This window comes from Streptomyces sp. NBC_01775 (assembly GCF_035917675.1).
Classification (GTDB): domain Bacteria; phylum Actinomycetota; class Actinomycetes; order Streptomycetales; family Streptomycetaceae; genus Streptomyces.
The window spans coordinates 3,978,157-4,034,582 of the sequence record NZ_CP109104.1; the positions used below are offsets into that span (position 1 = coordinate 3,978,157).

Annotated in this window: 51 protein-coding genes (2 of these 51 only partly in view); 18 read left to right on the top strand and 33 right to left on the bottom strand. The window is 71.3% G+C overall.

Features of this window, described 5'->3' with window-relative positions; translation table 11 throughout:
* The 9 genes from nuoI to OHB04_RS17750 all read right to left on the bottom strand — a co-directional run.
* On the bottom strand, positions 1-261 hold the 5' portion of the coding sequence (gene nuoI / locus OHB04_RS17710) for an NADH-quinone oxidoreductase subunit NuoI (protein WP_442815096.1). The gene continues 447 nt to the left of window position 1, outside the view; 261 of the gene's 708 nt are visible here — the first part of the coding sequence; the start codon lies at positions 259-261; the stop codon falls past the left edge of the window.
* On the bottom strand, positions 224-1,618 hold the full coding sequence (gene nuoH, locus OHB04_RS17715) for an NADH-quinone oxidoreductase subunit NuoH (protein WP_326688663.1): 1,395 nt from the start codon (positions 1,616-1,618) through the stop codon (positions 224-226). Before nuoH ends, nuoI begins: the two co-directional genes overlap by 38 nt.
* Positions 1,619-1,727: 109 nt before the next feature.
* Positions 1,728-4,244, bottom strand: coding sequence for an NADH-quinone oxidoreductase subunit G (locus OHB04_RS17720; protein ID WP_326688664.1), 2,517 nt, complete (start codon positions 4,242-4,244; stop codon positions 1,728-1,730).
* 103 nt (positions 4,245-4,347) lie between these two features.
* Complete coding sequence (gene nuoF, locus OHB04_RS17725) at positions 4,348-5,775, bottom strand: NADH-quinone oxidoreductase subunit NuoF (protein WP_405805006.1); 1,428 nt, start codon at positions 5,773-5,775, stop codon at positions 4,348-4,350.
* Complete coding sequence (gene nuoE / locus OHB04_RS17730) at positions 5,775-6,524, bottom strand: NADH-quinone oxidoreductase subunit NuoE (protein ID WP_326688665.1); 750 nt, start codon at positions 6,522-6,524, stop codon at positions 5,775-5,777. Before nuoE ends, nuoF begins: the two co-directional genes overlap by 1 nt.
* Positions 6,521-7,849, bottom strand: a complete 1,329-nt coding sequence (locus OHB04_RS17735) for an NADH-quinone oxidoreductase subunit D (RefSeq protein ID WP_326688666.1) — start codon at positions 7,847-7,849, stop codon at positions 6,521-6,523. The genes nuoE and OHB04_RS17735 overlap by 4 nt, the downstream gene beginning before the upstream one ends.
* Positions 7,849-8,565: an NADH-quinone oxidoreductase subunit C gene (locus OHB04_RS17740; RefSeq protein WP_326688667.1), complete on the bottom strand. Its 717-nt coding sequence runs from the start codon at positions 8,563-8,565 to the stop codon at positions 7,849-7,851. Before OHB04_RS17740 ends, OHB04_RS17735 begins: the two co-directional genes overlap by 1 nt.
* Positions 8,562-9,116 carry a NuoB/complex I 20 kDa subunit family protein gene (locus OHB04_RS17745; protein WP_326688668.1) on the bottom strand — a complete coding sequence of 185 codons (555 nt, stop codon included), beginning with the start codon at positions 9,114-9,116 and terminating at the stop codon, positions 8,562-8,564. Before OHB04_RS17745 ends, OHB04_RS17740 begins: the two co-directional genes overlap by 4 nt.
* A gap of 14 nt (positions 9,117-9,130) precedes the next feature.
* Positions 9,131-9,490, bottom strand: coding sequence for an NADH-quinone oxidoreductase subunit A (locus OHB04_RS17750; RefSeq protein ID WP_326688669.1), 360 nt, complete (start codon positions 9,488-9,490; stop codon positions 9,131-9,133).
* A gap of 769 nt (positions 9,491-10,259) precedes the next feature.
* Between OHB04_RS17750 and OHB04_RS17755 the strand changes: the two genes are divergently transcribed.
* Positions 10,260-11,069, top strand: coding sequence for a C40 family peptidase (locus OHB04_RS17755; protein ID WP_326688670.1), 810 nt, complete (start codon positions 10,260-10,262; stop codon positions 11,067-11,069).
* Between the two features lie 306 nt (positions 11,070-11,375).
* Here the strand turns inward: OHB04_RS17755 and OHB04_RS17760 are convergent, their stop codons facing one another.
* The 8 genes from OHB04_RS17760 to OHB04_RS17795 form a co-directional block, all read right to left on the bottom strand.
* Positions 11,376-12,284, bottom strand: a complete 909-nt coding sequence (locus tag OHB04_RS17760; protein ID WP_326807785.1) for a hypothetical protein — start codon at positions 12,282-12,284, stop codon at positions 11,376-11,378.
* 49 nt (positions 12,285-12,333) lie between these two features.
* On the bottom strand, positions 12,334-13,629 hold the full coding sequence (locus OHB04_RS17765) for a geranylgeranyl reductase family protein (RefSeq protein WP_326807786.1): 1,296 nt from the start codon (positions 13,627-13,629) through the stop codon (positions 12,334-12,336).
* Between the two features lie 291 nt (positions 13,630-13,920).
* The gene (locus OHB04_RS17770; RefSeq protein WP_326807787.1) at positions 13,921-16,347 is read right to left on the bottom strand and encodes a hypothetical protein; all 2,427 of its coding nucleotides are present in this window, start codon (positions 16,345-16,347) and stop codon (positions 13,921-13,923) included.
* Between the two features lie 13 nt (positions 16,348-16,360).
* Positions 16,361-16,483 carry a hypothetical protein gene (locus OHB04_RS17775; protein ID WP_326688675.1) on the bottom strand — a complete coding sequence of 41 codons (123 nt, stop codon included), beginning with the start codon at positions 16,481-16,483 and terminating at the stop codon, positions 16,361-16,363.
* A 129-nt stretch (positions 16,484-16,612) separates the two neighbouring features.
* On the bottom strand, positions 16,613-17,308 hold the full coding sequence (locus OHB04_RS17780; protein WP_326688676.1) for a demethylmenaquinone methyltransferase: 696 nt from the start codon (positions 17,306-17,308) through the stop codon (positions 16,613-16,615).
* Between the two features lie 17 nt (positions 17,309-17,325).
* A complete protein-coding gene (gene mqnC / locus OHB04_RS17785) occupies positions 17,326-18,531 on the bottom strand; it encodes a cyclic dehypoxanthinyl futalosine synthase (RefSeq protein WP_326688677.1) in 1,206 nt (401 codons plus the stop codon).
* Between the two features lie 85 nt (positions 18,532-18,616).
* Positions 18,617-20,401 (bottom strand): serine/threonine-protein kinase, encoded by a 1,785-nt coding sequence (locus tag OHB04_RS17790; protein WP_326807788.1) that lies wholly within the window; start codon positions 20,399-20,401, stop codon positions 18,617-18,619.
* A 177-nt stretch (positions 20,402-20,578) separates the two neighbouring features.
* Positions 20,579-21,418 carry a menaquinone biosynthetic enzyme MqnA/MqnD family protein gene (locus OHB04_RS17795; RefSeq protein ID WP_326692788.1) on the bottom strand — a complete coding sequence of 280 codons (840 nt, stop codon included), beginning with the start codon at positions 21,416-21,418 and terminating at the stop codon, positions 20,579-20,581.
* Positions 21,419-21,725: 307 nt separating this feature from the next.
* On the opposite strand from OHB04_RS17795, the gene OHB04_RS17800 reads away from it, so the two are divergent.
* From OHB04_RS17800 to OHB04_RS17810, 3 genes are all read left to right on the top strand, one after another.
* A complete protein-coding gene (locus OHB04_RS17800) occupies positions 21,726-21,929 on the top strand; it encodes a cold-shock protein (RefSeq protein ID WP_326688679.1) in 204 nt (67 codons plus the stop codon).
* 313 nt (positions 21,930-22,242) lie between these two features.
* Positions 22,243-23,598 (top strand): ATP-binding protein, encoded by a 1,356-nt coding sequence (locus OHB04_RS17805; RefSeq protein WP_326688680.1) that lies wholly within the window; start codon positions 22,243-22,245, stop codon positions 23,596-23,598.
* Positions 23,595-24,719, top strand: coding sequence for a tetratricopeptide repeat protein (locus OHB04_RS17810; RefSeq protein ID WP_326807789.1), 1,125 nt, complete (start codon positions 23,595-23,597; stop codon positions 24,717-24,719). Before OHB04_RS17805 ends, OHB04_RS17810 begins: the two co-directional genes overlap by 4 nt.
* Before the next feature lie 31 nt (positions 24,720-24,750).
* Here OHB04_RS17810 and OHB04_RS17815 read toward each other — a convergent pair whose 3' ends face one another.
* The 5 genes from OHB04_RS17815 to OHB04_RS17835 form a co-directional block, all read right to left on the bottom strand.
* Positions 24,751-25,230: a ribose-5-phosphate isomerase gene (locus OHB04_RS17815; protein WP_326688682.1), complete on the bottom strand. Its 480-nt coding sequence runs from the start codon at positions 25,228-25,230 to the stop codon at positions 24,751-24,753.
* Between the two features lie 62 nt (positions 25,231-25,292).
* Positions 25,293-27,035: a dihydroxyacetone kinase family protein gene (locus OHB04_RS17820; RefSeq protein WP_326807790.1), complete on the bottom strand. Its 1,743-nt coding sequence runs from the start codon at positions 27,033-27,035 to the stop codon at positions 25,293-25,295.
* Between the two features lie 73 nt (positions 27,036-27,108).
* Positions 27,109-28,554, bottom strand: a complete 1,446-nt coding sequence (locus tag OHB04_RS17825) for an FGGY-family carbohydrate kinase (protein WP_326688684.1) — start codon at positions 28,552-28,554, stop codon at positions 27,109-27,111.
* On the bottom strand, positions 28,551-29,630 hold the full coding sequence (locus tag OHB04_RS17830; RefSeq protein ID WP_326807791.1) for a 2-hydroxyacid dehydrogenase: 1,080 nt from the start codon (positions 29,628-29,630) through the stop codon (positions 28,551-28,553). The genes OHB04_RS17825 and OHB04_RS17830 overlap by 4 nt, the downstream gene beginning before the upstream one ends.
* Positions 29,627-30,298, bottom strand: coding sequence for an HAD family hydrolase (locus OHB04_RS17835; protein WP_326688686.1), 672 nt, complete (start codon positions 30,296-30,298; stop codon positions 29,627-29,629). The genes OHB04_RS17830 and OHB04_RS17835 overlap by 4 nt, the downstream gene beginning before the upstream one ends.
* 148 nt (positions 30,299-30,446) lie before the next feature.
* Between OHB04_RS17835 and OHB04_RS17840 the strand changes: the two genes are divergently transcribed.
* Together OHB04_RS17840 and OHB04_RS17845 are read left to right on the top strand one after the other, a co-directional pair.
* Positions 30,447-31,232: a DeoR/GlpR family DNA-binding transcription regulator gene (locus tag OHB04_RS17840; protein ID WP_326688687.1), complete on the top strand. Its 786-nt coding sequence runs from the start codon at positions 30,447-30,449 to the stop codon at positions 31,230-31,232.
* Positions 31,233-31,407: 175 nt separating this feature from the next.
* Positions 31,408-32,751 carry an MFS transporter gene (locus OHB04_RS17845; RefSeq protein ID WP_326688688.1) on the top strand — a complete coding sequence of 448 codons (1,344 nt, stop codon included), beginning with the start codon at positions 31,408-31,410 and terminating at the stop codon, positions 32,749-32,751.
* A 185-nt stretch (positions 32,752-32,936) separates the two neighbouring features.
* Here the strand turns inward: OHB04_RS17845 and OHB04_RS17850 are convergent, their stop codons facing one another.
* The gene (locus OHB04_RS17850; RefSeq protein WP_326688689.1) at positions 32,937-34,025 is read right to left on the bottom strand and encodes an Lrp/AsnC family transcriptional regulator; all 1,089 of its coding nucleotides are present in this window, start codon (positions 34,023-34,025) and stop codon (positions 32,937-32,939) included.
* A gap of 139 nt (positions 34,026-34,164) precedes the next feature.
* Between OHB04_RS17850 and OHB04_RS17855 the strand changes: the two genes are divergently transcribed.
* Positions 34,165-35,877: an AbgT family transporter gene (locus OHB04_RS17855; protein ID WP_326807792.1), complete on the top strand. Its 1,713-nt coding sequence runs from the start codon at positions 34,165-34,167 to the stop codon at positions 35,875-35,877.
* Between the two features lie 56 nt (positions 35,878-35,933).
* Positions 35,934-37,184 carry a M20 family metallopeptidase gene (locus tag OHB04_RS17860; protein WP_326688691.1) on the top strand — a complete coding sequence of 417 codons (1,251 nt, stop codon included), beginning with the start codon at positions 35,934-35,936 and terminating at the stop codon, positions 37,182-37,184.
* A gap of 131 nt (positions 37,185-37,315) precedes the next feature.
* On the opposite strand, the gene OHB04_RS17865 is transcribed toward OHB04_RS17860, so the two are convergent.
* A complete protein-coding gene (locus tag OHB04_RS17865; protein WP_326807793.1) occupies positions 37,316-37,744 on the bottom strand; it encodes a DUF3224 domain-containing protein in 429 nt (142 codons plus the stop codon).
* 126 nt (positions 37,745-37,870) lie between these two features.
* On the opposite strand from OHB04_RS17865, the gene OHB04_RS17870 reads away from it, so the two are divergent.
* From OHB04_RS17870 to OHB04_RS17895, 6 genes are all read left to right on the top strand, one after another.
* The gene (locus tag OHB04_RS17870) at positions 37,871-38,845 is read left to right on the top strand and encodes a helix-turn-helix transcriptional regulator (RefSeq protein WP_326688693.1); all 975 of its coding nucleotides are present in this window, start codon (positions 37,871-37,873) and stop codon (positions 38,843-38,845) included.
* A 215-nt stretch (positions 38,846-39,060) separates the two neighbouring features.
* Positions 39,061-40,122 (top strand): TetR/AcrR family transcriptional regulator, encoded by a 1,062-nt coding sequence (locus tag OHB04_RS17875; protein ID WP_326688694.1) that lies wholly within the window; start codon positions 39,061-39,063, stop codon positions 40,120-40,122.
* Between the two features lie 125 nt (positions 40,123-40,247).
* Positions 40,248-41,141, top strand: coding sequence for a 3-keto-5-aminohexanoate cleavage protein (locus tag OHB04_RS17880; RefSeq protein WP_326688695.1), 894 nt, complete (start codon positions 40,248-40,250; stop codon positions 41,139-41,141).
* Positions 41,142-41,293: 152 nt separating this feature from the next.
* Positions 41,294-42,274: a 3-hydroxyacyl-CoA dehydrogenase NAD-binding domain-containing protein gene (locus OHB04_RS17885; RefSeq protein ID WP_326688696.1), complete on the top strand. Its 981-nt coding sequence runs from the start codon at positions 41,294-41,296 to the stop codon at positions 42,272-42,274.
* Positions 42,271-42,834, top strand: coding sequence for a thioesterase family protein (locus OHB04_RS17890; RefSeq protein ID WP_326688697.1), 564 nt, complete (start codon positions 42,271-42,273; stop codon positions 42,832-42,834). The genes OHB04_RS17885 and OHB04_RS17890 overlap by 4 nt, the downstream gene beginning before the upstream one ends.
* Before the next feature lie 248 nt (positions 42,835-43,082).
* Positions 43,083-44,033 (top strand): TauD/TfdA dioxygenase family protein, encoded by a 951-nt coding sequence (locus OHB04_RS17895; protein WP_326688698.1) that lies wholly within the window; start codon positions 43,083-43,085, stop codon positions 44,031-44,033.
* A gap of 199 nt (positions 44,034-44,232) precedes the next feature.
* Here OHB04_RS17895 and OHB04_RS17900 read toward each other — a convergent pair whose 3' ends face one another.
* Entirely contained in the window at positions 44,233-44,409 is a 177-nt protein-coding gene (locus OHB04_RS17900; protein ID WP_326688699.1) for a hypothetical protein, read from the bottom strand.
* Positions 44,410-44,458: 49 nt separating this feature from the next.
* On the opposite strand from OHB04_RS17900, the gene OHB04_RS17905 reads away from it, so the two are divergent.
* Genes OHB04_RS17905 through OHB04_RS17915 form a run of 3 tightly spaced genes read left to right on the top strand, consistent with a single transcriptional unit; the run spans position 44,459 to position 45,771 of the window.
* Complete coding sequence (locus OHB04_RS17905) at positions 44,459-45,382, top strand: helix-turn-helix domain-containing protein (RefSeq protein WP_326688700.1); 924 nt, start codon at positions 44,459-44,461, stop codon at positions 45,380-45,382.
* Positions 45,358-45,558, top strand: a complete 201-nt coding sequence (locus OHB04_RS17910) for a DUF397 domain-containing protein (RefSeq protein WP_326807794.1) — start codon at positions 45,358-45,360, stop codon at positions 45,556-45,558. The genes OHB04_RS17905 and OHB04_RS17910 overlap by 25 nt, the downstream gene beginning before the upstream one ends.
* 9 nt (positions 45,559-45,567) lie before the next feature.
* Positions 45,568-45,771 carry a DUF397 domain-containing protein gene (locus tag OHB04_RS17915; protein ID WP_326807795.1) on the top strand — a complete coding sequence of 68 codons (204 nt, stop codon included), beginning with the start codon at positions 45,568-45,570 and terminating at the stop codon, positions 45,769-45,771.
* 47 nt (positions 45,772-45,818) lie between these two features.
* On the opposite strand, the gene OHB04_RS17920 is transcribed toward OHB04_RS17915, so the two are convergent.
* Positions 45,819-46,505: a histone deacetylase gene (locus OHB04_RS17920; RefSeq protein WP_326807796.1), complete on the bottom strand. Its 687-nt coding sequence runs from the start codon at positions 46,503-46,505 to the stop codon at positions 45,819-45,821.
* Positions 46,506-46,736: 231 nt separating this feature from the next.
* Between OHB04_RS17920 and OHB04_RS17925 the strand changes: the two genes are divergently transcribed.
* Positions 46,737-48,227, top strand: a complete 1,491-nt coding sequence (locus tag OHB04_RS17925; protein ID WP_326807797.1) for an FG-GAP and VCBS repeat-containing protein — start codon at positions 46,737-46,739, stop codon at positions 48,225-48,227.
* A 292-nt stretch (positions 48,228-48,519) separates the two neighbouring features.
* Here OHB04_RS17925 and OHB04_RS17930 read toward each other — a convergent pair whose 3' ends face one another.
* The 7 genes from OHB04_RS17930 to mqnE form a co-directional block, all read right to left on the bottom strand.
* Positions 48,520-49,512, bottom strand: a complete 993-nt coding sequence (locus OHB04_RS17930) for a zinc-binding dehydrogenase (protein ID WP_326692789.1) — start codon at positions 49,510-49,512, stop codon at positions 48,520-48,522.
* A gap of 126 nt (positions 49,513-49,638) precedes the next feature.
* Complete coding sequence (locus tag OHB04_RS17935; RefSeq protein WP_326688704.1) at positions 49,639-50,616, bottom strand: hypothetical protein; 978 nt, start codon at positions 50,614-50,616, stop codon at positions 49,639-49,641.
* 193 nt (positions 50,617-50,809) lie between these two features.
* On the bottom strand, positions 50,810-52,714 hold the full coding sequence (locus OHB04_RS17940; protein WP_326688705.1) for an AMP-dependent synthetase/ligase: 1,905 nt from the start codon (positions 52,712-52,714) through the stop codon (positions 50,810-50,812).
* Between the two features lie 501 nt (positions 52,715-53,215).
* Positions 53,216-53,860 (bottom strand): TetR/AcrR family transcriptional regulator, encoded by a 645-nt coding sequence (locus OHB04_RS17945; protein ID WP_326807798.1) that lies wholly within the window; start codon positions 53,858-53,860, stop codon positions 53,216-53,218.
* 156 nt (positions 53,861-54,016) lie between these two features.
* Positions 54,017-55,366 carry a dicarboxylate/amino acid:cation symporter gene (locus OHB04_RS17950; protein WP_405804978.1) on the bottom strand — a complete coding sequence of 450 codons (1,350 nt, stop codon included), beginning with the start codon at positions 55,364-55,366 and terminating at the stop codon, positions 54,017-54,019.
* 364 nt (positions 55,367-55,730) lie between these two features.
* Entirely contained in the window at positions 55,731-56,054 is a 324-nt protein-coding gene (locus OHB04_RS17955; RefSeq protein WP_326688706.1) for a DUF4229 domain-containing protein, read from the bottom strand.
* Positions 56,055-56,236: 182 nt separating this feature from the next.
* A protein-coding gene (mqnE, locus tag OHB04_RS17960) for an aminofutalosine synthase MqnE (RefSeq protein WP_326688707.1) crosses the window boundary here: on the bottom strand, positions 56,237-56,426 show its 3' portion. It continues 986 nt past the right edge of the window; 190 of the gene's 1,176 nt are visible here — the last part of the coding sequence; the start codon falls outside the window, past its right edge; its stop codon occupies positions 56,237-56,239.

Genomic DNA, 56,426 nt, shown 5'->3' on the forward strand with positions numbered 1-56,426 from the left:
CTCCTCGGTGTTGTCCGCGCCCTCCACGTAGATCGCGTCGGCGGGACAGGCCCAGGCGCACAGTTCGCAGCCGACGCACTTCTCCAGCCCGTCCGGGTGCCGGTTGAGCTGGTGTCGGCCGTGGAAGCGGGGCGCCGTGGCTTTCTTGTACTCGGGGTACTGCTCGGTCAGCCGCTTCTTGAACATGTCCTTGAAGGTCACGCCGAAGCCGGCCAGGGGATTCTCAGGCACCGTCGGGCTCCCTCTCGGTGGTTCCGTCAGTGGTTCCGGCAGCGACCGGCTCGCGGTCGCGGTCGCGATCGGCGCGCGAGGGCCGTCGTGGCACCGGTGGCAGGGTCTGGCCCGGCAGCGGTGGGACGGGGAAGCCGCCGGCCATCGGGTCGAACGGCTCGTCCTTCCCGGCCGCTTCGGCCTCCGCCTCGTCCTCGCCGCCCCGGAAGAAGTCGATGACGAAGGTGATCAGCAGCAGGCCCAGCGCCGTCCCGGCGACCCAGTAGACGACCTCGCTGTAGTCGTAGCCCTCGTTGCGCATGGCGCGGACGGTGGCCACCAGCATCAGCCACACCAGGGCGACCGGGATGAGGATCTTCCAGCCCAGCTTCATGAACTGGTCGTAGCGCACGCGGGGCAGAGTGCCGCGCAGCCAGATGAAGACGAAGATGAGCACGGCGAGCTTGGCGACGAACCAGAGCATCGGCCACCAGCCGTGGTTGGCGCCCTCCCACCAGGTGGAGATCGGCGCCGGGGCCCGCCAGCCGCCCAGGAAGAGAGTGACGGCGAGCGCGGAGACCGTGACCAGGTGGATGTACTCGGTCAGCATGAACATCGCGAACTTGATCGAGCTGTACTCGGTCTGGAAGCCCGCGACCAGGTCGCCTTCGGACTCCGGCATGTCGAACGGCGCGCGGTGCGCCTCGCCGACCATCGACACCAGGTAGATGACGAAGGAGACCGGCAGCAGATAGGCGAACCAGCCGTCCGCCTGCTCCGCGACGATCGTCGAGGTGGACATGGAGCCGGAGTAGAGGAAGACCGCGGCGAAGCTGAGGCCCATCGCGATCTCGTAGCTGATGATCTGGGCCGTCGCGCGGACCCCGCCGAGCAGCGGATACGTCGACCCGGAGGACCAGCCCGCCAGCACCACGCCGTAGGAGGCGATGGAGGCGGTGGCCAGCACGAAGAGGACGGCGACGGGCATGTCCGTCAGCTGCATCGGCGTGCGGTGGCCGAAGATCGAGACCTCGTTGTCCGCGGGCCCGAACGGGATGACCGCGATCGCCATGAAGGCGGGCACGGCACCGATGATCGGGGCCAGCAGATAGACGGCCTTGTCGCTGCCCTTGACGGTGATGTCTTCCTTGAGCATCAGCTTCACGCCGTCGGCGAGCGACTGGAGCATGCCCCAGGGGCCGTGCCGGTTGGGCCCGACGCGCAGCTGCATCCAGCCCACGATCTTCCGCTCGAAGACGATGGACAGCAGCACGGTCAGCATCATGAACGCGAAGCAGAAGACGGCCTTCAGCGCGACCAGCCAGAAGGGGTCCGTGCCGAACATCGACAGGTCCTCGGCGGCGAGGACGCTCCGCTGGGACGGGGCGGCCATGACGAAAGCACTCATGCGGCGCCTCCCTCCTCGGGCTTGTGGTCGTGGGCGGATACGTCGGGAGCCGGGGGCAGGACACGGACGGCGCGTACGGCGAAGGCGGCCGGACCGCCCCAGGGGCCGCTCACGCTTCCACCTCCCCGTTTCCGCCGGAGGTGCTCACGGGGCCGATGCGGACCAGCTCGCCGGGGTTGGCCCCGGTGTCGGCCGCGACGCCGTGGCCCACCGAGTTCAGCGGCAGCCACACGACCCGGTCGGGCATCTCGGTGACCCGCAGCGGCAGCCGTACCTGGCCGCTCGGCCCGGTGACGGCGAGCTCGTCGCCGTCCTTGACCCCGGTCTCGGCGGCCGTCGCGGCGGAGAGCCGGGCCAGGGCCGCGTGCCGGGTCCCGGCCAGCGCCTCGTCGCCCTCCTGGAGCCGGCCCTGGTCGAGCAGCAGCCGGTGCCCGGCGAGCACGGCCTCCCCGGCGGCGGGCTGCGGCACGGCGCGCGCCCCGGACACCGGGGCCGGTGACAAGACGGCCTCCATCTCGTGGACCGTGTGGCCGAGCCGGTCCATCTCGCCGCGCGCCATGCGCACATCGGGCACGCCCAGGTGCACATCGAGGGCGTCCGCGAGCATGGTCAGAACCCGTGCGTCGGGCTGCACATGGCGGCGCGTCATCTGGTCCGGCTTGACGGCGGCCTGGAACATCCGTGCGCGGCCCTCCCAGTTGAGGAAGGTGCCCGACTTCTCCACCACGGCGGAGACGGGGAGGACGACATCGGCCCGGTCGGTGACCTCGCTGGGCCGCAGCTCCAGACTGACGACGAACTCGGCCGCCTCCAGCGCCCGCAGGGCCAGCGCCGGGTCCGGCAGGTCCGCCACGCCGACGCCGCCGACGACCAGCGCCGACAGCTCACCGTCGGCGGCGGCCTGAAGGATCTGCGAGGTGTCACGCCCCGGCTCGGCGGGCAGTTCGGCCACTCCCCACACCCGGGCGACCTCGGCACGGGCCCCCGCGTCGGAGACCGGCCGGGCCCCCGGCAGCAGCGCGCCGAGCGCGCCCGCCTCGATCGCGCCCCGCTCGCCCGCGCGGCGCGGCACCCACGCCAGGGTGGCGCCGGTGGCGGCGGCGGTGCGTACGGCGGCGGTGAGCGCGCCGGGCACGGTGGCCAGCCGCTCGCCGACGAGTATCACCGAGCCCTCGGCCCGCAGCGCCTCGGCCGCCTCGCTCCCCCGCTCCTCCAGCCCGACCCCGCCCGCGAGCGCGTCCAGCCACTCGGTCTCGGTGCCGGGGGCCGCGGGCAGCAGGGTGCCGCCCGCCTTCTCCAGGCCACGGGTGGCGTAGGGGGCGAGCGCGAAGGTGCGCTGCTTGTGGGTGCGCCATGCCTTGCGCAGCCGCAGGAAGACGCCGGGCGCCTCCTCCTCGGTCTCCAGCCCGGCCAGCAGCACGGCGGGCGCCGCCTCCAGCGCGCTGTAGGTCAGGCCTCCCCCGCCCAGGTCCTTGCCCTTCCCGGCGACGTGCGAGATCAGGAAGGCGCTCTCCTCGGCGGAGTGGGCCCGCGCGCGGAAGTCGATGTCGTTGGTGCGCAGCGCGACACGGGCGAACTTGGCGTAGGCGTACGCGTCCTCGACGGTGACCCGGCCGCCGGTCAGCACCCCGGCCCGGCCGCGCGCCCCTTCGAGCCCGCGGGCCGCCGCCTCCAGCGCCTCGGGCCAGCTCGCCGGTGCCAGCTCGCCGTCCTCGCCGCGTACGAGCGGGGTGGTGAGCCGGTCGGGCCGCTGGGCGTAGCGGAAGGCGAAGCGGCCCTTGTCGCAGAGCCACTCCTCGTTGACCTCGGGGTCGTTGGCCGCCAGCCGGCGCATGACCTTGCCGCGCCGGTGGTCGGTGCGGGTGGCGCAGCCGCCGGAGCAGTGCTCGCACACGCTGGGCGAGGAGGTGAGGTCGAAGGGGCGGGAGCGGAACCGGTAGGCGGCCGAGGTGAGCGCGCCGACCGGGCAGATCTGGATGGTGTTGCCGGAGAAGTACGACTCGAAGGGCGTGTCCTCGCCGGTGCCCACCTGCTGGAGGGCGCCCCGCTCCAGCAGCTCGATCATGGGGTCGCCCGCGATCTGGTTGGAGAAGCGGGTGCAGCGCGCGCACAGCACGCACCGCTCGCGGTCGAGCAGCACCTGCTTCGAGATGGCCACGGGCTTCTCGAAGGTGCGCTTCTTGCCCTCGAAGCGGGAGTCGGCGTCGCCGTGGGACATCGCCTGGTTCTGCAAGGGGCACTCGCCGCCCTTGTCGCAGACCGGGCAGTCCAGCGGGTGGTTGATGAGCAGCAGCTCCATCACGCCGCGCTGGGCCTTGCTCGCGGGCTCGGAGGTGAGGTGCGTCTTGACGACCATGCCGTCGGTGCACTGGATGGTGCAGGACGCCATGGGCTTGCGCTGGCCCTCGACCTCGACGATGCACTGCCGGCAGGCGCCGGCGGGGTCGAGAAGCGGGTGGTCGCAAAAGCGCGGGATCTCGATACCGAGCTGTTCGGCGGCGCGGATGACGAGCGTGCCCTTGGGGACGCTGATCTGCGCACCGTCGATGGTCAGCGACACGAGGTCTTCGGGCGGTGGGGTGACCTCCCCTCCTCCGGAGGGCGAGGCGGGGGTGGTGACGGTCATGCGTGCACCTCCGGTGGGGACGCGTTGTTCTGATCGCGAGGTTCTTCCGGAAATCCGGGACAGGCCCGGCGGGGTCCGGGGCGGGCCCGGCAGGGAGCGGCGGTCACGCCGTCACCCCCGCACGCGGGGAACCCGCCGCGTCCGCCCACGCGGTGGACTTCTCGGGGTCGAAGGGGCAGCCGCGGCCCTCGAGGTGCTGCTCGTACTCCTCGCGGAAGTACTGGAGCGAGGAGAAGATCGGGGACGCCGCGCCGTCACCGAGGGCGCAGAAGGACTTGCCGTTTATGTTGTCGGCGATGTCGGCGATCTTCTCCAGGTCGGCGGGGCCGGCCTTGCCCGCTTCGATGTCGCGCATCAGCTGGACGAGCCAGTAGGTGCCTTCGCGGCAGGGGGTGCACTTGCCGCAGGACTCGTGCGCGTAGAACTCGGTCCAGCGGGTGACGGCCCGCACCACGCAGGTGGTCTCGTCGAAGCACTGGAGCGCCTTGGTGCCGAGCATGGAGCCGGCGTTGCCGACGCCCTCGTAGTCGAGGGGGACGTCCAGGTGATCGTCGGTGAGCATCGGGGTGGAGGAGCCGCCGGGGGTCCAGAACTTCAGCCGGTGCCCCGGGCGCATGCCGCCGCTCATGTCGAGGAGCTGGCGCAGGGTGATGCCCAGCGGGGCCTCGTACTGGCCGGGGCTGGCGACGTGGCCGCTGAGCGAGTAGAGCGTGAAGCCGGGCGACTTCTCGCTGCCCATCGAACGGAACCAGTCCTTGCCCTTGTTGACGAGGGCGGGAACCGAGGCGATGGACTCGACGTTGTTCACCACTGTGGGGCAGGCGTACAGGCCGGCGACGGCCGGGAAGGGGGGACGCAGCCTCGGCTGCCCTCGGCGGCCCTCCAGCGAGTCGAGCAGCGCGGTCTCCTCGCCGCAGATGTACGCGCCGGCGCCGGCGTGCACGGTGAGCTCCAGGTCCTTGCCGGGGCCGAGGGCGTCCTTGCCGAGGTAGCCCGCCTCGTACGCCTCGCGCACCGCCTCGTGCAGCCGCCGCAGCACCGGTACGACCTCGCCGCGCAGATAGATGAACGCGTGGCTGGAGCGGATGGCGTGACAGGCGATGACGATGCCCTCGATGAGGGAGTGCGGGTTGGCGAAGAGGAGGGGGATGTCCTTGCAGGTGCCGGGCTCGGACTCGTCGGCGTTGACGACGAGATAGTGCGGCTTGCCGTCGCCCTGCGGGATGAACTGCCACTTCATCCCGGTCGGGAAGCCGGCGCCGCCGCGTCCGCGCAGCCCCGCTTCCTTGACGTAGGCGATGAGGTCGTCGGGGTCCATGGCGAGCGCCTTGCGCAGGCCCTGGTAGCCCTCGTGCCGCCGGTAGCCGGCCAGCGTGTAGGAGTCCGTCTCGTCCCAGTGCGCGGACAGCACGGGGGTGAGGAGCTTCTCGGGGCTCATGTCCGGGGGGCCCGAGTGGGGCTCGTGGTCCGCGTGGTCCTGGGACCTGGTGGTGTCGTCCTGGCCGCCGCCGCCCTGTGCTGCCACGGTCATCACTCCCCCTCCTCGTCGGCCGCCGCACTGCGGGGGGCGACGATGCCTGGTGCGGTCTCGCCCTTGGCCAGCCGCAGGCCCACCAGGGAGGGGGGTCCCGCGCTGCCGGAGGCGGCGTTGGCGTCGGTGCGCTCGTCGGGGAAGCCCGCGAGGATGCGCGCGGTCTTCTTGAACGTGCACAGGGGGGCGCCGCGGGTGGGCTCGACCTCGCGCCCGGCGCGCAGGTCGTCGACGAGCTGCCGCGCGCTGTCGGGCGTCTGGTTGTCGAAGAACTCCCAGTTGACCATCATCACGGGCGCGAAGTCGCAGGCCGCGTTGCACTCGATGTGCTCCAGGGTGACCTTGCCGTCCTCGGTGGTCTCCCCGTCGCCCACGGCCAGGTGCTCGCGCAGCGCGGCGTAGATGGCGTCGCCGCCCATGACAGCGCACAGGGTGTTGGTGCACACCCCGACCTGGTAGTCGCCCGAGGGCTTGCGGCGGTACATGGTGTAGAACGTCGCGACCGCGTTGACCTCGGCCGTGGTCAGGTCGAGCAGCTCGGCGCAGAACCGCTGTCCCGTGCGGGTGACGTGCCCCTCCTCCGACTGCACCAGGTGCAGCATCGGCAGCAGCGCCGACCGGCTGTCGGGGTAGCGGGCGATGATCTCCCGGGCGTCCGCCTCCAGCCGCTTCCGCACCTCGGCGGGGTAGTCGGGCGCGGGCATCTGCGGGATGCCGATCTCCACGGCCTCTGCCGGCTGTCCGCTCATCGGTCAACGCCTCCCATCACGGGGTCGAGGGACGCGACGGCCACGATGACGTCCGCGACCTGGCCGCCCTCGCACATCGCCGCCATGGACTGAAGGTTGGTGAAGGAGGGGTCGCGGAAGTGCACCCGGTAGGGCCGGGTGCCGCCGTCGCTGACGACGTGCACGCCCAGCTCGCCCTTGGGGGACTCGACCGCGGCGTACGTCTGGCCCGCCGGCACCCGGAAGCCCTCGGTCACCAGCTTGAAGTGGTGGATCAGGGCCTCCATGGAGGTGCCCATGATGTTCTTGATGTGATCGAGGCTGTTGCCGAGCCCGTCGGGGCCGAGCGCGAGCTGCGCGGGCCAGGCGATCTTCTTGTCGCCGACCATGACGGGGCCGGGCTCCAGCCGGTCGACGCACTGCTCGATGACGCGCAGCGACTGGCGCATCTCCTCCAGGCGCAGCAGGAAGCGGCCGTAGGAGTCGCAGGTGTCGACGGTGGGGACCTCGAAGTCGTAGGTCTCGTATCCGCAGTAGGGCTGCGACTTGCGCAGGTCGTGCGGGAGTCCCGCCGAGCGCAGGATCGGCCCGGTGGCGCCCAGCGCCATGCAGCCGGCCAGGTCGAGGTAGCCGATGTCCTTCAGACGGGCCTTGAAGACGGGGTTGCCGGTGCACAGCGCGTCGTACTCGGGCAAGTTCTTGCGCATCTTCTTGATGAACTCGCGCAGCGCGTCGACGGCGCCGGGCGGCAGATCCTGCGAGAGGCCGCCTGGGCGGATGTAGGCGGAGTTCATCCGCAGCCCGGTGATCAGCTCGAAGAGGTCCAGGACCAGTTCGCGGTCCCGGAAGCCGAAGATCATCACCGTGGTGGCGCCCAGCTCCATGCCGCCGGTGGCGATGGCCACCAGGTGCGAGGAGAGCCGGTTCAGCTCCATCATCAGGACGCGGATGACGTTGGCGCGGTCGGGGATGTCGTCCTCGATGCCCAGCAGCCGCTCGACTCCCATGCAGTACGCCGCCTCGTTGAAGAACGGCGTCAGGTAGTCCATGCGCGTCACGAAGGTGGTGCCCTGGGTCCAGGTGCGGTACTCCAGGTTCTTCTCGATGCCGGTGTGCAGATAGCCGATGCCGCAGCGGGCCTCGGTGACCGTCTCCCCGTCGATCTCCAGGATGAGCCGCAGCACGCCGTGCGTGGAGGGGTGCTGGGGGCCCATGTTGACGATGATCCGCTCGTCGTCGCTCTTGGCGGCGTGCGCGGCCATCTCGTCCCAGTCCCCGCCGGTCACGTCGTAGACGGTGCCTTCGGTGGTCTCCCGGATACCGGCGGGTGCGTGAGTGGTGCTCATCAGGTGTACGACCTCCGCTGGTCAGGAGCGGGAATCTGGGCGCCCTTGTACTCGACGGGGATGCCTCCGAGCGGGTAGTCCTTGCGCTGCGGGAAGCCCTGCCAGTCGTCGGGCATCATGATCCGCGTCAGGGCCGGATGCCCGTCGAAGATCAGTCCGTAGAAGTCGTACGTCTCGCGCTCGTGCCAGTCGTTGGTCGGGTAGACGTCGACGATCGAGGGGACGTGCGGGTCCGCGTCGGGGGCGCTGACCTCCAGCCGGATCAGCCGGTTGTGGGTGATCGAGCGCAGGTGGTAGACGGCGTGCAGCTCGCGGCCCTTGTCGTCGGGGAAGTGGACGCCGCTGACACCGGTACACAGCTCGAAGCGGAGCGCCGGGTCGTCGCGCAGGGTGCGGGCGACGCGGGGCAGGTGCTCGCGGGCGATGTGGAAGGTCAGCTCGTCGCGGTCCACGACGGTCTTCTCGATGGCGTTCTCGGGGAGCAGGCCCTGCTCCTCCAGGGCGCCCTCCAGCTCGTCGGCGACCTCGTCGAACCAGGAGCCGTAGGGCCGGTTGCTGGCGCCGGGCAGCCGTACGGTGCGCAGCAGCCCGCCGTAGCCGGAGGTGTCGCCGCCGTTGTTGGCGCCGAACATGCCGCGGCGCACGCCGATGACCTCACCGGGCTCCCCCGGCTGGACCGGCACGGAGCCGTTGCCGTTCACATGGTCGTCCGTCACCGCAGCAGCCCCTTCATCTCGATCGTCGGCAGGGCCTTCTTCGCCGCTTCCTCTGCCGCGCGGGCCGCTTCCTTCTGGTTGACGCCGAGCTTGGAGTGCAGGATCTGCTCGTGCAGCTTGAGAATGGCGTCCAGCAGCATTTCGGGGCGCGGGGGGCAGCCGGGCAGATAGATGTCGACCGGCACGACGTGGTCGACGCCCTGCACGATCGCGTAGTTGTTGAACATGCCGCCCGAGGAGGCGCAGACACCCATGGAGATGACCCACTTGGGGTTGGGCATCTGGTCGTAGACCTGCCGCAGCACCGGTGCCATCTTCTGGCTGACCCGGCCTGCCACGATCATCAGGTCCGCCTGGCGGGGTGAGCCGCGGAAGACCTCCATGCCGAAGCGGGCGAGGTCGTAGCGGCCGGCGCCCGTCGTCATCATTTCGATGGCGCAGCAGGCGAGCCCGAAGGTCGCCGGGAATATCGACGACTTGCGCGCCGCCCCGGCCATCTTCTCCACGGTGCTCAGCAGAAAGCCGCTCGGCAGTTTCTCTTCAAGTCCCATTGCTTATCCTGCCCCTAGTCCCATTCCAGGCCGCCGCGCCGCCAGTCGTAGGCGTACGCGATACCGATGAGGGCGACGAAGACCAGCATTTCGACGAGCCCGAACATCCCGAGTGAGTCGAAATGCACGGCCCACGGGTAGAGGAAGACGATTTCGATGTCGAAGATGATGAAGAGCATCGCCGTCAGGTAGTACTTCACCGGGAAGCGCCCGCCGCCGGCGGGCTGCGGCGTGGGCTCGATGCCGCACTCGTACGCCTCCAGCTTGGCCCGGTTGTAGCGCTTGGGGCCGACGACCGAGGCCACGACCACGGAGAAGACCGTGAACCCCGCCGCGATGGCTCCCAGTACGAGGATTGGTGTGTAGACGTTCACCGCTCCCGTCTCCTTCCAGGCGTCGACTCTGACTGCCGGCAGACCGCTGGGCCGTTGCGTACCCCCACGAAGATCGCTCCTATGTGAGGCAGTTCACAAGCCCTGTTCGCAGGCATCTTAAGCCCGCCCCTCTGTGATCTGCGACACGAGGTGCGACAACTGCTTTGTGATCTCCACCACCTGACGGCGAATCATCCCGTCGGATGAGCGATGATCTTCATACGCAAAGCCCATGGATGATCACCCGAGGTGACGCCGAGCCGGTGCTCACACCCCCTACAAGCGGGTCGCCGTACCAGGCACGTGCCTGCAACGGCAAATTCGCGCTGGACTCATTTGCCTGCTATGCGTGAACCACTGGCGCTCGTGCGGTCGTGAAGCCCGGCACAAGCGAGGAGACCCGCGCGCGACCCCGGCGAGTCCTCCCCGTGACAAAGGGAAATGAGAGATACGGACCCAACGTCCCATTTGCACGAAGAGTTGACTGCCGCCCCTGACGCGAGGCCGGAAGAGAATGTGACCTGCGCCACGCCGACGTCCGACGATCATCGCCTTCTTTGCGCGTCGATTCCGGCCGTGATATTGCCGTAACAGAAACTCCGGCATTGCGGACAACTGCGTGGTCACGGCCCCGTAGTTGGGCAATGATCACGATCGCCCGGTGCCTCTGAGGGGTCTCCCGGAGAGGCCAACTGGCGGCATGCACGACGACTGTGGCGCATCGCACGATTGTTGAGCGGAGGGTTCGGCGCCTGCTAGGCATGCCCTCATGTCCCCGAAAGCTCAGATACCCAGCCACCGGAAGCCCCGCTCCAGCAAGATGAATACGGCGCTGCGTGCGGGTGTGACGGGCGGCGTCATGGGCACCATCGCCATCACCGCAGCGGCGGCACCGGCCCTCGCGGCCGACAAGAGCGCACCGGCCCAGACCCAGGAGCTGCCCAAGCTCTCCGGCGACCTGGCCGGCTCCACCACGCGCGCGGCCGAGTCCCTCCAGACGTCCGCGCAGCAGTACGAGCTCCAGGACGCTCAGGACGCCGCCGCCGCCACGGCCAAGAAGCAGGCCAAGGAGAACAAGGAGAAGGCGGAGGCCAAGGCCCGCGCCGAGGCCAAGCGCAAGGCGGAAGCCGCCAGCAAGGCCCGCGCCGCCGCGCAGAAGTCCTCCGCCCCGGCCTCCCGCTCCACCGAGCGCGCCGCGCTCAACACCCCCTCCGCTCCCAAGGGCGGCAATGTCGCGACCGTGCTCAGCTTCCTGCGGGCGCAGGTGGGCAAGTCCTACGTCATGGGCGCCACCGGCCCCTCCGCCTACGACTGCTCCGGCCTGACCGGTGCCGCCTTCAAGCAGGTCGGCATCGACCTGCCGCGCACCTCGCAGCCGCAGTCCACGTCAGGCACCCCCGTCTCCCTCAGCAACCTCAAGCCCGGTGACCTCCTCTACTGGGGCAGCGCGGGAAGCGCCTACCACGTGGGCGTCTACGTCGGCGGCGGCAAGTTCATCGGCGCCCAGAACTCCTCCACCGGCGTCGTCGAGCGCCCCCTGAGCTACGACCAGCCCACCGGCGCGGTCCGCGTCCTCTGACGCACGCTCACCACGCACCGGCCAAGGGCCCCACCGCACGACGGAGCGGTGGGGCCCTTGGCGTGCCCGCGGCGGCCCCTACGGGCCCTCGCTCGGCGCCACCGTCCACGAGAAGGCGTGTGCGGCGCCGTCCGGCCGTCCCAGGCCCGTCGGCGCCCCCCGGCTCGTCGAGCGCCGTCGCACGCCTCTCCGGGCCACCCAGCGGCGCCACGGGAGCCGGCGGGTCTCGGGGCGGTGCGTGAGACCCGGGGCGCCTCGTGAAACGCGGCGGTTCGTGAAACCCCGGGGCGGCTCGTGAAGCGGTTCTCAGGGGAGCTTCAGGTCCCCGCAGTCGTGGCGCTCCGCCGACTGCCGGGCGAACGCGGAAAGAGCATCGGCCCGGAAGGCGGGCGAGTCCCGCTTCACCGGCACCTTGCCCGTACCCGTCCTCGTGTCGTTGTCCGTGATGCCGCGGAGAAGGAAGAGGGCCCGTGTGCCGGCGCCCGGACAGGACGCGGTCGCCCACACGAGCGAGCCGTCCTTCTCCCGCCCCCGCTCGCCGCTCACGCGCTGGGCGAACCTCTTGGTGAGGTCCTTCGCATACGGGCCGAAGTGCGCGGACATCCAGTATCCGGGCAGCTGAGGGTCCTTGGACGTGGTGAGGACGCAGTCCTCGACGGGCGCCGAAGCGCTCGCCCGCGGCGCCCACACGTGGCTCAGGCCGAGGCGCCCGGCGCGCGGTGCCAGCGGGCGCAGGCCGGCACACGTGCCCGGGGCCCGGGAGATGCCGGCCGGATCGTTCCGGGGGCTGCCGGCCAGCCCGGCGAGCGAACCCTTTCCGGTGTACTCGCAGCCGGCCTTGTCCGCGGCCCTCTTGGCGGACGCGACCGCGGCGGCGGCGAACTGCTTCCGTCCGGCGGAGGAGAGCCCGGCATTCGCCGAGGCTCCCCGGTTCGAGACGGCGTCGACCGTCAGGCTCTCGTCCTTCTTGTTGTCGCACTTCAGCCAGAGGCTGACGCTGGTCCGGCCCGGATCGCCCATCAGCACACCCGGCCAGGAGCCGAGCGGGGAGAGGGGGGCGCTGTAGGCGGACAGACCGGTGCGGTCGAGGAACGCCGTGGTCGTCTCGTCCCGCGATCCCCAGCGTGCCTGGAGGCTCAGACCGCGGTCCCCGTCCCGGGACCTGGCCTCGCAGGACGCCGGCAGGCCCTCCGGGCCGGTGTCCCGCGCCCCCACGTCCTCGCTGCCGAGCGCGGTACGAGCGGGGCTCAGGCGCCCGAGCCGCTCACGCCCGGGGGGCGACCTTCGCCAGGCCGTTGATGATGCGGTCCATGGCGTCGCCGCCGGTGGGTTCCGTGAGGTTGGCGAGCATTTTGAGGGTGAAGCGCATCAGCAGCGGGTGGGAGAGGCCGCGCTCGGCGGCGAGCTTCATCACCTTGGGGTTGCCGATGAGCTTCACGAAGGCCCGGCCCATCGTGTAGTAGCCGCCGTAGGTGTCCTTGAGGACCTTCGGGTAGCGGCGCAGGGCGAGTTCGCGCTGGGTGGGGGTGGCGCGGGCGTGTGCCTGGACGATGGTCTCGGCGGCGATGACGCCGGACTCCATCGCGTAGGCGATGCCCTCGCCGTTGAACGGGTTGACCAGGCCGCCCGCGTCGCCCACCAGCATCAGGCCGCGGGTGTAGTGCGGCTGCCGGTTGAAGGCCATGGGCAGCGCCGCCCCACGGATGGGGGAGGTCATGTTCTCGGGGGTGTAGCCCCACTCCTCGGGCATGGAGGCGCACCACGCCTTGAGGATCTCGCGCCAGTCCAGCTCCTTGAACGAGGAGGAGGTGTTGAGCACTCCCAGCCCGACGTTGGAGGTGCCGTCGCCCATGCCGAAGATCCAGCCGTACCCGGGCAGCAGCCGGTCCTGGGCGCCGCGCCGGTCCCACAGCTCCAGCCAGGACTCCAGGTAGTCGTCCTCGTGCCGGGGCGAGGTGAAGTAGGTGCGCACGGCCACGCCCATGGGACGGTCCTCGCGGCGGTGCAGGCCCATCTTCACCGACAGCCGGGTGGAGTTGCCGTCGGCGGCGACCACCACGGGGGCGTGGAAGGTGACCGGGGTCTTCTCCTCGCCGAGCTTGGCGTGCACGCCGGTTACGTGACCCGTTCGCTCGTCGAGCACCGGCTCGGAGACGTTGCACCGCTCATACAGCCGTGCCCCGGCCTTCTGGGCCTGGTGGGCGAGCTGTTCGTCGAAGTCGTCGCGCTTGCGCACCAGGCCGTAGTCCGGGTAGCTGGCCAGCTCGGGCCAGTCGAGCTGGAGACGCTGGCCGCCGCCGATGATGCGCAGGCCCTTGTTGCGCAGCCAGCCCGCCTCCTCGGAGATGTCGATGCCCATCGCGACGAGCTGCTTGGTGGCGCGCGGGGTGAGGCCGTCGCCGCACACCTTCTCGCGGGGGAAGGCCGTCTTCTCCAGCAGCAGGACGTCCAGGCCGCTGCGGGCGAGGTGGTACGCGGTCGTGGACCCGCCGGGGCCCGCACCGACGACGATCACATCGGCGGTCCGCTCGGAGGCTGGCTGCGAGTGGAGATCGGCCACGAGGACTCCCGCGTCACTTGCTGGGTTGAGGCTGACCCCGGCAGTCTATGCGCGCATTCCTGGGCACCTGGCGCTGGGTCGCGGGGTGCGCCTGGCTGTGCGGCGCTTTGTGGCTGGCGCTGCTGGGTTGGGGGTGCCACTTGGTGTGCGTTGCAGGGCGCGGGTGCTTGGTGGCCGGCGCTGGGCCGGGGGTGCGCCTGGCCGCGCGTTGCAGGGTGCGGGTGCTCGGTGGCTGAGCGCGCCGTTCCCCGTGCCCCTTCGGGGCGCCCCCGAGCCTCAGTCGGTGACGTCCTACTCGTTCCAGGTGTCGAGGGCCGTCTCGAAGACCGGGTCCTCGGCCGGCTCCTCGCCCGCGAAGACGCGGCGTTCCGAATAGATGCTGTATTCGGTTCCGTCTTCGGCGACGTACGCCTGGTCGGAAGCGTGGATGGTGTTTCCGGAATCGTCGGACGTGTAGGTGAATTCCCAGCGCGCGCCCGGCCGTCCCCGGAAAGTGTTCTTCCGCATTTCCAGGCGCTCGTAGTCGTCCCGCTTCTTGGCGCCTTTCTCCAGGGTGCGGAAATTGGCGTACGAGGACTGCCCGGCATTCTCGATGATGCCGATGCGCAGGTATTCGCCGCCGGTGGGTGCCGCGTAGTCGATCTGGGTGCCGCTCGGCTCGCGCCGCCAGCCCTCCATCACCCCGACGCTGAAGCCCTTGGGGTCCTCGACCATGCGGAAACCGTCGGGCAGGTCGGTACGCCCGGGGCTCTCGGCAGAGCCGCCGGAGCCGCCCTGGGCGCCTTCGGAGACGTTGGGGGCGGGCCCGCTGGGAGTCGAGGGCGTGGCCGTGGGGTCGGCGGAGGCGGACGAGTCGTCGGCGGGCTTCTTCTCCTTGACCGTGCCCTCGGCGTTCTTGGCGCTCGGCTTGGTGTCGTCCTTGTCGTCCCCCGCCAGGTAGAAGGCGCCGCCGGTCGCGGCCCCGCCGACGAGGAAGGCGGCCATGACGAGCCCGGCCCATTTGACGCCGGGGCCGCGCGAGGGGGGCGGCACAGCGCCGCCCGGCCCGCCCGTCGCGCCCGTTCCGCCGCTCAGGTTGACGGTCCCGGAGTCGAAGGCGGGCGCTTCGGCCGCCGGATGTGCCTGCGGGACAGCGCCGGGAGCCTGGGCGGGCGCGCCGGGAGCCTGCGGGTGTGCGAGCGGCTGGGCCTGCCAAGGGGCCGGGACCGGGGCCACCGCTCCCCCGCCCGCGCCGGGGACGGCGCCCTTCCCCAGCAGCGTCCGCACGAACGGCGCCACGAGCACCCCGCCGAAGGACCACAGCAGCGCGAAGAGCAGCAGCTCGGCTCCACCGGCGGCGAGCTCCCCGTACATGGTGAAGCTCTCGCCGCTGCCGCCGTACTCGCCGCTCTCCATCCCGGCCGTCGACTCGTGCAGGTTCCCCTCGACGCCGAGGCCGGCGAGCGGGACGAGCGCCAGGACCGCCAGGACGAAGAACCCGGCCGTCAGCAGCTGTTCGCGGCGGTCGGCGGAGCGCCGGACGGCCAGCACCCCGAGGATCAGCGCGCACACGAGCCCGCCCGCGAGCGCGCCGACGACCGACCAGGCGCCGCCCACGTCGGCCAGCTCCGAGTATCCGAACGTCTCGCGGCGGCTGTCCAGTTGGGTGACCTCCCAGCGCATGTCGATGGGGGCGCCCCAGGCCATGGCCAGGGCGAGCGCGCCCAGGTTGGGCAGCAGCACCAGCAGGCCGAGCACGTCCTCGCCCTTGAGGTTGTCCTCGGTCGTCAGGCCGACGACGAGCATCACCACGGAGCCCAGCGCGACCACGAGCACCAGCGCCAGCAGCGCCGTTCGCAGCGCGCCCATCGCCATCCGGGGCGCGGGCCCCGGGCGGGCGGCCAGCCAGGCGTCGGTCGCGCCCCGGGCGAGCACGGCGCCCGCGACGACGGTGGAGAGCAGGAACGCCCACAGGAGCGTGAGTCCTGGCGAGGTGTTGAGTTCCATTCCCTCGTACGAGGGACGCGCGTACAACCCGAGCGCGAGCCCCCCGAGGCCGCAGATCGCCCCGACGCGCAGGGCGGCCTCGAACCCGGCCGAGGGCGCTGCGCCCGCGAGCCGCACCCGCTCGCGCCGCGCGGCCACGACCAGCGCGCCCACCCATACGGCGGTGGCCAGCAGCGGGAGCCACGAGAGCGTCGACTCGCCGGCGACCTGCTCGCCGGCCATGGCGACGCTGCCGTCCGAGGAGACGCCGAAGCCGCCGCCGACCCCCTGGAGCAGCCCGGCCAGTGCGACCCGCATGCGGGTGCCCCAGCCGATGTCGAGGTCGTCGAGGTCGTCGTTGGACCAGATCCCGATCGCACAGGCGGCCACGAACAGCAGCGCGAGCGGCCACACGGCGATCCGCAGCGAGCCTGCCCAGTCGCCCTTGACGGTGCGCGCGAGGAACAGCCCCACCGCCGTGGGCTGAGCGGGCTGCGCGGGCCCCGGCGGCAGGTGCGGGGCCGGGGGCGCGGGCGGCGCCGGGGGCGGTGCCAGGGGCTGCGCGGCGGGCGGCGGAGGGGCAGCGGGTGCGGGCGGCGCGGCGGGCGCCGCCGGTGACGCGGGTGTCTCGGACGGCGCGGCAGGGGTCTCGGACGGCGCGGCGGGTGCTTCGGGCGGCGCGGCAGGGGTCTCGGACGGCGCGGCGGGTGCTTCGGGCGGCGCGGCAGGGGCCGTCGGGGCACCGCAGGCCATGCAGAAACGGGCCTCAGACGGTGAGCTTGTGCCGCATTTCGGGCAGGGCGACGATGACGGCGACGACATGGCGCTCCGATGCGTTCAAGGGGACGGCCACGGCACACCCGGGCACCGTGCGTGTACGTGTAGACACAGATGTCGCGTACATGGTTCCCGCGACTGCGCCCATCGTTCCCGTTGAAGCACCCTGGTGTGAAGCGGAGTTACGCAAGCGCAACCGCCGCACCGCCCGCGCGGTCACGCCGGTTCGAAGCCCCGGCGGCTACGCCGGTTTGACGCCCCGGTGGAGCGCCACGATGCCGCCCGTCAGATTGCGCCAGGCCACTCGTGACCAGCCGGCCTTCTGGAGCCGCAGCGCCATCGCCTCCTGGTCCGGCCACGCGCGGATGGACTCCGCGAGGTAGACGTAGGCGTCCGGGCTGCTGCTGACCCGCCGCGCGGCCGGGGGCAGCGCCCGCATCAGGTACTCGGTGTAGACCGTACGGAAGGGCGCCCACGTCGGATGGCTGAACTCGCACAGGAGCACGCGCCCGCCGGGCCGGGTGACCCGCAGCAGCTCGGCGAGCGCCCCGTCCACGTCGCTCACGTTGCGCAGCCCGAAGGAGATCGTGACCGCGTCGAAGACCCCGTCGGCGAACGGCAGTTTCGTCGCGTCGCCCGCCGTCAGCGGCATCCACGGGTGGCGCCGTTTGCCCTCGCGCAGCATGCCGAGCGAGAAGTCGCACGGCACGGTGAAGGCGCCGGCCTCCACGAACGGCAGCGCCGAGGTGCCCGTGCCCGCCGCCAGGTCGAGGACCCGCTCGCCGGGGCGCGCGGCCACGGAGTCGGCGACCGCCCGGCGCCACAGCCGCGCCTGGCCCAGCGAGAGCACGTCGTTGGTCAGGTCGTACTTCTCCGCGACGTCGTCGAACATCGCGGCGACCTCGTGCGGCTTCTTGTCCAGGGATGCGCGGCTCACGGAGCTTTCCGTTCCTGTCAGTTGGCGTCGACGAGCCGCAGCTCGGGGTGGGCCGTGCCGCCCTCGATCGCGGTGGAGGACAGATGCGAGACGGCCTTGTCGTCCACCGGGTCGTTCGCCGGGTCGTCGTGCACGACCAGGTGCTCGTAGGTCGTCGCGCGCTGCGCGGGCACGCGCCCGGCCTTGCGGATCAGGTCGATGATCTCCATGCGGTTGGAGCGGTGCTTGGCACCGGCCGAGGAGACGACGTTCTCCTCCAGCATGATCGAGCCGAGGTCGTCGGCGCCGTAGTGCAGCGAGAGCTGGCCGACCTCCTTGCCGGTGGTCAGCCAGGAGCCCTGGATGTGGGCGACGTTGTCCATGAAGATCCGCGCGATGGCGATCATCCGCAGGTACTCGAAGAGCGTCGCCTGCGTCTGGCCCTTCAGGTGGTTGTTCTCGGGCTGGTAGGTGTACGGGATGAAGGCGCGGAAGCCGCCGGTGCGGTCCTGCACATCGCGGATCATCCGCAGGTGCTCGATGCGCTCGGCGTTGGTCTCGCCGGTGCCCATCAGCATCGTGGAGGTCGACTCCACACCGAGCCCGTGGGCGATCTCCATGATCTCCAGCCAGCGCTCGCCCGACTCCTTGAGCGGCGCGATGGCCTTGCGGGGCCGCGCGGGCAGCAGTTCGGCGCCGGCGCCCGCGAAGGAGTCGAGCCCCGCCGCGTGGATGCGCTCGATGGCCTCCTTCGGCGTGACCTTGGAGATCCGCGCCATGTGCTCGACCTCGCTGGCGCCGAGGGAGTGGATGACCAGCTGCGGGAACGCCTTCTTGATCGCGGCGAAGTGCTCCTCGTAGTACTCCACGCCGTAGTCGGGGTGGTGGCCGCCCTGGAACATGATCTGGGTGCCGCCCAGCTCCACCGTCTCGGCGCAGCGGCGCAGGATGTCGTCCAAGTCGCGGGTCCACACCTTGTCGCTCTTGGGCGAGGCGTAGAAGGCGCAGAACTTGCACGCCGTCACACACGAATTGGTGTAGTTGATGTTCCGCTCGATGATGTACGTCGCGATGTGCTCGGTGCCCGCGTAGCGGCGGCGCCTGGCCTTGTCGGCGGCGGCGCCCAGCGCGTGCAGCGGGGCCGAGCGGTAGAGGTCGAGGGCCTCTTCGGGAGTGACCCGACCGCCCTCGGCCGCGCGGTCGAGTACGGACTGCAGGCCGGCATTCGACGCGTGCGCTGTCACCGGGCGTCCCTCCAAAGGTCGCACATTCAGACATCCCGCCGCTTTCGCCTCCGAAGCGACGACCAGGCCAGCGTACGCCAGGGCCTCAGCCGACCTTCCGGAGCGTCCCGGAGGCCCCCTTGCCGCCGGTTTCGGAGCCGATGCCGGACTGGTACTTGAGCGTCTTGTTGTCGCGCAGCGTGAAGACCTCGCCCTTGAAGTCCTCGGAGCACGTCTTCGTGCCGGTGCTGTAGTAGTCCATGGTCACCTTCTGCCCCTTCACGGAGCGCAACTTCCAGTACCCGGTGCACTCGATGTCGAGTTTGGCGATCCTGGTCCCCCCCGTGGCGACCTTGTCGCCCTTGCCACCGCGCTGGAAGTCGATGGTCATCCGGTCATCCGGGACGTCGTTCCCGTAGGCCACGTTCCCCTGCCATTTGCCGACGAAGGCCTGGGGCAGTTCGGTCTCCTGGCCTCCGCCGCGCTCCGAGGCCGGGGGCTTGGGGTGCGCTGTGTCGCTGTTCCCCTTGTTCCGGCCGGGGAAGAGGCCCAGGAAATAGCTCCCGGACAGCGCGGCAGCCGCCACCACACACGCGAGCGTGACGACCAGCGTGCAGCTCACCCGGCGCCGGCCGCCCACCCTGAGCTGGGCCTTCGCGGGCTCCGGGCTCCCGGGTCCGTACCCGGGCGCGGGCCCGAACCCGGCTCCGGCTCCGGCTCCGGCTCCGGCTCCGGCTCCGGCTCCGGCTCCGGCTCCGGCTCCGGCTCCGGCTCCGGCTCCGGCTCCGGCTCCGGCTCCGGCTCCGGGCCCTGGCCCGACCCCAGCCCCGACCCCAGCTCCTGGCCCTGGCCCACCCTGGCCGCTGAACTGCTGATCGCTGCCGCCGCCGCCACCGCTCCCCGGGGCGACGCCGCTCCCCGAGACGCTGCCGCCCGTGGACGCCAGCGAGGTGAAGGGGATGGGCCCTGACGAGGGCGGAGCGGGGGCTTCCGGTTCGAGGCTGAGCAGTTCGACGGCCCGCCTGCCCACCTGTTCCACGATCGGCCCCGGCAGCCAGCCGGAGCGTACGAGTCCGGCGGCGCCGCCCGCCGGTCCCGCCAGCTCCTGGGCGAGCTGCTGCGGCAGCGGCCGGTCCTCCTCCGCCTTGGCCAGACAGCGCGCGATCACCTCGCGCAGCAGGCCGTCGAGCCCGTCGAGGTCGGGGTCCTCGTGCACGACCTTGTAGAGCAGCGAGGCGGAACTGTTGCCGGGAAAGGGCGCCTTGCCCGTCGCCGCGTACGCCAGGACGGCGCCCAGCGAGAAGACGTCCGAGGGCCCGCCTGCCACCTGGCCGAGCACCTGTTCGGGCGACATATAGCCCGGCGAGCCGACCGAGACCCCGGAGGAGGTGAGGGAGGACGTGCCGTCGGTGGCCCGGGCGATACCGAAGTCGATCAGACGGGGGCCGTCCACGGTCAGCAGCACGTTGGAGGGCTTCACGTCCCGGTGGACCAGCCCGAGCCCGTGCACATGGCGCAGCGCCTCGGCCAGCCCCGCGCCCACGGCCCGTACCGAGGTCTCCGGCAGCGGCCCGTACTCCTGCACGGCGTCCGCGAGCGCGGGGCCCGCCACATAGCCGGTGGCGGCCCAGGGCAGCTGCGCCTCCGGGTCGGCGTCGAGCACCGGCGCCGTCCAGTCGCCGCCCACCCGCCGCGCGGAGTCGACCTCGCGCCGGAAGCGGGCACGGAACTGCTCGTCCATGGCGATGTGCGGGTGGACGACCTTGACGGCGACCGTACGGCCGCTCATCGAACGTGCCAGGTAGACCCGCCCCATCCCGCCCGCGCCGAGCCTGCGCAGCAGTCGGTACTCCCCCAACTCCCGGGGGTCCCCCGGCTCCAGCGGTCGCATGCTGATGTCCCCCTGCCTCTTCCCCCTACCGCCCGGTCATCGGGTCAGCTTAGGCACCGCGCGCGGCAATTCCGTTCCCGGGGACGGAACGAGGACGGAGAGGAGGACGGAGAGGCGGACGAGGCCGGGAGCTGCGGGGAGAGGGCGGGGCAGGGCGGAGCGGGCCGGGAAGCGCGGTCAGGGGCGCAGCAGTTCGACGTTCACATCGGCGGGGAATCCGGTGGTGCCGCCGGTGCGGCGGGCGAACTCGTGGACGCCCGCCAGCTGTCGCTCGCCGAAGCGGAAGTCGAGCGTGGTGAAGTAGCGCTCCAGCACCGCGGGTTCGAAGATCTCGTAGCGCGCGGCGTGCGCGGCGACCTGGTCGACCTGCTCCAGCGACAGGTCGCGGGAGGAGAGGAAGGCGCGGTGCACCTCGCGCGCGGTCTCCGGCTCGCGCTCCAGGAAGTCGCGCCGCACGGCCCATACGGCGAAGACGAACGGCAGGCCCGTCCACTCCTTCCACAGCTGCCCGAGGTCGTGCACCTCCAGGCCCTGCTCCGGCAGATGGCGCAGATAGGCGCGCAGGCCCACATCGCCGATGACGACGGCGGCGTCCGCCTCCTTCATCATCCGCTCCAGGTCGGGCGGGCAGGTGTAGTAGTCCGGCTCGACCCCGAAGCGCTCGCTCAGCAGCAGTTGGGCGAGGCGCACGGAGGTGCGGGAGGTCGAGCCGAGGGCGACCCGGGCACCGTCGAGCTGGTCGAGGGGGACGCGGGAGACGATCTCGCAGGACATGACGTTGCCGTCGCAGCCGACGGCGATGTCCGGCAGGGCGACGAGGTCATCGGCGTTGCGCAGGAACTCCACGAGGGTGACGGGGCCCATGTCCAGCCGGCCGTCGATGACCATCTCGCTGAGCTTCTCGGGGGTCTCCCGGGTCAGCTCCAGATCGAGGAGGGAGCCCGTGTGGACCAGACCCCAGTAGAGGGGCAGACAGTTGAGGAACTGGATGTGCCCTACACGGGGTCGGGTGCGCACATGCCTCGGATTCTCAGTCACTCTCCGGAGAGTACGCCCCGGTCTGTGCGGTCCTGTGCCGGGGCCTTTCGCGGGGTCTTCGGTGGGGTCCGGCACCCGCGAACGGGGGCTCCGGCACCGGCGGACAGAACATGATCGTCAGCCCTTCCCCCTTCAGGATCCTGCGTGCTAGGCTCGCCGCAAGTTGCAGTTTGGTTTCCCTTGCAGTACAGAGCCTGCGGAGCATGTGACCGCGGGCTCTCGTCGTTTTCAGGCTTCTTAGTGGGTTCTGGGAGCAGGGACACCCTTATAGGCCCAAGGAGGGCTTATGGCTACCGGAACCGTGAAGTGGTTCAACGCCGAAAAGGGCTTCGGTTTCATCGCCCAGGACGGCGGCGGTCCCGATGTCTTCGTTCACTACAGCGCGATCAACGCGTCTGGGTTCCGCTCCCTGGAGGAGAACCAGATCGTGAGCTTCGACGTCACTCAGGGCCCGAAGGGTCCGCAGGCGGAGAACGTGACCCCGCAGTAGTCCCTGACTCACGCAGTACCCAAGGAGCCCCCGCCCCGGCGGGGGCTCCTGCCTTTTCCGCCTCGCGGCCGGCCCTTGGTTCGGGCCGCCTCGTGGATGGCCCTCAGCTTTGTTGCCTGTCCGGTGAATCTTTCTGTTGCCCGCTTTCCTGGGGCTGAACAAGGGGCTGCCCCTGCCCCTGCCCGTTGCTTGGCGCAGTGCCGGTGCGTATGGGCTGGGCGCGCCGTTCCCCGCGCCCCTTCGGGGCACCCCGGAGCAGGGGCTTGGCCGCACCGCCGTTCGGCCCAGCGGGGCGCCCTTTTAGGGTGACCGCATGCCCGATGAGTCACGGCTGATCCAGAGCCTGCGCGGCGCGGTCGAGGCCGCCCCCGAGGACGTACCGCTGCGCCTGCATCTGGGCCAGCTCCTGCTGGACGCGGGCCGCGCCAGCGAAGCCGTCGTGGAAGCGGCGGCGGCCCTCCAGCGGGACCCGGACAACGAGGAAGCCCGCGCCCTCATGACCCGCGCGGTCGCCCCGCCGTCGCCGGGCCCCGGCCCCGCACCGGCACAGCCCCCCGCGCCCGGCCCCGGCTCCTCCCCTGCCGCACCCGCGGCCGGCTTCGACTGGCACCAGGCAGAGGACGAGGTCGCCGACATCGTCGAGCCGCGCTTCGTGACGGGTACGCCCGAGGAGCCCGGCGACTCCGGCGAACCCGGGGCGCCCCACGAGCCCGGTATGCCCGACGAGTCCGGTACGCCCGAGGCGCCGCTCACCGCCGACGGGAACGACGACCCGGGCGAGACCTCCCTCTGGGACGTGGAGTCGGCCGGCGGGCTGCGGCTGGCCGACGTCGGCGGGATGCGCGAGGTCAAGGAGCGGCTGGAGGCCGCGTTCCTGGCGCCGCTGCGCAACCCCGAACTGCGCAAGCTGTACGGCAAGAGCCTGCGCGGCGGGCTGTTGCTGTACGGGCCGCCCGGCTGCGGCAAGACGTTCCTGGCCCGTGCCGTCGCGGGTGAGCTGGGCGCGAGCTTCCTCAACGTCGCGCTCAGCGATGTGCTGGACATGTGGGTCGGCGCCTCCGAGCGCAACCTGTCCTCGATCTTCAAGACCGCCCGCCGCAACGCGCCCTGCGTCGTCTTCCTCGACGAGCTGGACGCGCTCGGCGGCAAGCGCAGCCGCATCCAGCACGGCGGGATGCGCAACACCGTCAACCAGCTGCTGACCGAGCTGGACGGAGTCGGCAGCGAAAACGACGGCGTCTTCGTACTCGCCGCCACCAACCACCCCTGGGACGTGGACTCCGCGCTGCGCCGTCCCGGGCGGCTGGATCGCACCTTGCTGGTGCTGCCGCCCGACGAGGAGGCCCGGCAGGCGGTGCTCCACTACCACCTGCGCGAACGTCCCGTCGCCGGGGTCGATCTCGGCAAGCTGGCCCGCCGTACGGACGGCTTCTCCGGCGCGGACCTCGCGCACGTGTGCGAGACAGCCTCCGAGTACGCCCTCATGGACTCCGTGCGCAGCGGCGAGCCCCGCATGATCGACATGGCCGATCTCACCAAGGCGGCCAAGGAGTTGCGGCCCTCCACCGAGGCGTGGTTCGGCACGGCCAGGAACGTGGCCATGTACGCGAACAACGACGGAACGTACGACGATCTGCTGGCCTACCTCAAGAAGCGGAAGCTGCTGTGAACGGACACAGTCCCCTCGTCGAGAAGGCCGAGCTGCTGCTCGACGCCGACCGCCCCGAGGAGGCAGCCACGCTGCTGGCGCAGCGAATCGCGGAAGAGCCCGACGACGCGGCGGCGTGGACGCGGCTCGTGCTGGCCCATCTCGACACCAAGGAACCCGAGCGGGCGCTCGAAGCGGCCCGCAGGGCCGTCGAGCTGGCGCCCGAGCTGCCCTACGCGCACCGGATGCTGACGCTGGCGCTCCTCGGCTGCCGGCGCATCGACGAGGCGATCGCCCCGGCACGGGAGGCGGTGCGCCTCGAACCCGAGTCGTGGATGACGCACTACACGCTCGCCCAGGCGCTGGCACGGATACCCGGGCCGCGTACGCCGGAGTCGATCGTGGCCTGCCTGGAAGAGGCGCTGGTCGTGGCGCGCGAGGGTGTGCGGCGCGCGCCGGAGGAGCCGCGCACGCACCATCAGGTGGCGTTCGTTCTCCAGGCGAGCGGCAAGGGCGAGGAAGCGCTGGCTCCGCTGCGCGAGGCCCTGCGGCTCGACCCCGCCGACGCCCGCACGCGCAGCACGCTCGTCTCGCTGGAACAGCGGCTCGGCAAGGCCAAGCTCACCGACGTGATATCCGCCGAGGCCGACCAGCAGGCGGCCGAGCCGCAGAACGACAATGTCCGCCACAACCTCGATGTCCGCTACCACGCTCTCCTGCGCCGCACTCGCTGGATCGCGCTGCTGTGCCTGCTGGTCGCCGTGCTCAACGCGCAGGTCTACCCGTCCGACGACGAGATGCGGAAGCTGCCGGTCGACCTGGGCGGGCGGATGTACGGGCTGGGCATCGTCGTGGTGATCTGCGCGCTGACCGCAGTGATCGCCTGGCGACGGCTGCCCCGCGGCTCCTGGCGCGGGATGCGGCGCCTGTGCCGCCGTTCGACGGTGGTGCGCCTGGTCCCGCTCAGCGTCGCGTGGTGCCTGCTGTGTGCGGTCGCGCTGCTCGTGGTCGCGTGGACCGACCGTACGCCGATGCGGTGGATCACCCACGCGGGTTGGGCGGTCACGCTGGTCGCGATGTACGGCGACCATGCCTGGCGCAAGATCGTGGTGCCGAAGAAGCTGTCGCGGATGTACGGCTGAGCCGTACATCCGCGGCCCGGCGCTGCCGGGTTCAGCAGCCCCGCTCGTAACCGCTGATCGCGGCGACCTTCTCGGCCGAGGCCGAGGTCTCGTCGAAGTGCTGGTCCAGCCACTCGTCCAGCAGGGTGCGGGCCAGCTCCAGGCCGATGACGCGCTGGCCGAAGCACAGGACCTGGGCGTTGTTGCTGAGGACCGAGCGCTGTACGGAGTAGCTGTCGTGCGCGGTCACCGCGCGGATGCCTGGGACCTTGTTGGCGCTGATGGCGACGCCGAGGCCGGTGCCGCATATCAGCAGCGCCCGGTCGGCCTCGCCCTCGGCGACCCGGCGGGCGGCCTCGACCGCGACGTGCGGGTACGCGGTGTGCTCGTCCGAGCCCACCCCCACGTCGGTGACCTCCGCGACGCGTGCGTCGTCCTTGAGGTCCCGCTTGAGCGCTTCCTTGTAGTCGAGTCCGGCGTCGTCACAGCCCACGACGACGCGGAAGGGCCGGGGTGCGGGGGTGCTGCTCATGGTGCGTTCCTCCTGGTGGCGAGAGGTGAGGGGATGGCCGCGGGGGCGGGGTGCGGGGCGGTTCAGACGTCGGTGGCCAGTGCCGTGGCCACCTCGTCCAAGACCATCGCCAGCGAGATGGCACCCGGGTCGGCGGTGCCGACGCTGCGCTCGGCGAGCGGCCGGGCGCGCCCAAGTCGGGGGCGCAGTTCGGCGGTCGCCTCGGCCGCCGTACGGGCCACCCCGGCGGCCGTCGCGAACGACTCGGCGGCGCCGGCTCCTTCCGCGATCCGGCCGTGGAAGGCGGTGACGAACGGGTCGAGCGCGTCGACCAGCGTCTTGTCGCCGGGCGCCGCCTTGCCGAGCCCGGTGACGGCCTCCAGCGCCGCGCGGGCAGCCGCCGCCAGTTCGGCGGGCTCGGCCGCCCGGTCGGCGGGCAGCGCCGAACCGGCCGCGCGCAGACCCGCGCCCCACAGCGCGCCGGAGGTGCCGCCCGCCTCGGCGGCCCAGGCGTCACCGGCGGCGCCCAGCAGCGCGGCGGGGGCCGCGTTCGCGGCGTGGGCCCGCTCGGCGGCGGCGAGTGCGGCGTCCACGCCCTTGCACATGCCGCGCCCGTGATCACCGTCCCCGGCGACCGCGTCGAGCCTGCCCAGCCGCTCCTCCTGGTCGTGCAGCAGGGTGTGGGCCGCGCGCAGCGCGCGGACGGCCGCCGCGGAGACGGCCACGGCGGAGCCGCTCGCCGTGGGCACCTCGGTGCGGGCAGCCGTGGCGGCTCGAGGCTCGGGGACTCGTGCCGCCACGGCTGGTTCCTGGGGGGCGACTTCGCCCCTGCGGTAGGACGGGGTGTCGGCGGGCGCGAGCCACAGCCGCTCCAGCTCGTCGTCCAGCCAGGTGAGAGTGAGGGAGCAGCCCGCCATGTCGAGGCTGGTGACCAGCTCGCCGACCTCGGGGCGCACCAGCTCCAGGCCCGCTTCGGCCAGCAGCCTGGAGACCGAAGCCCACAGGACGTACAGCTCCTCGTACTTGGTGGCGCCCAGGCCGTTCAGCAAGACGGCGACCCGGTTGCCGGCCGCCTCGGCGGGGCGCTCGGCCAGCAGGCCCTCCACCAGGGTGCGGGCCAGGTCCTCGGCCGAGGTCAGCTCGCTCTCGCTGACGCCGGGCTCGCCATGGATGCCCAGGCCCAGCCCGAGCCGGCCCTCCGGCACGGTGAACAGCGGCTCGCCCTGCCCCGGCAGGGTGCACCCGGCGAAGGCGACGCCCAGGGTGCGGGTGCGGGCGTTGGTGTGCTCGGCGACCCGGACGACCTCCTCCAGGGAGGCCCCTTCCTCGGCCGCCGCCGAGGCGTTCTTGAAGACGACGAAGCCGCCCGCTATGCCGCGCCGCTTGGCCCGCTCCTCGTCGGAGCCCCCGGTGGCGCTGGCTATGTCGTCGGTGACGGCGAAGCAGCGGGCCGGGATGCCCTCGCCGGTCAGGCGCTGCGCTGCCTGGCCGAAGTTCATGACATCACCGGCGTAGTTGCCGAACAGGAACAGGACGCCGGCACCGCTTTCGGCCTCGGTCGCCACGGAGTGCGCCTGCGCGGCGGACGGTGAGGTGAACACGTTCCCGATCACAGAGCCGTCGGCGAAGCCGGGGCCGACCACGCCGCAGAACGCCGGGTAGTGGCCCGAGCCGCCGCCGGTCAGTACGGCGACCTTCGCCGTGCCGGGGCGGCTCGCGCGGACGACGCCGCCGGGGACGGCGCGGACGTGTTCGGGGTGGGCTGCGGCGAAGCCGGTCACCATGTCGTCGGTGAAGCGGGCCGGGTCGTTGAAGAGTCGGGTCATGAGTCGCTCCTGTGGGGCAGCTGCGGGCCGGTGGCCGCCGCGCTTGCCCGCCAAGCGCGGCGGAGAACAGGTCTCACCAGGATTCGCGGGCGGCGGCGAGGGTGCGCAAATACTCGGCGTAGCCCGCCTCGTAGTACTCGACCGCCTCCGGGTCGGCCCGCACCGTGCGCGCGGGCACACCGGTCGCGTCGGCGTCCACACCGAGCGCCGACCAGGCGACGCGTGCCGCGCCCCGGATGCCGACCGCGTCCTCACGTACGTGCAGGTCGCGGCCGAGGACGCCGGCGAAGACGCGGCCCCATTCGCCGGAGCGCGCGCCGCCGCCGCAGGCGGTGATCTCGGCGGAGACGCCGAGGGTCTCCAGGCAGTGGCGCGCGGAGTAGGCGACGGACTCGCACAGGGCGCGCACCAGGTCGGCGCGTCCGGTCAGCGGCGAGAGGCCGTCGAGGCGGCCACGGGCACGCGCGTCCACGAAGGGGGCGCGCTCGCCGCTGGTGGACAGGAAGGGCAGCGCGGTGACGCCGCCCGCGCCGTAGGGCGACTGGGCGAGCAGCGCGTCCAGTTCCTCGATGCGCACGCCCAGCATCTTCAGCAGCCAGTCCAGCCCGGCGGTGCCGATCATGGCGGGCATGACCTTGAGGTAGCGGTCCGGGTAGGGGGTGGCCAGGACCATGCCGGCCGCCTCGTCGCCGGGCGGCGCGGGGTCGGCGCTGAGGACCTGGCAGGCGAGGGTGGTGCCGATGATGAGGTTGCCCTGGCCGACCTCGCTGAGGCCGGAGCCGAAGCCGCAGGCGGGGATGTCGAACGGGCCGGCGCTGACGGGCAGCCCGGGGGGCAGGCCCAGTTCGGCGGCGACCTTGGGCAGCAGCCCGAACAGTGCGCCGGGCGGCGCGGGTTCGGCCAGCAGGTGCCGCCACCGGCCCAGCCCGCACAGCTCCAGCGCCTCCTCGTCGTAGCGGCGGGTGGCCACGTTCAAGAAGGGCAGCGAGGCGTCCGAGGCGTCGACGGTGCGCTGACCGGTGAAGCGCTGCGCGATGGTGTCCACGCAGTATCCGGCCACGTCGGCTGCGGCGAGCCGCTCGGGCTCGTGCTCGGCGAGGTGGGCGAGCAGCGGGCCCGCGGCGCCGGGGAACATCCCGGAGCCGGTGCGGCGGTGCACCTCGCGGGTGATGCCGTCCGCCGTCCAGCGGTCCAGGACATCGGCGGCGCGGCCGTCCATCCAGGACAGGGCGCGGCCGAGGGGACGCCCCTGGGCGTCGCGCAGCCACAGGCCGTCGCCCTGTCCGGTCAGGGCGAGGGCCTCGATGGGCTCGTTCGGGTCGAGCTGTGCGGCGTCGGCGACGGCGGCCCGTACGACGGTGACGACCGTGCCGATGACCTCGTCCATGTCCTGCTCCACGCGGTTGCCCGGGAGCGTGTAGACGGTGGAGCGGGCTTCGTGCGCGGGGGTGGTGCGCCCGTCGCGCGCGAGGAGCTGGGCCTTGGTGACGGAGGTGCCGACATCGACCCCGACGATCATGACCGCTGTCCCTGGGCCCGCCCCTCCGGCACCGCGAAGACTTCGGGGTTGGCCACGAACTCGGGCCGCTCGCCGCGCAGATGGGCCGCTGCCTGGGCCGCGGTGATGGCGGCGGCGCGATCGGCGGTCTGGCGGGTGGCGCCGGCCAGGTGCGGGGTGGTGATGACGTTCGGCGCCTGGTGCAGGGGCCAGTCGGCGGGGGGCGGCTCGATGTCGTAGACGTCCAGGGCGAGCGCGCCCAGGCGGCCGGTCTTCAGCAGTTCGGGCAGCGGCGCGTAGTCCATGAGTTCGCCGCGCGCGGAGTTGACGAGCACGGCGCCCTCGGGGAGCAGCTTGAGGTTGTCGGCGTTGAGCATGTGCCGGGTCTCGGGGGTGACGCGGGCGTGCAGGCTGACCACCGAGCTGCGGCGCAGCAGGTCGTCCAGGCCGGTCAGCTCGACGCCGTCGGCCTGGGCCTTGGCCGCGTCGGTGTAGGGGTCGGCGACCAGCACGTGGGAGCCGAAGGCGCGCAGCACGCGGGCGACGATGGAGCCGATGGCGCCGTAGCCGACGAGGCCGACGGTGGTGCCCTCCAGCTCGATGCCGGCGTTGTCGTAGGCGTAGTAGTCGCCGCGCCAGGTGCCCCTCTTCAGCTCGGCGTCCGAGACGTTGATGCGGCGCAGCGCGGCCAGCATCAGCCCGAGGGCGAACTCGGCGGCTGCGGCGGCGTTACGGCCGGGGGTGAAGGTGACGGGGATGCCCGCGCGGGTGGCGGCCTCCAGGTCGACGTTGACGGGGCCGCCGCGCGCGACGGCGATCAGCTTCAGCCGCGGGGACGCCTGGATGACGCGCTCGGTGAAGGGCGCCATCTGGACCAGGGCGATCTCCGCGTCGCCGAGGGCCGCCAGCAGCTCGTCCTCGGTGCCGCTGGCCTCCTTGACGTTGCCCACGGGCCCGAAGGGGGTGTGCGGCCACTGGGTGGTCTGGGTGCGGAAGTCCAGCTCGGCGCCGGGCGCCGCGGCCTGGAGCGCGTCGACGAAGAGCTGGGGGGCGATGAAGTGGTCGCCGGAGGCGAGGACCTGAATCGGGCCCGTCATGCCCGGTCACCTTCCTTGAGCTGGGAGAGCAGGTAGCGGCGTACGGCGCCGTGGTCGGACGCCGCGTACGTGGCACCGGCGAGGGCGTCCTCGGCCGGCGGGTAGGTCGGGTTGGGGATGGCGACGACCGTCATGCCCGCGGCGGTCGCCGCGCGCAGCCCGTTGCTGGAGTCCTCGACGGCGAGGCAGTCCGCCGCCGGGACACCCAGCTTCTCGGCGGCGGCGAGGTAGACGTCGGGGCTCGGCTTGCCCCGGGGCACCTCGGCGCTGGAGACGGTCGCCTTGAAGTGGTGGTCGACTCCATGGTGCGCGAGGACCGCGTCGATCACCCGGCGCGGCGCGGAGGAGGCGAGCGCGATGGGGCCGAGCGAGGCGGAGTCGGTGACCATCTCGCGGGCGCCGGGCAGCAGGTCGATCTCGCCGTCCTCCAGCGCCTTGATCATGCCGTCGACGACGGTGCGCTCGGTGTCGGCCGCGCTGTCACCCGCGCCCGCGAACTCGGTGAGGAACCCGGCCCATTCCGGCGCGCTCATGCCCTGGCAGCTGCGGGTCTGTTCGGGGCCCCACTGCTTGCCCCGGTCTGCGGCGAACGCGGTCCACAGGCCCTCCCAGAGGTGCTCGCTCTCCACGAGCACTCCGTCCATGTCAAACACCACTGCATCGGCCACGGCCGGTACTCCTCACGTTCGGCTCCCTGCAAATTAACACTGACACTGTTATCTGTCACTCATGACCTGATACGAAAACCACTCATCGTGTGAGACTCAGGGCGGTCCGGCGCGTGAGGCGGGGCCGAAGGGGTGCAGGATGGTCGGTATGACCGCCCAGGGACCCGCGCGCGCCACGCGCCAGAAGCGCCAGCAGCTCATCGTCGACCACGTGTTGGCCAAGGGCGACGCCTCCGTGGCGGAGCTGACCGAGCTGACCGGCGTGAGCTTGATGACGGTGCACCGCGACATCGCCGAGCTGGCCGACCGGGGCATCCTGCGCAAGTACCACGGCGGGGTCTCCGCACTCCCCTCCACGGTCTTCGAGTCCAGCTCGGACTTCCGGCTGCACGCACACCCGGACGAGAAGGGCGCGCTGGCCCGCGCCGCGCTGGAGTTCGTCTCGCCGGGCATGTCGCTGATGCTGGACGACTCGACCACGGCACTGGCGCTGGCGAAGCTGCTGCCGCAGGTCGGACCGCTGACGGTGGTCACCAACTACCGGCTGATCACCGAGGAGCTGCGGGCCGTCGAGGACGTCCGGCTGATCGGCGTGGGCGGTGAGTACTCGCGCACCCACGACTCGTGGATCGGCCTGTCGGCGCTGGAGATGATCAAGAGTTTCTCGGTGGACCTGACCCTGGTCTCCACCTCCGCGATGACCGGGGAGATGACCTATCACCAGGAGCAGGAGATGGTCGCCATCAAGCGCGCGATGCGCGAGGCGGGCTCGGTGAGCGTGCTGCTGATGGACCACAGCAAGGTCGGCCGCAGCGCCCTGCACCGGCTGGATCCGGTGCGCTCCTTCGACCATGTCGTGCTGACCGGCCCCGTCGAGGACGACGTCCTGACGGAGATGCGGAAGCTGACGGACGTCCGGCTGGCCACGGACTGAGGGCGCGGCCCGGCGCTGTCGGCTCGCGTCGCCGGCTGGTGCGCCGCTTGGTGTCGCCCTCCGAGTCACGGCTTAACAAAGAACCGGGTTAGTTTTAACACACCCCTTGATATTTATCGCAGGGCGGCTGAGTATCTGCGGTGCACCAAATGGTTACCTCAGAGTGGAGGCCGCGATGCCGGATCTAGCGACGCCAGACGCGGGGAACGGGAAGGGGCTGCTCGATCGCATCGGGCTGCCGAAGCCCCTGGTCCTCGGCTACATCGGCGTCCTGCTGTTCATGATCGGCGACGGCGTGGAGAGCGGCTTCATCGCGCCGTACATGGCTGATCACGGTGCGGGCACCGATGTGAAGGCCGGCTACGTCATCACCGTCTACGGCGTCGCCGTGATGCTCGCCTCCTGGTTCTCCGGCGCGCTCTCGCAGGTGTGGGGCCCGCGCAAGGTGATGTGGGTGGGGCTCGTCATCTGGGCCGTCTTCGACGCCCTGTACCTGGTCTTCGCGCTGGAGACCGAGAACTACCCGATGATGCTGATCCTCTACGGCATCCGCGGTTTCGGATACCCGCTGTTCGCCTTCGGCTTCCTGGTGTGGATCACCGGCAGCGCCCCGAAGGCCCGGCTGGGCACCGCCGTCGGCTGGTTCTACTTCGCCTTCACCGGTGGCCTGCCCACCCTCGGCTCCCTGTGGTCCAGCTTCACCATCCCCGCGATCGGCGAGATGGGCACGCTGTGGACGGCCCTCGGACTGATCCTCATCGGCGGCGCGATCGCGCTGGTGGGCGCGCACCGGCGCGCGGGCGGCGAGCGGCTCGCACCGCCCGAGGTGACCACGGGTGAATCCCTCTACAACAGCATCTCGATCGTGTGGACCCACCCGCGCGTCCTGGTCGGCTGCCTGGTGCGGATCATCAACACCGCACCCGAGTTCGGCATGCTGGTCTACCTGCCGCGGATCTTCTCCGACGACGTCGGCTTCGGCACGGACAAGTGGCTCCAGCTGCTGGCGATCATCTACGGCACCAACATCTTCTTCAACCTGATCTTCGGCGCCGTCTCCGACAAGATCGGCTGGCGTACGACGATCGCCACGTTCGGCGCCCTGGGCTGCGCGATCAGCGTGACGGTGCTGTACTTCGTGCCGACCTGGCTGGGCCCCGACTACTACTGGGTCGCGGTGCTGGCGGGCATGCTCTACGGCGCCACGCTCGCGGGCTTCGTCCCGATCTCCGCGCTCATCCCGAACATGGCGCCGGAGAACAAGGGCGGCTCGATGGCCCTGCTCAACCTGGGCGCGGGCGGCGCCACGTTCGTCGGCCCCGCCATCGCCAGCCTCTTCCTCCCGCTGGTCGGAGCGGGCGGCGTGACCATCGTCTTCCTGGGCCTGTACCTGGTCGCGATGGTGCTGACCCTGTTCCTCAAGATGCCGGAGGAGCAGGGTGCCTCCGGCTCGGGGAAGGGCTCAGGGGACGAGGACCCCGGCAAGAGCAAGGTGGGCTCGGCCCCAGCTCCCGCGTAAGCGCTCCGCTGCGCTGGGAGGTCCGGTGCTTCGTCTGCGAGTCCTCCCCCTAGCTCTTCGAGCAGGGAGGTACCCCCAGGCTGGTCGCGCGGTTCCCCGCGCCCCTTCGGGGCGCTGCCGAACCGCACCGGACTTCGCCGGACCCGTAGCGAGCGGCATCGACGGTTCCTGTCCCGCCGCGCGGATCACTCCGCGCGGCGGGACAGGAATCCGTCGACCCGGTCGCCGAGGCGGACCCCGTCGCGCGCCGTCCAGTGGCGGCGCAGCACACGGACGCCCACACAGGTGTTGACCGTCGTGACCTCCGGGAAGGCCCCGAGATCCGTGGTGATGAAGCGGGCCAGGTCCTCCTCGTCACGGAAGACGCCGTAATGGATCACCGAGGCGGAGCCGGCCACCATCGACACATAGCGGGCGGACCGGTGGTTGCCCAGGGTGTCGAGCAGGCCGGGAATCGCCTGGGGAAGCACGGTCAGCGACATCAGGGCGTTGAGCGGGAAGCCCAGCAGCGTGGGTTCGATCTCCACCCTGGGCTGGAGGGCGCCGCACTCCAGGAGCGACTGTGAGGTGCGGTACGCGGTCGAACGGCTGACGTCCAGTTCGCGGGCGATGTCGGCGGCCGGGATCCGGCCGTTGGCCACCATCAGCTCCAGAGTGCGCCGCTCCAGCTCCGACAGCTGGTCGGGCGAGGTCCGCCGCTCCTGGGTGACCTGTACGGCGTGCTCGCGCAGCCGGTCGGCCTGCTCGTCGCCGAGCCGGTGGAGCCGCCAGGTCTGGCCCATGGTGTAGGCGCGCAGGACCAGTTGGGATTCGGTGGAGACGACGCCCGGGATGCCGGGCAGCCGGTTGGTCAGCAGGTCGAAGATGTCGGTGCCGAGCAGCGGGTAGACGCTGCAATAGATGTCGGCGCTGCCGGTCGTCAACAGCAGCGTCTGTACCTCGGCCAGTGCCAGGATGCGCTGGGCCACCTCCTGCGAGCGACCCGGTTCGCACTTGATCCACACCTGGCGCGGGTTCTCCGTGGTGATCAGCGGCCAGTCCAGCCGGCCACCCACCCGCAGCAGCCGCTCCGTGCGCAGCCGTGACAGCCGGCGGGCGACGGTGCTGGGCGAGCTGTCCAGCACCTCGGCGAGGGCGTTGACCGGCGTACGGGGCGCGAGTTGGAGCGCCGCGACCAGATCGAGATCGACGTCATCGAGCAGCCGTTCCTCCGGGCGCGTCGATGACCGTCGCGTGTTGACGGTGGGCTCGGTGTGCTCGGTGGGCGAGGACATGTCCTTGATCCTAGCTTCCTCATCATCAGGAAGTTACGCGGGTGAAACAGCCGAACGTCGCTAACTTATTGACACATTCAACCGCTCTGAAGTCTCATGGCGAATTAATAAGCCATTCGACGAGGAGAGAGGGGTCGATGTGGCGACCAAGACGACAGTGAAGCGCCCGGTGAAATCGGGCTCCGTGGCGTTCACGCTGCGGACGCTCGGCGTCATCGAGCGCGTCGGCAACCGGCTGCCGCATCCCTTCTGGCTGTTCGTGATACTCAGCGGGTTCCTGCTCGCCTTGAGCTGGGGCCTCCACGGGCTGGGCGTCTCGGCCGAATCGCCCAAGGACGGCGCGACGATCGCGGTGCGGAGCCTGATCTCGGACGCGGGCGTCACGATGATGCTCGACGGACTGATCGAGAACTACGCGACGTTCCCGCCGCTCGGGGTCGTCCTCGTCGTCATGCTCGGTGTGTCGGTCGCCGACCAGGCCGGGATGCTGACCGCGATGCTGCGCGCCGCGCTGGCGAAGGTCCCGGCCAAGGCCGTCACCTTCATGATCGCGCTGACCGGGATGGTCGCCCACATCGCCTCCGACGCGGCGTTCGTGGTCATGATCCCGCTGGGCGCGATCGCCTATCGCTCCGTCGGGCGCAACCCCGTGCTGGGCGCGGTGGTCGCCTTCGTCTCGGTCTCCGGCGGACATGCCGCCAGCCCGCTCGTCACCCCCTCGGACGCCACGCTGGCCGCGCTGACGACGGCGGCGGCACAGACCATCGACTCCTCGTACACGGTCACCCCGGTGGCCAACTACTTCTTCTCGCTCGCCTCTTCCGTCGTTCTGGCGCTGGTCATCACCCTGGTCGCCGAGACGCTGCTGACCCGCAGACTGGCGATGATGGCCGCCGACGACGCGGCGAAGGCGGCCGAGGCCGGGACCAGGGCCGGGACCGAAGCTGGGACCGAGGCCGGTTCCGGTGCCGAGGCCAAGGCCGGTGCTAAGGCCAAGGCCGGGACCGAGGCCAAGTCCGGGACCGGTTCCGGGACCGGGGGCGGTTCCGGGGCCGAGACCGGTTCCGGGGCCGAGGAGCTGCCCGATCTGTCGCTCACGGGCGACGAGCGCCGTGGGCTGCGCGCCGCCGCGCTCACCACCCTCGCGCTGGTGGCCGCGATCGCGGTGGCGGCCCTGCCCGCGGGATCACCCCTGCGCGGCGAGCACGGCGCCATCATCGACTCCCCGCTCGTCCACAACATCGCCGTCTTCCTGTCCCTGATCTTCTTCGCCACCGGTATCGCCTACGGGCGGGCGGTGGGTGCCGTGCGCACGGCGAAGGACGTCCCCGAGATGATGGCGGCGGGGCTCCGTGAGCTGACCCCCGTCCTGGTGCTGTTCTTCGCGATCTCGCAGTTCCTCGCCTACTTCAAGTGGACCTCCATCGGCGAGGTCATGGCCATCAGCGGAGCGGAGCTGCTGGACTCCTCCGGCGTGCCGATCGCGGTCATCTTCGTCGGCGTCATCCTCGTCGTCAGCGTGATGAACCTGCTCCTGACCAGCGGCTCAGCCATGTGGGCACTGATCGGCCCGGTCTTCGTGCCGATGCTGATGCTGATGGAGGTCGCCCCCGAGACCACCTGGGCGCTGTTCCGGATCGCCGACTCCTGTACCAACCCCATCACCCCGATGAGCCCGTACTTCGCACTCTGCCTCGGCTTCGTCCGCCGCTACCGGCCAACGGCCGGCATCGGCACCTTGATGTCGCTGACGCTGCCGGTCGCGCTGTCGATGCTCGTCGTGTGGACTCTGCTCTTCCTGGCCTGGTACTTCGTCGGCCTTCCCTTCGGCCCGGGGGCGCCGACGCGCTGATGCGCCACATCCACCGAATCATCGAGAAATCATCGAAACGGAGAGACACGCACACCATGTCGGCACCCGCACCCGCCCCCCTCCCGCTGCCTGTTCCCGACGGCCCCGCGCTGGCGCGTATCACGGCCTGGTGCCGTGACCAGGACCACCAGGACGGCTACCTCGCCGATCTGCGCCGACTGGTCGAACACGAGTCGCCCAGCGACGACAAGACACTCCTCGACGCCACCGCCGACCTGCTCCAGGAGCTGCTGACCGAGCGGCTGGGCGAGCCGAGCCGCACCGTACGCCACCGCCATCCCGAGCTCGGCGACGTCATCGAGGCCGAGTACGAGGGCATCGCCGACGGCACCGGTGACGGCACCGTCCCGGGCGCCACGGCGACGGTCGTCGGCCACTACGACACCGTGTGGCCGGCCGGGACCGCCGTCGACTGGCCGTTCACCCTCTCGGAAGGGACCGCCTCGGGCCCGGGGGTCTTCGACATGAAGGCCGGTCTGGCGCAGGGGATCTGGGCCCTGCGCGCCCTGCGCGAACTCGGTCTGCCGCGGCCCACCGTACGGTTCGTGTTCAACGGTGACGAGGAAACCGGCAGCGTCGTCTCCCGCCCCCTCATCGAACGGGCCACCGACGACGCGGCGGCCACGCTGGTGCTCGAACCGGGCGGCGAGTGGGGGATCAAGTCGGGCCGCAAGGGCGTCGGCATCTTCAACATCACCGTGAAGGGCCTGGAGGCACACGCCGGTCTCGACCCGGCCAAGGGCGCCAGCGCCGTCCACGGGCTGGCCGATGTCATCCAGAGCCTGGTCGCCGCCGCCGATCTGGAGCGCGGTACGTCCGTCAACGTCGGCCGTATCAGCGGCGGTACGGCCCGCAACGTCATCGCGGGCGAAGCGACCTGTCTCGTGGACGTCCGGGTCAGCACGCAGGCGGAGATCGAGCGAATAGACCAGGTCCTGGCGGGGCTGGTCGCCAAGGACCCCCGGGTCACCGTCGCCGTCGACGGCGGCTGGAACCGTCCGCCGATGCTGCCGGGAGCGGGGGGCCGCCGCCTCTTCGCGCTGGCCGACGGTGTCGCGACCGGGATCCGGGGGCCCCTGGCGGAGCTGTTCGTCGGCGGCGGCAGCGACGCGAACTTCGTCGCCGCACTCGGCCGCCCGGTCCTGTGCGGCATGGGTGCCACCGGCGACGGGGCGCACGCACGGCACGAGCACGTCATCCTCGCCGACCTCCCCGACCGCGTCGCCCTCACCGCGGGCACGCTGCTGGGCCTGGGCCTCCCGGGAGAACCGGGCGCTGACGGCTGACCCGCTGCCCCGCTGCCCCGCTGCCCCGCTGCCCGGCTGCCCGGCTGCCCGGCTGCCCGGCAAGCGTTCACCGGCCGCCGCCGGGCCCTCGCCGTCGTGGTGTTCCGCCGCCGCGGCGGGGCAGCGGGCCGTCAGCCCAGCTCGTAGGTGAAGGTCACCGGGACGCTCTGGTCGCCGGGGCGGGTCTCGTAGGAGCCCGTTCCGGCCAGCCCGGCGAGGTCACCCGTGGCGGAGCCGGGCACCACCTCGAAGGTGCAGCTGATGGTGCCCGAATCGTCGAACGAGCCGCTGTGCCGGAGCGCGAAGGAGCCCTCCCGTCCCTCGACGGAGCCCGTCAGCACCTCCATGCCGGAGAAGACCCCCCGCGTCTCTCCCACGTACACCAGCGCGTACTCGCACGCGGTGTCCCGCGCCTCGATCCCGCCGGTGAAGGTGTTGACGACGGCCGCGTGCGCGAGGCGGGGGCTGCGGGCCGCGTCGGTGACCTCTTTCTCGTCCCAGGATCCGACGGTGAAGCTGCCGGTGACGGTCTGCTGAGCCTTCTGCGTCTGCTGCGTCATGGTGAGGCCTTTCGCTGTGCGGTGGTGATGGCGTACAGGCATCCTCATCGGCGTACCTGACATCTTCTGTCAGGTACGGCCGAGATCTTCGCCAGGCACCAGAACGCGCCGCGCGAGAATGGGCGCATGCGTGCCGACCGGCTTGTCTCCCTCCTCCTGCTGCTCCAGAACCGGGGCCGGTTGACGGCGCCGGAGCTGGCGGCCGAGCTCGATGTGTCCGTGCGCACCGTCTACCGCGACATCGACTCGCTCAGCGCCTCGGGGGTCCCCGTCTACGCCGACCGAGGCCCCGCCGGGGGCTTCCGGCTGCTGGACGGCTACCGCACCCGGCTGACCGGACTCACCGACTCCGAGGCGGGCTCGCTCTTCTTGTCCGGGCTCCCGGGCCCCGCCCAGGAGCTGGGGCTCGGCGCCGTGCTGACCACCGCCCAGCTGAAGGTGCGCGCCGCGCTCCCGGCCGCTCTCGCCGAGCGCAGCCGGCGCGTCCAGGACCGTTTCCATCTGGACGCGCCGGGCTGGTTCAAGGACGCCGAGCCCGTGCCCCATCTGCCGCGTATCGCCGAGGCCGTGTGGGAACAGCGGGTACTGAGCGTGCGCTACCAGCGGTGGCGGGGCGAAGTGCGCCGCGAGGTACGGCCGTTGGGCGTTGTCCTCAAGGGGGGCATCTGGTACGCGGTGGCCCAGGCGGACGAAGCCGTGCGCACATACCGGATCTCCCGATTCGAGGAGGCGGAGCCCACGCCGGACGGACGGACATTCGAGCGGCCCGCCGGCTTCGATCTTGCCGCCTACTGGGCCGAGTCGGCGCGCCGACTGGAGTCCTGGCTGCGGCAGGACATGGCGAGGGTGCGCCTCTCCCCCACCGCGCAGTGGCTGCTCCCGGCGAAGTTCGGCGCCCCCGGCGAGCGGGCGCTGGCGGCTGCGGGCCCGCCGGACGGCGACGGCTGGGTGGAGACCGAACTGGAGGTGGAGTCCGAGCCGGTCGCCGTCTCCGACCTGCTCAGCCTGGGCGCCGAGGCGGAGGTCCTCGGCCCGCCGTCCCTGCGGGCGGCCCTGCTGAAGGCCGTGGCCGCCCTTTCCGCCCGTTACGCGCAGGGGTAGCGGTGCGTCGCGGGTGCGTTTTTGTGGGTGCGTTTTTGTGGGTGCGTTTTTGTGGGTGCGTTTTTGTGGGTGGGTTGTGGGTGCGTTGGGGTGCCGACTGATGCGTTAGTCAGCACCACAACGCGACGAAAATTAGCGTCCTTTACCGGAGGAAACAGGGCATAGAGAGCGCGCACTCATTGCGGTTATCTCAACGCGCTCGTACGGTGGCGGCCATGCGGAAGGAAACGGGCGACAGGATCGAGGACGGCGCGGGCGAGGTCGCCGAGCGCGTCCGCAAGGTCGTCGAGGCCGCCGGGTGCAGCCAGCGGGAGTTCGCCCGACGGATCGTGATGGACCCCTCCAAGCTCTCCCGCTCACTCAGCGGCACCCGCCGCTTCACCGTCGCCGAACTGGCCCGTATCGCCGACGCCGGTGAGGTCGACGCGGCGTGGCTGCTCGGCTCCCGTGCCGTCGACCCCGCCTCGGCCGGGGCCGCCCCCACCCGCGGCGACCCCGCGCCCGGCGCCCCCGCGCTTCCCTCGCCGTCCGCCGGCGCCCCCTCCACCACCGAACCGTCTCCCGCACCGTCTCCCGCACCGGGCGCGTCCCAACTCCCCTCCACCGGGCGCCCGTTGCAGATCGTGCGGGAGACGGTGCGGCTCATCGCCGAGCACGGCTTCCACGCCGTACGCGTGTCCGACATCGCCGCCGCCTGCGACACCAGCACCGCCACGATCCACTACCACTTCCCCGGCCGCGCCGAACTGCTGGAGGCCGCCGTGCGCTGGTGCATGGACGAGGACACCGCCAGCCGCGCGGCCCGCATCGCCGAGGCCGGGGCCGAGGACGCGGCGGCCGAGCTGCGCGAGGTGCTCGCGCTCCAGACGCCCCGCACGCCGCAGCAGCGACGCCAGTGGCTGGTGTGGCTCGACCTGTGGGCCGAGGCCGCCCGCTCGACCGCCATCGGCCGCCTGCACGTCGACTACTACCGGCAGTGGCGCACGACCGTCGCCGACGTCATCCGGCGCGGCATCGGCCAGGGCGTCTTCCGCCCCGTCGACCCCGAGTTCAGCGCACTGCGGCTGACCGCCCTCGTCGACGGGCTGGCCTCACAGGTCCTCGCCGGCGCGGACGGCACAGGCGGTGCGAACGGTGCGAACGGCGCGGACGGCGGGGACGGCGGGGATTCCGCCGAAGGCGCCGGGAGTGACGGCATGAGCGGGGGCGGCACCAGCGCGGACGACATGCACGCGGCACTGCTCGCCCATGTGCGAACCGAACTGCTTCCCCATTAGCCCTCGCCCTCGCCCCTCGCCCTGCCCTCTCCGGTCCTCCTTCTGCTCTCCGCCTGCCCTCCGCCTCGTCTCGTCCCTCAGTACCCCCACCCCCACCCCCACCCCCACCCCAACGGAGGTTTCCCATGCCCATGAACGACAGCGTCATCATCACCTGCGCCCTCACCGGCGCCGGCGACACCGTCGGACGGAGCCCGCATGTGCCCGTCACCCCCGAGCAGATAGCCGCGTCCGCGGTGGAGGCAGCCGGGGCCGGAGCGGCCGTCGTCCACATCCACGTCCGCGACCCCGAGACCGGTGCCCCCTCGCGCGACCCCCGCCTCTACCGCGAGGTCGTCGAGCGGATCAAGGAGACGGGCACCGATGTCGTCATCAACCTCACCGCCGGCATGGGCGGCGACCTCGTCCTCGACGCCGACCAGCCGCTGGAGAAGGGCGCGCTGGAGGGCACCGACCTGGTCGGCGGCCTCGACCGGCTGCCGCACGTGGAGGATCTGCTCCCCGACATCTGCACCCTGGACTGCGGTTCGCTCAACTTCGGCGACAACCTCTACATCTCCACGCCCGAGATGCTGCGGAAGGGAGCGCGGCGCATCCAGGAGCTCGGGGTGCGGCCCGAGCTGGAGATCTTCGACACCGGGCAGCTGGCGTTCGCCAAGCAGCTGCTCGACGAAGGGCTGCTGGACGACCCGACGGTCTTCCAGCTGTGCATGGGCATTCCGTGGGGTGCGCCTGCCGAGCCGGGCATTCTCGCCTCCATGGTCAACTTCCTGCCGGCCGGGGCGCAGTGGGCGTCCTTCGCGCTGGGGCGCATGCAGATGCCGTGGGTGGCGCAGTCGATTCTGCTGGGCGGGAACGTGCGTGTGGGGCTGGAGGACAACCTGTACCTCAGCAAGGGGGTCAAGGCGACGAACGCCCAGCTCACGGAGCGCGCCGTGCAGATCACCGAGTCCCTGGGGGCCTCGGTGGCTTCTCCCGATGAGGCCCGCGCCCGGCTGGGCCTCAAGCCTCGCGCCTGACCCCTCTTTTTGGCCCCCGCCCCTCACCCGGCCCCCGCCCCTCACCCCGCCTCCGCCGCTCCCCGGCCTCCGGCCGGGAGGTGCCGCAAGCGCGATTGCCTGATCGGGGGCCGGGACACCACGGGCACGCCCCATCACAGCAAAGGAGCACCATGACCACCGCACCCCAAGACGTACGGCGCGTCACCTGTATCGGCGCAGGCGTCATCGGCGGCGGCTGGGTCGCCCACTTCCTCGCGCGCGGTTACGACGTGACCGCTTGGGACCCCGCCCCGGACGCCCCGGAAAAGCTGAGGCGGCTCGTGGACGCCGCCTGGCCCGCGCTCACCCAGCTCGGGCCGGCCGAGGGCGCGTCCAAGGACCGGCTCACCCTCGCCCCCACCCTGGAAGCGGCCTGCGCGCACGCGCAGTTCGTGCAGGAGAGCGCCCCCGAGAAGCTGGAGCTGAAGCGCTCGCTGCTCGCGCAGCTCGACGCGGCGACGCCCGAGGGTGTCGTCATCGCCTCGTCCACCTCCGGGTATCCGATGACGGACATGCAGACCGAGGCGGCCGACCCGTCCCGGCTGCTGGTCGGGCACCCGTTCAACCCGCCGTATCTGATTCCGCTGGTGGAAGTGGTGGGCGGCGAGCGTACGGACGCCACTGCCGTCGAGTGGGCGTCGCGCTTCTACGAGGTGGCGGGCAAGTCGGTCATCACCATGGACCGCGAGCTGCCCGGATTCATCGCCAACCGCCTCCAGGAGGCCCTGTGGCGCGAGGCGCTGCACATGGTCGCCAACGGCGAGGCCACGGTGAAGGAGATAGACGACTCGATCACCGAAGGACCCGGGCTGCGCTGGGCGTTCATGGGCCCCTGCCTCACCTTCGCGCTCGCGGGCGGCGAGGGCGGAATGGGCCACATGCTCGACCACTTCGGCCCCTCGCTGAAGTCCCCATGGACCCGGCTGGAGGCCCCCGAGCTGGACCGGGAGCTGCGCGACGCGATGGTCGAGGGCTGCGAGGAGGCGGCGGACGGCCGCACCATCGCGGACCTGGTCGCCGAGCGCGACCAGGGCGTCATCGACGTCCTGCGCGCCACCGGCCGGCTGCCCGGCGGCGGACTTCCCGGCGGGCAGCGGGGCGGTACGGCGTGAGCGGGCGGCTGCCGGACTTCCACCAGAGGGTCCGCGCGGAGTGGATCGACTACAACGGCCATATGAGCGAGGCGTTCTACGTCCTCGTCTTCGGCCACGCCACCGACGCGCTGATGGACGCCGTCGGCCTCGGCCCTGGCTACCGCGAGGAGAGCGGCTGCTCCCTCTACACCGTGGAGGCGCATGTGCGGTACCTCCGTGAGGTCGAGGACGGCACCCCGCTCACCCTGCGTACGCGGATCCTGGGCGTGGACGCGAAGAAGCTGCGGTTCGCGCACGAGATGTACGCCGGTCCGGCGGACGAGTCCGCAGCCGTGGCAAACGGGTCCGCCACCATCGCGAACGGGTCCACCGCCGTCGCGGACGAGCCCACCAGCGTCGCGGACGAACCCGCCACCGTGGGGCACGAACTGGTCGCCACCAGTGAGCTGTTCGCGCTGCACGTGGGTGGGGAGGGCAGCGTTCCGTTTCCCGCCGAGGTGCGCGAGCGGCTCGCCGGGCTCACCGAGGAGCCGCCCCCGTGGGCGGGCCGCGCGATCGGTCCGGTGCCGCGCGCCTGACAGGAGCGCCCCAGGTCGTCGCCCCGTACGGCCCCCGTCGCCCCCCCAGGGTGACCGTACGGGGCGGTGTTGACGTCTCACGGTCCGGATCCCAGAATGAGACGCATGGTCCTTCACTCCGCACACCCGGCAGGACGCCTCGGCATCCCCTGGCGGCGTGGGTGTGAGCGCTCCGGTCTGTAGCTGCCGCACGGCTTCCGCACCGCGCCAGTTCCCACAGCCACCGGATCCCCTGGAGGACCACACCCATGAGCATCACCGCGCCCCACCCCGTCACACCCCAGTCCGCCACCCTCCGTGAGGCCCGGGTGCCCGAGGGTGGGCTCTACGAGGGCACCCGCCTCCTGCGCCCCTTCCCCGAGGGCTGGGAGGAGCGGCCGTACGCGCACATCGAGGTTCACCCGCAGACCAGCGTCATCGGCGCGGAGATCCGCGGCGCCGACCTCACCCGGCCCCTGGAGCCCGCGGTGCGCGAGGAGCTGAACCGCGCGCTGCTGGAGTGGAAGGTCCTCTTCTTCCGGGGCGCGCACCTCACCCCCGAACAGCAGGCCGGCTTCGCGCGGCACTGGGGCGAGCTGGAGACCAACCCGCTGCTGGCACGCGGCGCGAGCGACGAGGTCGCCCGCTTCGAGAAGGGCGCGGGCGGCCGTCCGACGTACGAGAACGTCTGGCACACCGACGTCACCTTCCGCGAACGGCCCGCGATGGGCGCGGTGCTCCAGCTGCGCGAGGTGCCCCCGATCGGCGGGCACACGATGTGGGCGGACATGGCCGCCGCGTACGACAACCTCCCGGAGGAGGTGCGCGAGCGCCTCGACGGGGCGAGCGCGGTGCACGACTTCATCCCCGGCTTCGCGCGCTTCACCACGCGCGAGAAGCTGATCGAGCTCCAGGACGAGTTCCCGCCGGTGGAGCACCCGGTGGTGCGCACCCATCCGGAGTCGGGCCGGAAGATGCTGTTCGTGAACACCTCGTTCACGACGCACATCGTGGGCATGGACCGGGCGGAGAGCGACCGGCTGCTGGCCGAGCTGGTGCGCCAGGCGCACGTCCCCGAGTACCAGGTGCGCTTCTCCTGGCAGCCGGGCGACATCGCCTTCTGGGACAACCGTGCCACCCAGCACTACGCCCTCTTCGACTACGCCGGACACCGCCGCGTAGCCGAACGCGTCGCCATCGTCGGCGACCGCCCGTTCTGACCTCCGGACCGACCTCCAGGTGAACGGTCGTCGGGCGCCGGACCGGCGCAGGCCCCCGGGGGCCCGTCCCCCGGCGTCCCGACGATGACGATCACGCCGTGCCGGGGACAGTGGAAGAGGTTTCCGCCGTCCCCGTACGGCTCCATGTCGTGGTATGCCTTCGGGCAGATCATCTCCCCGCTAACCAATGCCTCCGCGCTCACCGGTGCGCCTCGCTCTTGTGCCGGCCGAGCAGGACGTTCGCGTCGGTGGCGGCGCTGTAGTCCCGCCCGTCGTAGGCCCCCGCACGCTCCTTCGCGTGCGCGGCGCACACCCCGCATCCATCGACCGGTTCCGGCCACCGGGGTGGCGGGGTGGGTGTAGTTCGCAGCAGCATGGCGCCTTCCGTTCCTCACCGTTCGTGTTCGGACAGCTACCTAGACTGCATGCGGCGGCGTACGCTGAACAGCCGAAAACTGTGGGTCAACGACATTGCCTATGCGGAGAGTTGCATGGATGAACAGGTACCCGGCCCCCGCCCCGGCCGACAACCACTGACGGCCAGGAGGCTGCTCGCCGAGCAGTTGCAGCACCACCGCGAGAAGAGCGGCTGGTCACTCAGCTCACTGGCGAACAAGGCTCACTACGACCGCTCCGACCTGCACAAGATGGAACTCGGCCAGAAGCTCGGCCCCGAGCACCTGGTCGCGAAGCTGGACGGCCTGTACGGCACGGGCAACACGCTCACCCTGCTGTGGCGCCTGGCCAAGGAGGAGCATGTGCGCGATACGTATCGCGCTTACATGGAGATGGAGGCAAGCGCCACCGTCCTACACCAGTACGCGACATCGACCGTGCCCGGTCTGCTCCAGACGGAGAGCTACGCGCGAACCTTGGTGAACACCTGGCCGATCTGGAGTCAGGAAGAGGTGGAGACCGAGCTGACGAAGCGGATGGCGCGACAGGAACGACTCGGCGAGGATGGCGCCTTGCACTATCGCGCGATCCTCGACGAAGCCTGCTTCCGCCGAGTGCCCCGGACTCCTCAGACCTGGCGGGACCAGCTCACGCATCTTGCCGAAATGGCCGACCGGCCGAACGTCACCCTCCAGGTGCTGCCGTTCGCATCCGGTCTGCATGAACTGGCAGGCGCCAACTTGAGCCTGCTGTGGCAGGCCGACGGCGCCAACGCGGCCTACCAGGAGAGCAGTCACACGGCCACCGTGGTCGCGGACGCAAAGGAGGTGGCCAACCTCCGCCTGTCCTACGATGCTTTGCGGGACTCGGCCCTCACGCCCAGTGAGTCACGGACCTACATCCAACGCGCAGTTGAGGAGCACACACCATGCACACTCCCCGACCGAACTTGAGCGCCGCCAAGTGGCGTAAGTCCAGCTACAGCAACGCCACCGGGGGAGAATGCGTCGAGGTGGCCGACAACATCCCCAACACCGTCCCCGTCCGCGACAGCAAGGACCCCCACGGCCCCACCCTGGTCTTCCCCACCACCGCGTGGACCCGCTTCATCACCTCCGTCCGAGACTGACGAGCAGTCATGACGCATACCCCGCGACCGAGCCTGAGCACCGCCAGGTGGCGTAAGTCCAGCTACAGCAACGCCAACGGAGGGGCGTGCGTCGAGGTGGCGGACAACATCCCCAACACCGTCCCCGTCCGCGACAGCAAGGACCCCCACGGCCCCACCCTGGTCTTCCCCACCACCGCGTGGACCCGCTTCATCACCTCCGTGCGGGGCTGAACCGCCCCACCGAAGCGGCGAATGGGGGCGGACGAGGCGGAGCCTGCCTAGGCGTTATCCACACCGTTCACGTCCGTACCCCGCGCGTCCGCGCCGTGCCCGTCCGCGCCGCGCGTGAGCGCCCCCGCGGCTGCGAGGTAGGCCGCCACCCGCTCCCCGCTCCAGCCGCCCGACTCCCGCAGCCCCGCCGCCAGATGGGCGAGGTAGGCGGCCGTGGGCGGCACGTACGGTACGTCTCCGGCGCCCCACGGCGCGGTGAACGTGAGTACGGGCCGGGAGCGCAGCGTTCCGGCGCACACCAGCGTCTCGTACCGCCCGTCCCCCAGCGCGGCGCGCCCCCGTGTGAGCACGCCCGCCAGGTCGAGGCCGGCGCCCGGCCGCCGGTACATCTCCTGCGCCGCGATGTCAGAGAACTGACTCGGCGTCACCAGATGGGCCACGGCAAGGGTTCGGCCTTCGGCGTCCGGGTCGTAGAAGGCCCGCCCGCCACCCCATACGGGGGACACGGTCGCGAAGTACAGGGCGCCCGGCAGTTCGACCGGCACCGACTCGGCGGGCATGCGCCGGTCCCGGCAGCCGGGATGCTCCCGCGTCCCTCCCTCGGGCCGCCCTCCGACGATGTACGCCGCCAGCCGGTCGCGGTGCGTGTTGGACCCGTAGGAGGCGTACCAGACCAGCTCCGGCGACTCACCGGAGGACTGCCCGCCCAAGGACCGCTCATCGAAGGGACCCATGCGTTCGAGGATTTCCACCCTCGGAGCACGATTCGTTCGGTAAGTTCCAAAGATTTTTCGGATCGTCATGAACCTTTCCGCCGGAACGTCCGTCGAACTTTGTGTCCGGTCAGATATGGGGGCCTGGCAGGGCAAGAGCACTCGTCCGTACATCCCCTGCGACTGGTCAGCGCAGTCGCCCGGTCCTGTGCACCGCACCCCAAGTGCGCCGCACACTCAGGAGGGTCTTCAGTGCAGCACAAAGCCATCACCGCGCGGTGGAGATCGGCAGCCGCCACCGCCACGGCAGGCCGCGTCATCGGGCTGACCGCGCTGGTCGCGGGTATCGCCGTCACCGGTGTGCTGACCGCGGGGGCCGCCACCTCCAAGCCGGCCGCCAAGGCCAAGGCCGCTGTTCCCATGGCGGACTTCAACGCCGACGGCAAGGCCGACGTGGTCACCTCGGCGCCCAACGGAAAGGTCGACGGAAGGTCCGAGGCCGGGTACCTCACGGTCGTGAACGGCGGCGCCGACGGCTCGGACACCTCCAAGCGGCAGGTCGTCAACCGCAGCAGCAAGGGCATTTCGGGGAAGTCCGCCCTGGGCGAGCGGTGGGGCGACCGCTCCGTGGCCCGGGACCTGGACGGGGACGGCGCCACCGACCTGGTGGTGGGCTCCTCGGACACCCGGAGCGGACTGACCCTGGTGTGGGGCGGCAAGGGCAAGGGCCTCACCAAGGGCGCGGCCCTCTCCAAGGATCTCAAGGTCAGCTCGCGGGTATTCGGCGCGGGCGACTTCAACGGCGACGGCAAGTCGGACCTGGTCGCCGGCGACGAGGGTGGCGACGGCGACCAGCTGCGGGTGCTGTACGGCCCCTTCACCCGAGAGGGCGCCCCCGCCTCCAAGGCCAACCTGCCCTCGGGCTCGGAGTTCGGCCCCGACAAGATCGTCACCGGCGATGTCACGGGTGACGGCCTCGACGACGTCATCACCACCAACTCCACGGAGGAGACCGCCGATCCCACCCGCGTCTGGAAGGGCGGCAAGGAGGGGCTGAGCGACAAGCCCGCCGAGGTCGACCCCGCGGCGAACGGCACCGTCGGTGACGTTGACAACGACGGCTTCGGCGACCTGGTCATCCGTACCGTTCCCAAGAAGAACGTGGAGAACCTGCCCGACGACCACGGCACCATCAAGGTCCTCTACGGCACCAAGGACGGCCCCAGCAAGAGCCGCACCACCACCCTCAGCCAGAAGAGCAAGGGTGTGCCCGGCACCAACGAGAAGGGTGACGAGCTCGGCTCCGCTCTCAGCGCGGGCGACGTCAACGGTGACGGCTACGCCGACATCGCCGCGGGCCTGCCCGGCGAGGACCTCGGCAAGGGCGCCAAGGGCCGCGACAGCGGTGCGGTCATCCAGCTCTTCGGCGCCAAGGGCGGCCTGAAGGGCACCGGCGCCAAGGCGTACCACCAGAGCACAGCGGGCGTGCCCGGCGGCAGCGAGGCCGGCGACCGGTTCGGCAGTGCCGTCACTCTCCAGGACACCGACGGCGACAAGCACGCCGACCTCTCCATCGGCGCACCGATCGAGAGCGGCACCACGAAGGAGCCGGAAGCGGGCGCCGTGTGGACCCTGCTCGGCACGGACGACGGCCTGACCACCAAGGGCGTCGTCTCCTACGGCCCCACCGCGCTGGGCGCCCCCGCCTCGCGCGCCGGCCTCGGCACCAGCTTCGCCCGCTGACACCTCCCCGGACGGCCACTGCCGTCAGTGAGCGCGCGAAGAAGCACCACCGCACAAGGCAACGCCCTGAACGGAACGGAGAAGCGAAATGCGCAGGAAGTTCATGAAGGCCGTGGTCACGATGGTCGCCAGGGATGCCTGACCCCGGTCCACTGATCCGGACGCCCGTCCGCTGATCCAGCGGCGTTCCGCTTCCCGGGCGGTTTCCCGGTCTTCTGCCGAAGGCCGGGGAACCGCCTTTCGGCGTTCCGGCCCGCGCCCGCCGCCCTGCCCCGCCCCGCCCCGGCTCCCGTCACTCCACCGTCAGCAGCGTCTTGCCCAGTACGGCGCGGGACTCCACGGCCTCGTGGGCCTCGGGCGCCGCCGTCAGGGGGAAGGTCTGGCCGATGACGGGGCGCAGGCGGCCCGCGGCGGCCTCGAACAGAGCGCGGTCCAGCAGGGGTTTGTACTCGTCCGGGGTGAGCTGGACCTGTTCGATACCGACGAGCGTGACGCCCCGCTCGGCCGCGAGTCCGGGGCCGATCTCGGCGAAACCCCCGCCCGGCGCGCCGTGCGCGGAGAAGCGGGCCCCCCGCGCGGTGGTCTCCAGCGCCTCACGCCCCCGCTTGCCGCCCGCGCCGTCGAAGACGACGTCGACGCCACGTCCGCCGGTGGCCTGGAGCACGCGGTCGGTCCAGTCCGGCAAGGAGTAGTCGACGACCTCGTCGGCGCCCAGCTTCCGTGCGGCGAGGGCCAGTTTGTGCTCGCCGCGCGCCGCCGCGATCACCTGCGCGCCGGCGGCCTTCGCCAGCTGCACCAGCAACGCCCCCAGGCCCCCGGCCGCCGCGAGCACCAGCACCCGGGCGCCGGGCCGCAGGCTCCCGTCGCTGACGGCATTGTCGAAGATCCGTACGGCGGTGGGCCCGTCGTGTGCCAGCGCGGTGGCCTCGCGCAGTCCGAGCGCGTACGGGAGGGCACTGAGCTCCGCGACATCGGCCCGCGCGCGTTCCGCGTAGCCGCCGCCCGCTGCCACGCCCTCGGGCGCGAGGGTCCTGGCGACGACGGTGCGGCCCACCCACGCCTCCTCGACGCCCGCACCGGCCGCCACGACCCGCCCGCCGACGGCGCCGCCGGGGACGTGGGGCAGCGGCGGGGTGAAGAAGCCCTCACCGCGCCGGACCTGCGTCTCCATGAAGATCACGTCGGCGTACGACACTCCGATGACGACCTCGCCGGGGCCCGCCACCGGCTCGGGCAGCTCGACGGCCTCCAGTACGCCGGGTCCGCCGAACCGCCCCATCCGCATTCCGCGCACGGAGACCACTTCCTCTCACTGTCCGAGCTGTCCGACCTGTCCGCCTGCTGTGCGGCGGGCACGTCGCGTCGCGCTGTGGGAAGAAGTCTTCAACTTGAACCGGACTTCAGGTCAAGCTCACTCCGCCGGTGAGCGCACCTCGTCGCGGATGGTGTTGACCCGGTCGGCGAAGTCCTCCAGGTCGATGCTCTTGGGGGGCACCGAGTAGGTCTTGAGGCTGTCGTTGGCGACATACGCGGCCGTTCCCGGGTCGCTCCAGGCGCACACCGGGATCGTCAGCTTGCGGCCCTGCTGGCTCTTGACCAGCACCTCGCAGGTCAGCGGATCCTCGGCACCGTCAGGAGTGATGTCGCGGCGCTTGACGGCGACATCCATCGCGGGGCTGGTCTCCATGCCCTTCATCATCTGGTCCTTGGACAGGTCCGGATTGCCGTAGTCGTTGCCCTTGGCGGAGGCGTAGAGGATGCGCTGGGTGCTGTCGCTGTTCTTGGCGTACGAGCCCATGTGGGCCTCCTCGCCGGGACCGCCGCCGCTGACCTGGTCGCTGAGGTCCTTACGCCTGGTGAACTCGCCGTTCTCCAGCGTCTTGGGGAAGGCCAGCTCGTACTTGGCGTCCGACTCGCTCGGACTGGGCGACGGCTCGGCCGGGTCCTCGGAGTCGCTCGCGGAGGGCTCGTCGCTGGGCCCGTCCGCCTTCGAGGACTCCTTCGAGTCGGCCTTGTCGCCCTTCTTGTCCTCGCCCCCGCCCGATATCGCCAGCAGCGTGCCGCCCACCGCGAGGGCGACCACGACGACGACGGCCACGACGATCGCCACGACCTTGTTGTTGTTCGGCGGCGTCGGTGTGGGCGGCTGGCCGTAGGGCGCGGGTCCGCCGGGCGGCTGCCCGTAGGGGCCGGGGCCGCCGGGCGGCTGGCCGAAGCCGCCCCCGGCCGGCGGTGAGCCGTAGGGCCCTCCGCCGTACGGAGCGGAAACGGGCTGACCCGAGGACGGGGGCTGGCCCGAGGGCGGCGGGTCCGAGGGCGGCGGACCGAAGCCACCCCCGCCCGGGGGCCCGCCCGGAGGCTGATTCGGCGGCTGCGGGGGTGTCGTCATCCCGTGTCCCTCCCGGCGCGCGGGAGGCGTCTGTCCCGTCCCCCGGCTCTGCTTTATCTGGTACTTATCGCACGGTACCTCTTTTTGGCCAAGGCATTACGCTCGGGCGACCGGGGGAACAGCGCACTCCGGGGCGTGCGGAGGGCGAGGGTCAGCGCGCGGAGGGCGACGGTCGGCGCGCGCCCTGCGGGGGTCAGCGCGCGTACAGCTTGTCGATCTCCTGCGCGAAGTCCCGCACGATCGCGCCCCGGCGCAGCTTCATCGACGGGGTCAGGTGGCCGCGCTCCTCGGTGAAGTCGCCCGGCAGCACGGCGAAGCGGCGGATCGACTCGGCCCGCGAGACCTGCGAGTTCGCCTCGTCCACGGCCTGCTGGAGGTTGCGCAGCAGATCCTCGTCGGTGAGCACCTCGGTGTCGCTGAGCCCCTGCTTCTTGTGCATCTGCCGCCAGTGCGCGAGCCCGTCGGGCTCCAGGGTCAACAGCGCGGCCACGTACGGCCGGTTGTCGCCGATCACCAGACACTGGCTGACCAGCGGATGGGAGCGCAGCCAGTCCTCCAGCGGGGCGGGCGCCAGATTCTTGCCGCCGGAGGTGATGATCACTTCCTTCTTGCGGCCGGTGATGCTCAGGTAGCCCTCGGAATCCAGCGCCCCCAGGTCGCCGGTGGGCATCCACCCCTCGGCGTCGAGATGCGGTACGGCCGTCGCGGTCCTGGCGTCCCAGTAGCCGCCGAAGACGTGCCCGCCCTTGATGAGTACTTCCCCGTCGTCCGCGATGCGTACGGCCGTCCCCGGCATCGGCCAGCCCACCGTGCCCAGCCGGGGCTTGAGCGGTGGCGTCGCGGTGGCCGCCGCCGTCGTCTCGGTGAGCCCGTAGCCCTCGTAGACGGTGACGCCCGCGCCCTCGTAGAAGGCGGCCAGCCGGTGCCCCAGCGGGGAGCCGCCGCAGATGACACGGCGGCACCGGCCGCCCAGCGCCGCCCGTATCCGCCGGTAGATCAGCGCGTCGTAGAGCCCGCGCGCGGCCCGCAGCCCCAGGCCGGGGCCCGGTCCGAACCCGTGTTCCTGCGCCTCGACGGCCTCGCCGTAGCGCTGCGCGATCCGCGCGCCCCGGTCGAAGGAGGACGCGCGCCCCATCTTCTCCGCCGTGGCCCGCCCGGTGTTGTAGACCTTCTCCAGCACGTACGGGATGCCCAGCAGAAAGGTCGGCCCGAAGCCCGCCAGGTCGGCCAGCAGGTCCTCGGTCCGGATGCTCGGCGCGTGCCCCAGCCGCACCCGCGCGCGCAGACAGCCGATCGCGACCATCCGGCCGAAGACGTGCGACAGCGGCAGGAACAGCAGCGTGGAGGGCGGATCCTTGCTGACCGCCCGGAAGACCGGGTGCAGCAGCTCGATCGCGTTGTCGACCTCGGCGAAGAAGTTGCCGTGGCTGAGCACGCACCCCTTGGGCGGGCCCGTGGTGCCCGAGGTGTAGATGAGGGTGGCGATGCTCTCCGGCCGCACCTGTGCCCGGCGCTCGTCGACCAGCGCGTCCGGTATCTCCCGCCCCGCGTCCACGACATGCCCCACAGCGCCCGAGCTGAACTGCCACAGGTGCTCCAGATCGGGCAGGTTGCCGCGCTCGGCGCTGATCAGCCGGGACTGCTCGACGTCCTCCACGAAGCAGGCGCGCACGCCCGCGTCCTGGAGGATGTGCCGGGCCTGCGAAGCGGCGGAGGTCGGGTAGACCGGCACGGTGATCAGGCCCGCCGCCCAGGCGGCGAAGTCGGTGAGCGTCCACTCGTAGGTCGTACGCGCCATGATGGCCACCCGGTCTCCCGGGCGCAGACCCAGCGCGACGAGGCCCTTGGCCATCGCCTGGACCTCGGCCGCGAAGTCCCGGGCCGGCATGTCCCACCACGTCCCGTCCCGCCCCTTGCGGCTGAGCACCGGCTCGTCCGGTGCCTCCACGGCGTTGGTGAACGGGATGTCCCCGAGCGATCCGCTGGTCACCGCCGACGCCAGCGGCGGCACGGAAACCTCGCGCACACGCCCGTCCACCACACGCTTGTGGGGCTCCACGAGCGTCGGCGCCGGGGGCATTGCGGACTCCACAGACATTGGGCGGCTCCTCCTAGTGACCTGCGTCGAGCCCCTCCCGCCCGCCGCACAACCGGAGTTGAGCCCTTCGCTTCACCAGGAGCGTCCCGCTCGCAGAGCGACTTGGCGAGGGCCTCACCATCCGAGCACCGCGAACGGAACTCCTTCTCGGCCGAGATCCTGACCTACAAGTAACCTTACTCATAAGTAAATTTACGGGAACCGAGCGAGTTGGGGAATGCCCGATCGCCCACCTTCATCGGACGTACACAGGTCCAGGACCGGTGCCGTGTCCGAACGCCGGGGGCGTCCCGAAGGGGCGCGGGGCTGTGTCATATGCGGCTCCTCCCCCAAGTCCTGGGGGCCCCTCCCGGCCGACGGCTGGGGGAGAAGCCGAGAACTTGGGGGAGCGACCAGCCTGGGGGTACCTCCCTGCTCGAAGAGCTGGGGGGGAGCACCCGCACCCTGCAAAGAACAGCCAGGGGCGCCCCCGCCAGGAAAAAGGGCAACCGAGGCGCCGCCTCAGTGGACGCCCAAAGTGGGCAGCCAGCGCTCGCCCTTCATGCGGTTTTGCAGCCCCGACCAGCAGAGATTCATCAGCGTCGCCGCCGTCTCCTGGGCCGAAGGGGCGCTCGAAGGGGTCTCCTTCGCAAGGATGTTGGCCCACTCCGCCAGCGACTCGGCCGCACCCACCAGAGCCTGGGCGAGACCGGAGACCTCGCGCTCGGCCAGCGCGCTGTCGCACCCGGCGTCCCGCGCCGCCTGGCCCAGCAGCGAGGTCACGAGCGCGGCGAGCTCGGCGCGCATGGCGGCTATCTCGCGGACGAAGGGCTCGCCCTGGGTGCGGGCGCGGTGGAGCACGGCGACCCCGTCCGGGCGCGCCGCGGTGTGCGCGAAGAAGGCCGTGAGCCCGTTCCACAGCTGCTGGTCGGCGGCGGCCCCGCGCTCGCGCGTCCCCTCCCGTACGGCGGCGACGAGCGCGCCGACCTCGCGGCGGACGCAGGCCATGAACAGCTCTTCCTTGGACTTCAGGTAGAGGTACACGAGCGGCTTGGAGACCCCGGCCGCCTCGGCTATGTCGTCCATCGAAGCGGCCTGATACCCGTTCCGCGCGAACGCCGCCACCGCGGCGTCCAGCATCTGCCGTTCTCGGACCTCACGCGGCATGCGCTTTTGCCCCACGCGCTCCCAACCCCTCGTGCCCTGGTCCCCCGTCAAAACCCCGCCCTCATATGGTCGTCGCAAGCCTACGCGCCCCCGGTCACAGGGCCGGGGGCGCGGAAACGGGTTCCGGCCTGGGCCGGAGGAGCGGGTACGTCTGTCTCAGCTGACGGTCGCCGGAGTGCGGGTGGCGGAGGGCTCCTGGGCGGCGGCGTCGGCCTCATCGAGGCTGAAGCTGCGGGCGTTGGCGAACGCCTCCCGGTCCAGGATCTTCTCCTTGGCCGAGACGAGTACGGGTATGACGACCTGGCCCGCCACATTCGTCGCGGTGCGCATCATGTCGAGGATCGGGTCGATCGCCAGCAGCAGCCCGACGCCCTCCAGGGGCAGGCCCAGCGTGGAGAGGGTGAGCGTCAGCATCACCGTCGCGCCGGTCAGTCCGGCGGTGGCGGCGGAGCCGATGACCGACACGAAGACGATCAGCAGGTACTCCTTGACGCCCATGTCCACGTGGAAGAACTCGCCGACGAAGATCGCCGCTATGGCCGGGTAGATCGAGGCGCAGCCGTCCATCTTCGTCGTCGAGCCGAACGGCACGGCGAAGGACGCGTACTCCTTCGGCACGCCCAGGCGCTCGGTGACCTTCTGGGTCAGCGGCATGGTGCCCACCGAGGAGCGGGAGACGAAGGCCAGCTGGATCGCGGGCCAGGCTCCCCTGAAGAACTGGAGCGGGTTGACCTTGGCGACGGTGGCGAGCAGCAGCGGGTAGACGCCGAAGAGGACGATCGCGCAGCCGATGTAGATGTCGGCGGTGAAGGTCGCGTAGCTGCCGATCAGGTTCCAGCCGTAGTCCTTGATGGCGGTGCCGATCAGACCGATGGTGCCGATCGGGGCCAGCCGGATGATCCACCACAGCGCCTTCTGGAGGAGCGCCAGGACGGACTCGCCGAGCTTGAGGATCGGCTCGGCCTTGTCGCCGAGCTTGAGCGCGGCGATGCCGACGACGACCGCCATGAAGACGATCTGGAGGACCTGGAGTTCGGTGAAGGGCGTGATGATGTCCGTCGGGATGATCCCGGTGAGGAAGTCCAGCCACGAGCCGCTTGTCTCCGGCTTGGCGGCGTCCTTGGCCGACAGCCCGGTGCCGGAGCCGGGGTTGGTGAGCAGCCCGATGACCAGGCCGAGCGCGACGGCGATCAGCGAGGTCGCCATGAACCACAGCAGCGTCCTGGTGGCCAGGCGCGCGGCGTTGTGGACGTTGCGCAGGTTGGTGATCGAGATGGTGATCGCGAAGAAGACCAGCGGGGCGACGGCCAGCTTCAGCAGCTGGACGAAGATCTCACCGACCTTGGTGAGCGTGGTTCCCAGCCAGGCCACGTCCCAGTTGCGGGCCACCCAGCCGAGGAGCACACCGAGGACGAGGCCGAGCAGGATCTGCGCCCAGAAGGGGACTTTGGGTATCCGCGAGCGGGTCGCGGGCACGGCGGTATCGGACGATGACGACGAAGGCACGGACAGACTCCGGAGGCGTCAGAGAGCGGACTCTCAGGGGATGGGGAGGGGGACGTCGCAAGGGGCGACGCGGGGTCGCGCCGGAGGGTAGTCCGGCCGCGCGTTCAGCGACAGGTCGCCGACATGCAGCGGCAGAGATCGACATGCAGCCGCCCCACGAGCGCGAGGCCGGGTCGTCCCGGGTGCGCGTCGGGGGTGGTGGCTGCGTAAATCATGTCGGTCACGTTAACACTCCGCGTTTGGCCTACCCAAAGCATTCCTTTGGGATGCGGTCACGGAGAAACTCAACGCCCCACCGGATGAAGGAGATTCCCGATGGGGCGCTGCTGACAGTGTGAGGAGGGTTACATGGAGGACAAAACGGTCACGCGGAGCCGGTGCGGGGATTGCTCTGCGACTGCACGCCGTCCTCCTGGCTCTGGTTGGCCGCCAGCCGCTCCTTGGCCTTGCCCACGCCGTCGACGATCTGCTCCGACATCGCTTCGCGCTGCTTGCGCAGCAGCACATAGCTGAGCGGGGCCGAAACGATCAGCGCCACCAGCACCACCCAGACCGGGTTGGAGTCGCCGATACCGGCGGGAATGAGCCCGAAGTGCGCCAGCACCCCGGCGAGGACGAGGCAGCCGACGAAAATGCCAATCCGCATGGTGGTGTAGCGAAGCGTCGCGTGCGACGTGGAGGTGCTCACGGTGTCTTCTCCGTGCTTCTTGGGCGTTCGGGGCGTTTGGGCGGGATTCGCGATCCCTTCCAGTCAAGCACAGCCCCCGCGGCGATCAGCAGGCCCCCGGCCGCCCTCCCGCTCCGGCATCCGGGCGGCCACCCACCTCGCTCCGCACCCGCGTCGGCGGTGCCACGCCCGCGTCGGCGGTGCTACACCCGCATCGGCTGCGGCGCCTCGCGCCGCTCGGGGTCCGGGCCCGGGTACTCGTTGAGGATCTCGTAGCGGGTGTTGCGCTCGACGGGCCGGAAGCCCGCGTCGCGGATCAGGTCGAGCAGGTCGTCGCGGGTGAGCTTGTCGGGGGTGCCGAAGTCGTCCGCGTCATGCGTGATCTTGTACTCG

Bases quoted from the DNA above. Each gene is read 5' to 3' on its own strand.
- OHB04_RS17920 (WP_326807796.1), bottom strand. From the start codon at position 46,505: ATGGGTCCCTTCGATGAGCGGTCCTTGGGCGGGCAGTCCTCCGGTGAG.
- OHB04_RS17900 (WP_326688699.1), bottom strand. From the start codon at position 44,409: ATGCTGCTGCGAACTACACCCACCCCGCCACCCCGGTGGCCGGAACCG.
- OHB04_RS17770 (WP_326807787.1), bottom strand. From the start codon at position 16,347: ATGGCCTGCGGTGCCCCGACGGCCCCTGCCGCGCCGCCCGAAGCACCC.
- nuoE (WP_326688665.1), bottom strand. From the start codon at position 6,524: ATGAGCGGACAGCCGGCAGAGGCCGTGGAGATCGGCATCCCGCAGATG.
- OHB04_RS17825 (WP_326688684.1), bottom strand. From the start codon at position 28,554: ATGATCGTCGGGGTCGATGTCGGCACCTCCGTCACCAAGGCCCAGCTC.
- OHB04_RS17885 (WP_326688696.1), top strand. From the start codon at position 41,294: ATGACCACCGCACCCCAAGACGTACGGCGCGTCACCTGTATCGGCGCA.
- OHB04_RS17870 (WP_326688693.1), top strand. From the start codon at position 37,871: ATGCGTGCCGACCGGCTTGTCTCCCTCCTCCTGCTGCTCCAGAACCGG.
- nuoH (WP_326688663.1), bottom strand. From the start codon at position 1,618: ATGAGTGCTTTCGTCATGGCCGCCCCGTCCCAGCGGAGCGTCCTCGCC.
- OHB04_RS17720 (WP_326688664.1), bottom strand. From the start codon at position 4,244: ATGACCGTCACCACCCCCGCCTCGCCCTCCGGAGGAGGGGAGGTCACC.
- OHB04_RS17755 (WP_326688670.1), top strand. From the start codon at position 10,260: ATGTCCCCGAAAGCTCAGATACCCAGCCACCGGAAGCCCCGCTCCAGC.
- OHB04_RS17935 (WP_326688704.1), bottom strand. From the start codon at position 50,616: ATGACGACACCCCCGCAGCCGCCGAATCAGCCTCCGGGCGGGCCCCCG.
- OHB04_RS17805 (WP_326688680.1), top strand. From the start codon at position 22,243: ATGCCCGATGAGTCACGGCTGATCCAGAGCCTGCGCGGCGCGGTCGAG.
- OHB04_RS17845 (WP_326688688.1), top strand. From the start codon at position 31,408: ATGCCGGATCTAGCGACGCCAGACGCGGGGAACGGGAAGGGGCTGCTC.
- nuoF (WP_405805006.1), bottom strand. From the start codon at position 5,775: ATGACCGTGGCAGCACAGGGCGGCGGCGGCCAGGACGACACCACCAGG.
- OHB04_RS17880 (WP_326688695.1), top strand. From the start codon at position 40,248: ATGCCCATGAACGACAGCGTCATCATCACCTGCGCCCTCACCGGCGCC.
- OHB04_RS17840 (WP_326688687.1), top strand. From the start codon at position 30,447: ATGACCGCCCAGGGACCCGCGCGCGCCACGCGCCAGAAGCGCCAGCAG.
- OHB04_RS17850 (WP_326688689.1), bottom strand. From the start codon at position 34,025: ATGTCCTCGCCCACCGAGCACACCGAGCCCACCGTCAACACGCGACGG.
- OHB04_RS17910 (WP_326807794.1), top strand. From the start codon at position 45,358: ATGCACACTCCCCGACCGAACTTGAGCGCCGCCAAGTGGCGTAAGTCC.
- OHB04_RS17915 (WP_326807795.1), top strand. From the start codon at position 45,568: ATGACGCATACCCCGCGACCGAGCCTGAGCACCGCCAGGTGGCGTAAG.
- OHB04_RS17830 (WP_326807791.1), bottom strand. From the start codon at position 29,630: ATGACGGGCCCGATTCAGGTCCTCGCCTCCGGCGACCACTTCATCGCC.
- OHB04_RS17875 (WP_326688694.1), top strand. From the start codon at position 39,061: ATGCGGAAGGAAACGGGCGACAGGATCGAGGACGGCGCGGGCGAGGTC.
- OHB04_RS17930 (WP_326692789.1), bottom strand. From the start codon at position 49,512: ATGCGGATGGGGCGGTTCGGCGGACCCGGCGTACTGGAGGCCGTCGAG.
- OHB04_RS17735 (WP_326688666.1), bottom strand. From the start codon at position 7,849: ATGAGCACCACTCACGCACCCGCCGGTATCCGGGAGACCACCGAAGGC.
- OHB04_RS17895 (WP_326688698.1), top strand. From the start codon at position 43,083: ATGAGCATCACCGCGCCCCACCCCGTCACACCCCAGTCCGCCACCCTC.
- OHB04_RS17905 (WP_326688700.1), top strand. From the start codon at position 44,459: ATGCGGCGGCGTACGCTGAACAGCCGAAAACTGTGGGTCAACGACATT.
- OHB04_RS17745 (WP_326688668.1), bottom strand. From the start codon at position 9,116: ATGGGACTTGAAGAGAAACTGCCGAGCGGCTTTCTGCTGAGCACCGTG.
- OHB04_RS17790 (WP_326807788.1), bottom strand. From the start codon at position 20,401: ATGCGACCGCTGGAGCCGGGGGACCCCCGGGAGTTGGGGGAGTACCGA.
- OHB04_RS17940 (WP_326688705.1), bottom strand. From the start codon at position 52,714: ATGTCTGTGGAGTCCGCAATGCCCCCGGCGCCGACGCTCGTGGAGCCC.
- OHB04_RS17815 (WP_326688682.1), bottom strand. From the start codon at position 25,230: ATGAGCAGCACCCCCGCACCCCGGCCCTTCCGCGTCGTCGTGGGCTGT.
- OHB04_RS17945 (WP_326807798.1), bottom strand. From the start codon at position 53,860: ATGCCGCGTGAGGTCCGAGAACGGCAGATGCTGGACGCCGCGGTGGCG.
- OHB04_RS17800 (WP_326688679.1), top strand. From the start codon at position 21,726: ATGGCTACCGGAACCGTGAAGTGGTTCAACGCCGAAAAGGGCTTCGGT.
- OHB04_RS17860 (WP_326688691.1), top strand. From the start codon at position 35,934: ATGTCGGCACCCGCACCCGCCCCCCTCCCGCTGCCTGTTCCCGACGGC.
- OHB04_RS17865 (WP_326807793.1), bottom strand. From the start codon at position 37,744: ATGACGCAGCAGACGCAGAAGGCTCAGCAGACCGTCACCGGCAGCTTC.
- OHB04_RS17820 (WP_326807790.1), bottom strand. From the start codon at position 27,035: ATGACCCGACTCTTCAACGACCCGGCCCGCTTCACCGACGACATGGTG.